The organism is Streptomyces sp. YPW6 (assembly GCF_018866325.1).
In the GTDB taxonomy this organism is placed as follows: domain Bacteria; phylum Actinomycetota; class Actinomycetes; order Streptomycetales; family Streptomycetaceae; genus Streptomyces.
In genome coordinates this window covers 286,283-341,418 of record NZ_CP076457.1, presented here as the reverse complement: position 1 = coordinate 341,418, position 55,136 = coordinate 286,283, and the positions used below count along the sequence as shown (strand labels likewise).

The window sequence follows — 55,136 nt, the reverse complement described above, 5'->3', positions numbered from 1 at the left end:
TGGGAGGAGCGCGGCACCGCCGAGGCGCCGGCCGCGTGATCACCGTCCACCGACCCGCCGTGCCTCACCGCGCCTGCCGTACCGCTTCAGGGCACGGTTCCGGCCGCGGCCCGTGGCGGCCGAGCGGGTGCTGAGGCGGTCTCCCAGCGGCGTTCACCCGCCCAGGCAGGGGCTGTAGAGCGCGGACAGGAAGCGGGCCGCGACGGCCTCCCGGGTGCTCGGTGCGAGGGCGTCCAGCAGACGGTTGACCGGGGCCGTCGTCACGTCGTCGCCCGGGGTGAGGTCGATGCCCGCAGCGGGCAGGAGCGCGGCGAAGGAGGCGTTGTCCAGCTCGGACAGGTCCACCTGACGCAGCAGCTCGACGACGTCGGCGGGCGGCGTCGGAGGGCCAAGCGGACGGACCGCTTCGACGCACTCGCGCAGCACGGCGAGGAGGCCGTCGACGCCCGAACCGCTGACGCCGGTGAGCGTCAGGTGCAGGCTGGCCGGGATGCTGTCGAGGCTGAGCTGGGGCTGGAGGAAGTAGCCTTTGGCGCGGGCCTCGTCGGCGAGGGCGAACAGGTCGAGCGGGCGTGCGGCGGCGGGATCGGCGCCGATGGCCACGAGGGTGGAATCCGGCTCGCCGAGGACGACGAGGCCGTCGATGGCCTCGACTCCGGACATCAGGCGACGGGTCGCGGACAGGGCGGCGCGCCCCAGTTCCCGGTAACCGTCGGCGCCGAGTGCCTGCAGCGTGGCCCAGGCTCCGGCGAGCGGCCCGGCCCCTTTGCTGCTCTGCACGGTGGAGTTGACGACGATGTACCCGGGCCAGGCGGCACAGGCGTAGTAGGCGCGCAGCCGCATGGCCTCGTCCCGGAAGAGCAGCACCGAGGCGCCCTTCGGCGCGTAGCCGAACTTGTGCAGGTCGCACGAGAGCGAGGTGACGCCGGGAACGGACAGGTCGAAGGCGGGTACGGGCGCCCCGGCGTCGGCGAGCCAGGGCAGCAGCCAGCCGCCGACGCAGGCGTCGACATGACAGGGGATGCCCCGGGCCGCGGCATCGGCGGCCATCTCCGTGACCGGGTCGACGACACCGTGGGCGTAGGAGGGGGCGGAGGCGACGACGAGGACGGTGTTCTCGTTGCACAGGTCGGCGACCGCGGCGGGATCGGCGCGGTAGGACGTCGGGTCGACGGGTGCGCTGCGCACGGTGACCCGCAGATAGGCGCCCGCCTTGTGGAAGGCCGCGTGGGCCGTGACGGGGACGACGATCTCCGGCGCGAGGACGTCGGGGCGGGCGTCCCGGGCCGCCTTCACCGCGAGCATGATGGACTCGGTGCCGCCGCTGGTGAAGATTCCCGGTGTGGTGTCGTCGCCGCCGAGCCGGGTGGCCGTCGCGCCGACCACCTGGCGCTCCAGGGTGACGATGCTCGGGAACGCCGTCGGGTCGAGCCCGTTGACCTCCATCATCGCGACGTAGGCCCGTTCGGTGGTGTCCCGTACGTCGGCTCGGCCGCTGTCGTAGACGTACGCGGTGGTCCGGCCGCCCCGGGTCGGCAGGTCGGCGTCGGTGTGAGCCGCGAGTTCGCCGAGGAGGCCGACACCGGCGCGGCCCCTTTCGGGCAGACCCGGGTGGTGCACGGGCGGAGCGGCGGCGGCTTGCTGGTGGCTCGTCATCGAGGAGACTCCGTTTCTTGCGGGGCGCGGCGGCGGCCGTAGACGTGCAGGGCCGGCAGGGAGAGCAGCATGAGCAGGGCGGGGACCACGCTGAAGCCGAGCAGGATGCCGGTCTGCGCGGTGGCGGTCTGGGCGACCGGGTGGCCCGGGGTCGAGGAAGTGAAACCGGTCGCGGCCAGGGCGAGGGCGTACGCGCCGGGGCCGGCCGCCAGGCCGAAGGTCTCACCGGCCGTCCAGAGTCCGGTGAACGCGCCGGACTGGATCCGTCCGGTCCGGGCACTGTCCTCGTGCACGGTGTCCGGAAGCAGGGCGAGCGGCAGGACCTGAAGGGCCGCGAAGCAGACGCCGAGCAGCGCGCACAGGGCGAGCGTGGCCACGACGGACGCGGTGCCGCTCGTGATGCCGGCGGCCGGGAGGAGGGCCGCCGCGCCGAGGGCGTAGCCGCACGTCGCGAACGTGAGGCAGCGCAGCCGTCCCCAGCGTGCCGCACCCCTGGCCCACAGGGGGACGGCGAACGCGCTCGGCGCGACCAGACAGAGGAAGAGCACCGAGGTGAGGCTGTAGTCGCCGAGCCGGTGGGTGGCGACGTACGGTGCGGCGGCGAGCATGATCGCGACGGCCGCGGCCTGCAGGACGAACGACGCCAGGAGAGCGAAGAAGGGGCGGTTGCCGCGCGCGGTGCGGAACGCCGGTACGAGACCGAGAGGCTCCGGTCCCGGGCGCGAGCGCACCCAGCGGGTGCCGAGCGCCGGTACGAGCAGGACGACCGCGATGACCGCCCCCACGGTCACCGCCATCACCGCGTAACCGGTCCGGCCGTTCCCCGCGGCGCCGACCAGGGCGGGAGCGACACCGCCCGCGACCAGGATGCCCAGCGTCAGGAAGACGATCCGCCACACCGTGATGCAGGTGCGGACCGCGGGGTCACCGGACATCTCCGTGGGCAGGGCCACGTAGGGGACCTGGAAGAGGGAGTAGGCGCCGGCCGCCAGCACGAAGGTGACGGCCACCCAGATCGCCGCGCCCGTACCGGTCATGGGTGACAGGAACATGGCCGCGAACGCCGCGGGCAGGGCGAGGGCTCCGGCGACGAGCAGCCGGGTACGTCCGCCGGTGCGGACGGCCTCCCGGTCGCTGGCGGCGCCGACCCAGGGATTGACGAGCACGTCCCACGCCTTGGGCAGGGTGACGACCAGGCCGGCGACCCCGGCGGGAACGCCGAGCGCGTCGGTCATGAAATACAGCAGCAGGAGTCCGGGAACGGTGGAGAACAGGCCGGTGCCCACCGATCCGAGTCCGTAGACCACAAGGCGGCTGCGCGAGACCTCGTCGGTGAGGTCCGCCGGGCGCGCCGCGGTCGTCATCCGGCTTCCCGGCGGCCCGTCGCGCTGTCGAGTCCGAGTTCGCGCAGGGCGAGGCCGCGCAGGTGGGCCCGGAAGCGGGGCACCTCGGTGCGGACGGGGGAGCGGCAGAAGCCGTGCGTGCTCCAGAGCACGGTCCACACCGCCATCTCGACGTCGGCCCGGTCGGGCGGTCCGGCGAGCGCCTCGCCCACGGTGTCGCGGACCGCGTTGACGAGGGGACGGGTGTAGGACGCCTCCAGATCCCCGAACTCCGCGGCGTCGTCGAGCCACCGGCGCATCCACAGGGCGGGTACGTGCGGCTGTTCGAGGCAGAAGTCGAGGTAGCGGTCGACGAGTCCGGTGACCGCCGCGACCGGATCCCCGGACGACTGCGTGCGGAAGACCGACAGCGCGTCCTCCAGGAGACGCCGCTCGGCGAGGTGGGCACGGAGCATGACCTCGCGGTACAGGTCCGGCTTGCCGCCGACGTGGTAGGCGACGGTCGCCATGTTCAGTCCGGCCCCGGCGGCGATGCGCCGGGTGGAGGTGCCGTCGTATCCGTGGTCGGCGAAGAGTTCCGTGGCCACGGCGATGATGCGTTCCCGGCTGGCTTCGGCGGCTTGCGAGGCGGGTGGTGATGGGGACATGGCGGGGAGGCTAGCCATCTCCCCTCCATCAATCAAGCGATTGATGGAGGGGAGATGGTGCGGTGCCGCCGGGCCGGGCCCGTCCCCGGCAGCCACGCCGGACGCGGCCGCCGGGGACTCCTGACGCGAGGCGTCGGCTCTCCGGGGTGAAGTGAGAGAGGGGTGCAGCGAGCCGGGCATCCCGGTACGGCTGACCCGGGCAGGGCGCGGCGGCACGGTGCGCGGCCCGCCGGTGGCGAGACTGGGCGCCATGAGTGGATCTTCTGCGGGTGCCCCGGGCGAACGGAGTGCCTTCCGCTGGCTGACCGGCCGTCACGCGTCGAGGCTCCGTCTGCTGCGGGGGGACCGGTGGGGATGGCTGGTCCCCACCGTCTTTCTCGTGGTGGTGGTGGCTGTGCGGTACTGGAGGGACGTGCCGGGCAGCGGTGAGGACTGGCTGCTGATGGTTCCGCTGTTGGCGGCGGCGCTGTGTTCGCCCTGGGCGACAGCGGTCTTCGGCGGCCTCGCCCTGGTGGCGAGCCGGCTCTTCATCATGGCGGAGCCGGGGCCGAACCTGCGGCTGGAGAGACTCGCTCTGGGGGTCAGTGTGATTCTCCTGGCGGTGGTGGTCTCCTTCCTGCGATCGAGGAACCTGTCCGACCTGGCGCGTCTGCAGAACGCACTGCTCACGGCCCGGGAGGTGGTGGTCCGGCCCATTCCGCCCGGATGGGGCGGGGTGGACTCCTCGGCGGCCTATGTGCCCGCCGACGCCGGATCCCGGATGGGCGGCGACTTCTTCGACGTGCTGTCCACCCCGTACGGGGCGCGCGTGACCCTGGGCGACGTACAGGGCAAGGGGCTGGCCGCGCTGTCGACGGCCGGCGCCGTGGTGGGTGCGTTCCGGGAAGCCGGGTACCACGAGCAGGACATGGCCGTCGTGGCGGCTCGGATGGAGGACGGGCTCCGCCGCCACAACGCTCTGCTGGCCGCCGCCGATCCCGGGCACGAGCCGCGCCTGGCGACGGCGGTCGTCATCGCCTTCCGCGCCGACGGCACACACGTCGACTTCGTCAACTTCGGCCACGAAGGACCCCTCGTCCTCGGCCCTCGGGGGGTCCGCCGCCTGCCCGAGGAACAGAACCCCCCGCTCGGCCTGGCCGAACTCACCGGCGCGCGGCGGACGCAGATCAACCGCGTGCCACTGGACCCGGAGGAGACCGTGCTCCTGGTCACCGACGGAGTCACCGAAGCCCGCGACCGGAGCGGCGCCTTCTTCCCCCTCGTCCCCTGGGCCCAGTCCTTCCTCGGTACCGGCGGAGGCCGGAGCGCGAAACCGGACACGCTGCTCAACGCGTTGATGCAGGCTCTGGCCGGCCACACGGCGGGCCATCTCAGGGACGACGCCACCCTGCTCGCCGTCCGCCGTACGGTGCCGGGCACTCCCGCTCCCCGGCATCCGTAGGCCGCGTCGCCGGGAGCGCGAGCGGCGTCCGGGGGCACCGGCACGCCGTACGCCTCTTCAGGAGGACAGCGTGTCGACGACCACGGAGGCCGCTTCGGCGATCAGCCGGTCCTCCGGCTCCGCGTCCTTCGTGCCGCGGTGCGACAGGATGGCGATCACGATGGGTGCCGAGTCCGGCGGCCACACCACGGCGATGTCGTTGCGCGCCCCGTAGTAGCTGCCGGTCCCGGTCTTGTCACCCACGACCCATCCCTCGGGCACACCCGCCCTGATCACCGCGTCACCCGTGGTGTTGGTCCGCAGCCACGTCGTCAGCTGCGCCCGCTCGGGTGCGCGCAGGGCCTTGCCCAGGACGAACGCGCGCAGATCCCCGGCCAGCGCCCGGGGCGTGGAGGTGTCCCGCTGTTCACCGGGGACCCAGCGGCTCAGCTCCGGCTCCTCCCGGTCCATCCGCGTGACGTCGTCGCCGAGCTTCTCCAGCGATGCGTCCAGGCCCTCGGGACCGCCGACGTGGTCGAAGAGCAGGTTGGCCGCGGCGTTGTCGCTGTAGCGCACGGAGGCGTCGCACAACTCCTTCAGCGTCATGCCCGTGTCCACGTGCTTCTCCGTCACCGGAGAGTTGGCGACCAGGTCCTCGCGGGTGTACGTCACCCGCTTGTCCAGTCCGTCCAGCGAGTAGGTCTGGAGCACGACGGCGGCCTGGAGCGCCTTGAAGGTCGAGTTGTAGGCGAAGCGCGCCCGGTCGTTGTGGGTCACCTCGCGCCCGGTGCCGGTGTCGACGGCGTATACGCCCAGCCGCGCGTCGAACGTCCGCTCCAGCTCCTCGAAGTCGCCGGTGTACGGCTTCGCGGCGGTGGAGGCCGACGCGCTCGCGGCGGGCCCGGCGGAGGAGGGCGGCGCGGTGGAGCCGCCCTGCCCGCAGGCCGCCAGCGGTACGAGCGACAGCGCGGCGACCAGACCGGCGACCGCGGTCCTGACGCGGGGGTGATGCATCGGCGAAACCTCCTGGCGCTCCGGTCCGGAGCGCATCGGGGACGGGGCCGCACGGCCCGGCCCGCTGCGTGATCATGCCTGCCGGAGTCACTTTCGTCCCCGTCCCGTCATGCGGTCCAATACGCTCATGGGGGTTTCCATGCCGAAACCGCATAGGCTCGGGGTGTGGATCTGGTCGGAGCGTGTCGGGCGTTCGTGAGCGTCGGTGAGTACGGGGGCTTCACCGACGGGGCGGCCGCCGCGGGGATGTCCCAGTCGGTGGCGAGCCGACGGGTCGCGGCCCTGGAGGAGCGTTTCGGCGGGCAGTTGTTCGAGCGGACGTCGCGGCGGGCGGTGCTCACCCCGTTCGGGCGCGACATGCTGGCCGCCGCCCGGCGACTCGTCCGGGCCGCCGACGTCCTGCTGGAGGAGGCCGAAGCCGTCAAGCACAAGCCCTGGCGACTGGCCGTTCCCGCCGTCTGCCCCGCGTCCGCCCTGGCACGTCTGGTCGCCGAGGCACGGGGCCACGGCGTCCGGCTGGACCTCCGGGCCGCCGGACCGGCGCTGCGCAGGGAGCTGCTCCAGGCCCGGCAGGTGCGTGCCGCGCTGCTCGCCGTACCCGCGGAGGGGGCGTCCTGGTCCGTGCCCCTGGGGCTGGCCGGGGCACGCGACGAGGGGGTGCGGCGGATCTACGTCGAGACGCTGCGCCTCGGGCGGGGCGAGCCGGGGCCGGCCCGCCGTGTCTGGATCCAGCCGGAGGACGACGTACCGCATGTCCGTGATCCTCTGACGCGGCTGCGGGACGCGGTGGGCCTGCGACCCGCGCAGGTCCTCGTCGCACCGGACCTGACGGCCGCCGCGGCCGAGGTCCTCTGCTCCGACGACCTGCTGCTGTGCTCCCGGGCCCAGGCCGCGGAACTCGCCCTGGTCTGGCGACCCATCGGGGAGACGACCCCGCGCCGGGGCTACGCCCTCACGGTCGCGGCGGACGGCAGCCCCCTGCCCGTGGAAGCACGGCTGGGCGAGGCCGTCGCCCGCTGCCTGGGCGGGGACGACCCGGCCGGCGCCGGGGAAGGGAAGGCGGCATGAACACCGAGGCCCTGGTGCGGGACGTGCGTACCCGGCTGTCCGAGGGCGGTCTGCGCGCGTGCCTGCTGGTACGGGACCTGGACACGGGGGAGGAGCTGGGCATCGATCCGGACACGCACCTGCCGTCGGCCTCCCTGGTCAAGGTCCCGCTCGCGCTCGCCACGCTCGAACGCATCCGGCGCGGTGAGCTGGACGGCGCGGCCCTGCTGGACGTGGCGCCCGGCCGCGTGACCACGCCGGGCCCCACCGGCCTCAGCCGCTTCCGGCACCCCGCCAGGATCGCCGTCGACGACCTGCTGTACCTCAGCACCTGCCTGAGCGACGGGACGGCCGCCGACGCGCTGTTCGACCTCACGCCGCCCGCGCGGGTCGCCGGTCTCCTGCGGGAGGCCGACCTGCGCGGCATCACGGTCCGGCACCGCACGGAGGAGCTGTTCGACACGCCCGTGGAGCGTTTCGACGCCGACCAGGTGCACCTCGCCCACGCGCTGGCCATCGACGCGGGCACCAGCGGCCGCGGCCACCGGGTGCCGCAGCTCGACACGACCCGCGCCAACACCGGCAGCGCCCGCTCCTTCGTCGACCTCCTCCAGGCCCTGTGGACCCCGTCGAAGATCCATCCGGACGTGGCCGAACGGCTCCGCGACCTCATGGCCCACAACGTGCTGCGCCACCGGCTGACCCCGGACTTCAGCTCCGACGCGAGCCGGTGGTCCGCCAAGACGGGCACCCTGCTGAACCTGAGACACGAGATCGGTGTCGTGGAGCACGCCGACGGACAGACCTTCGCCGTCGCCGTGCTGACCGAATCGTCGGTCCCGGCGGGCGCGCAGCCGGGCGTCGACGGGCTGATGGCCGAAGCCGCCCGGCGCCTGCGCGACCACCTGAGACAGCTGTAGGAGTCCGGACGGCTTCAGGGGCCTCCCGCCGGCCGCGTCCGGCGGGCGGGGGACCGCTGAGGTGGCCACGGCGTGAAACATCGCCGAACACCTGTCAGGTACCTGACGGAACTGGTTCTCGCGCCCCCATACTCGACGCGACCCCGTCCGCCGCTCAGGGAGTCCCCATGGCCCACCTCACCCGTCGCCGCGCGCTCACCGTCGCCCTCGCCACCGCCGCCGCGGGCGTCGCCGTCCCCACCGCGACCGCGGTCGCCGCACCCGTCCGCCCGCGCCCGTTACGCCACGCGCACGCGCACAACGACTACCTGCACCCGCGCCCGCTGCACGACGCGCTCGCCCACGGGTTCACCAGCGTGGAGGCGGACGTGTTCCTCGTCGACGGGGAACTGCTCGTCGCCCACGAGCCCGCCACTCTCGACCCCACCCGCACGCTCGCCGCGCTCTACCTCGACCCGCTCGCCGCCCTGGTCCGCGCCGGGCACGGCAGCGTCCACCCGTACCACCGGGAACCGCTGCAACTCCTCATCGACATCAAGGCCGACGGCGTCGCCGCCTACCACGAGCTGGACCGGCAACTGCGCCGACACCACCGCATGCTCACCCGCCACCAGCACGGCCGCGTCGTCCCCAAGGCCGTCACCGCCGTCATCTCCGGCGACCGTGCCGCCCGCGCCCCCATGGAGGCGCAGCGCACCCGCCTCGCCTTCTACGACGGCCGCCTCGACGACCTCGGCACTCCGGCCCCCGCCTCCTTCGCCCCGCTCGTCAGCGCCAACTGGACCCAGAGCTTCAGCTGGCTCGGCGCGGGCCCCTTCCCCCGGGCCGAGCGCGACCGGCTCCGCGCCCTCGTCGCCACCGCCCATCGCGAGGGCCGCCGCATCCGCTTCTGGGCCACCCCGGACGCGGCGGGCCCCGAACGCGATGCGGTCTGGGCGGAACTGCTCGCCGCCGGGGTCGACCACCTCAACACCGACGACCTGGCGGGGCTCGAACGGTTCCTGCGGGCCCGGCGGGATGCCTCCTCGACGCCGTAACGCGCGGCCTTCCGGAAGTACCCGTTCGGCGGACACGCCAGTGCGCCGAACGGCGCCTCCGCTGCGCCACACTGGCGGCCGAAAAGCCGCACATCGGGCGCGGCGGAGGAGGTAGGGCATGGCCATCTCGATCTCACTGGTGCTGCTCCTGGTGATCCTGGCGGTGATCTTTCTGCGCAACGGCGGACTGAAGATCTCGCACGCCCTGGTCTGCCTCCTGCTGGGCTTCTTCCTGGCGGGTACGAGCATGGCGCCCACCATCCACGACGGCGTCGGGGCCACCGCCGACCTGGTCAGCAGCCTGCACCCCTGACAGGCTCCCCGCCGCCGGGTCCCGTACGGCTCCACCGCTGATCCCGTACGAGTCAGGGCGCGGGGGACCGTCCGCATCCGCGCCGGGCATCGCGCACAATGGGCAGATGTCTCTTCCGCCCTCCGGCCGGCACTCGGGCGCCGCCCACCACGAGTACTGCAACACCGCCCTGTGCTGCCGGTGCCAGATGCGGACCTGGACGACCAAGGCGGGCAGTGAACGGCTCTGCGGTCCGTGCGCGGCCTGCTGCCACGAGTGCGGCCGTGCCCCCGCGCCCCATCTGGACGGGCTCGACGGCGGGCTGTGCGCCGAGTGCCGCGGGCTGTGCGGCCGCTGCCACACCCCCCGGCGTCCCGACGGTTCCTGTTCCTGCGACCGCTGGCGGGAGAACGCCCGGAGCAACCCCCGCGGCTATGTCCTCCAGGCCCTGCCGCACCAGCTCCTCCAGGCCCTCGGAGGCAGGGTGCCCAGCACCGTCCACGACCTCATCCACCAGGAGATCGCCGTCCGCAGCGCCGCCCAGCTCCGCGAGCGCATCGAGCGGCGCTGGAACCTGCGGTGGGGCCACGCGCTGGGCGAGCTGGACGAGGACGGCCGCCGCCGGTGGAGCGCCCAGGACATCGCCGAGCAGCTCCTGCGCCCCGGCTCCTGCACCGACCCGCTCTGCGAGGACGGCCACCACCTCATGACCGACGCCCCCTGCGCCCACTGCCGGCAGCCGCTGCACCGCTTCGTCACCTCGGTCGCCGACCACACGGCGACCACGGAGCACGCACGCACCACCGCCGCGGAGATCCGCCGGGCCATGCGGGAGAACCGCTCCCGCCCGAAGCGCCCCCAGCCCTGAGCGGACCCGGGGCTGCCGCGACGGAGTGGTGGGCGAGCTGCCGCGACGCTGCTCCACGGAGGGGGAGATCATCCGCCGCGACGGCCTCGCCGTGCGTGGCGTCGACCGGCGGGCGGTGTCGACGGCAGGGCCGTGCGTCGCCTCATCCGCCCGCCAGCCGCGAACGGATGAGGAAGCGCACCCCTTCCGGGGCCTCCAGCGAGAAGCCGCTGCCCCGGCCCTCCACCACATCCACGATCAGCCGGGTGTGGGCCCACACCGCGTACTGGCTCCGTGACATCCAGAAAGGCACGCTTTCGGACATTCCTTCGACGGCGAGTTCCGCCAGCAGCACATCGGCGTCCCCGGTGCGGAACTCACCCGCCGGATAGCACATCGGCGCGCTGCCGTCGCAGCAGCCGCCGGACTGATGGAACATCAACGGGCCGTGGTCCGCCCGCAGCCGCCGCAGCAGAACGGCCGCGGCGGGGGTCAGCTCGACGGCGGGTGATACCGGGTCACACTCCATGGACCTGCCCCTTTCCGGCCGTGGCGGCGCCGCGACAACCGGACGCGAGTCAACTCGACCGGACGTTGCGACCGGGTTGCACACCCTATGCTCGCGCCCATGGAGCAACGGGAAGTCGTGAAGCGCGTGATCGGCATCCTCACAGAGGCGCGCGAAATGCAGCGTCTGCTGGAGGCGGACCTCGAACGGGAAGATCTGGACGCGGGAGCGGGTGCCGTCACCGCCCTGCTGAACGAGACGATGCCGCACATCGCCATCCCCGACGACTTCTCCGTCGAGGAGGTGGTGGCCGTCGTGGGGCGCGAGGTCGGCGGTGCGGTCGAACAGCTCGTGAGCGCCTTCACCCTCGCCTTCACGATGCTCGCCCAGGTCCACGACTCCGGGCAGACCGACGTGTCGTCGGCCGACGTCCTCCAGGACCTGGCGCTGCGGGTCGAGGGCGGCGGACCGGACGACGACGAACCGCTGCTGTAGACCCGGCGTCTCACCGCGCGGGTAGGCATAGTGGAGGGAGGAAGCGCGTATCTCCCTCGCGGCACGGAGGCAGCTGTGGGCAAGAGCACCGGGATAGCCCGCGCCAAGGCGCGGCGGCTCAGAGGCATGATCAAGGAGTCGGACGGCATCGCCCTCGGGAACGAGCGGCTGAAGGCCGAGGGCAGGAGGGAACAGTCCGAGGCCCGCCACGAGGAGGCCCTGGCACGCGCGTCGCGGTCCGCCGCCGACCGCTGAGGGGGAGCGAGGCGCCCGAGCCGTCACCGTACGGTCCGGGCGCCTTCGCCGTTGTGCCGGCGGCCCTGCGCCGACGTGCCTTCGCCGATGCGCCTGCGCTGGTATGTCTGGGCCGCCGCGCCTTTGCCGACGTGCGTCGGCTTACGTGGCTCGACTGATGTGCCCACGCGGGGCCCGGTCCATGGGCCCCCGTGGCCCGCGCCGGGTCTCCAGAGCCCCCGCCCGGAACCGCACGACCGGGCCGGGCTCACTTCCGTGCGAGGGCCGTCTCCCGGACCGCCTCGGCGGTCTTCCGGTCGAGAGCCGCCCTGACCAGCGCCGCGGCGAAAGCGGCGCGGTCCTCATCGCGCGCCAGCCGGGACAGCCGGCCGGTAGAAGCCGGTAGGCCGAGCCGTTCGGCCCCCTGGATCCCCTTCGCACCGACCCAGAACCCGGTCTCGGGCCATACGGCCTGGACCTCGCGTACGAAGATGTCGGCACCCGCCGGGCCGATCCCCGGGACGCGCCGGAGACCCGCCCGCAACGCCTCCGTGTCGCCGTCCGCTTCCGCGCGCAGTCGGCGCAGGTCGCCCTTCCAGACGTCGAGAACGAGGCGGGCGCCTTCTCCGAGCTGGGTGGAGGTCCGCTCGTCGTAGCGGCGGTAGCCGCCCTCGCCCAACGCGTCCACGCGCTGCTGCCAGGTCGCGTCCGCCATCCGGCGTGGGGTGCGCAAACCGTGCCCGAACAACGCCCGCGCCGCGGCCACCGCGACCGGGGCGCGGATCCGGGCGCTCAGCAGGTCACTCAGCACGAGGAGCTGGTAGAGCGGCTGCGGGGTGTTGCCCAGCCTGATCCCCGCCTCCGCCGCGTAGGTCCGTCCGTACTCCTCGAGGAGCACGTCGGTGATCCGGCGCGCCGACGGGGACGTCCCGCCGGTCACCCGTAACCGAAGATCCGGGCGAGGAAGAACCCGGCGACCATGAGCGCCCCCAGCACGATCAGGGCGGTCCAGGCACCCGGGTGCTCCCACAGCCCGCCGTCGGCGCGTTCCTCATGGGCCTCGCCGATGGAACCCTCGGCCGGGGGTGTCTCTCCTGGGGGATTCACTAGTACAGCCATGCCTCCAGGGTCTCTCCGGCCGCGGCTCCGCGCACGCCGTGCGGGTTTCCGTCCCGATACGCGGCCGTACGGCGGAGCCCTGCCCCGGGGAGCGCTGCGGCGGGACGAATCCGGGCACCGTCAAGAGATGCCCCGAGTCTCCGCCCCCGTCGTCAAGCTCGTGCAGCGCACCACCGAACCCGCCGGGGTGCAGACGCTGCGCTCGACGGCCGCCGCTGTCATCGCCTACTCCGTGGCCGTCTGGCTGCTGCCCGAACCGGCCCCGCTCACCGCTCCCCTCACCGCGCTCCTGGTCGTCCAGGTCACCCTCTACTCGACGCTCACCACCGGCATCCGCCGGGTGAACTCGGTCGTCGTCGGCGTCCTCATCGCCATCGGCTTCAGCTCTCTGGTGGGGCTGAGCTGGTGGAGCCTCGGCCTCACCATCTTCACCTCGCTGCTGATCGGACGGCTGGTGCGGGTCAACGAGTTCGTGCCCGAGGTGGCGATCAGCGCCATGCTCGTCCTCGGCGTCTCCCGGGTCGCCGACACCGCCTGGGACCGGGTGTGGGAGACGCTGATCGGCGCCGTGGTCGGCCTCCTGTTCAATCTGCTCCTCGCCCCGCCCGTCTGGGTCGCCTCGGCCGGTTCGTCCATCGAGTCCCTCGCCGCCCGCATGGGCACGATGCTGCGCAGCATGGGCGAGGAGGTGGTGGGGAACAACCCCGTACCCCGGGCCGCCGCCCGGCTGCACGAGGCCCGCAGGCTCGACCACGACATCGTGGAGGTCGACGCCTCGCTGCGCCAGGCGGAGGAGAGTCTCACCCTCAACCCCAGGGTGAGGCAGGGGCTGCTGCACCGGGTCGTCCTGCGGACCGGGCTCGACACCCTGGAGATCTGCGCCGTCGTCCTGCGTGTCCTCTCCCGTACCCTCACCGACCTGGCGAAGGCCCGTACCGAGGAGTCGCTCTTCCCGTCCGATGTGTCGGAGCTGCTCCAGGAACTGTTCGGCCGCATCGCCGAGGCGATCGAGAGCTTCGCCGTCCTGGTCACCACGCAGCTCGCGGCCGACGCGGAGGCGGCCGAGGAGCGGCTCGCCGAGGCGCTCGTCCGCAGCCGCGCCACCCGCGACCGGGTGGCCGACCTGCTGCTGGAGGACGTCCAGGAGCACCCGCGCCAGTGGCAGCTGCACGGCGCCCTGCTCGCCGAGATCGACCGGGTGCTGGCCGAACTCGACACCGAGGAGCGCACCCGACGGCTCGGCGAGGAGCTGAACCGCCGCTCGGAGGAGGCACACGCGCGCCACCCCCGGCTGCGCGTGCTCCTGCGGCGTCTCGGCCGGCAGCCCGCCTGACCGCCCGTGACGCGGCGGCACCGCCGCTCCCGGCGGCCGGGCCGCGCGGGATGCGGAGCAGGCCGGGGCCGGGCCGCGCGGGATGCGGAGGCGGCCGGTCGCTGGTTCGCTGGGGGCAGAGATCCCGTACCCGGCGTCCAAGGAGTGGTGATGAGCGGTTCGGACGAACCGGCCGACCTGGCTCGGCAGATGCGTGACAAGGCCCAGCAGCTCCACGAGGCCGCGGAGCGCGCGAGCGACCCGCAGGAACGTGAGCGGCTGGAGAGGAAGTCCCGGACGATCCGGGACCGGAGCGAACAGCAGAGCGCCATGGAGGCCGGGGACATCTACCCGCAGAAGTAGCCCCGCCGGCGCACGCGCCCGCCGCCGCAGGTCCTGTGTGACCTGCGGCGGCGGGCGCGTGTTCGTCCCGAGGGGGCGGTCAGCTCCGGGCGGGGGTGCGGGGTCAGGCGGCCCACTCCAGGAGCCGTTCGGCGCTCCAGGTAGTCACCACCCGGTCCGCAGGCACCCCGCACTCCTCGGCACGGGCACACCCCGGCCGCTGCCAGTCGAGCTGGCCCGGGGCGTGCGCGTCCGTGTCGATCGCGAACAGCGTCCCCGCCGCGACGGCGCTGCGCAGCAGCCGCAGGGGCGGGTCCTGCCGCTCCGGCCGGCAGTTGATCTCCACCGCCGTCCCGGCCTCGGCGCACGCGGCGAAGACCCGGTCCGCGTCGAACCGCGACTCGGGGCGGCCGCGCCCGCCGAGCAGGCGTCCTGTGCAGTGGCCGAGCACATGGGCCCGCGGATGGCGCACGGCCGCCTCCAGCCGCCGTGTCATCGGAGCCGGATCCATCCGCAGCTCGGAGTGGACGGAGACCACCACCACGTCGAGCCGCTCCAGCAGCTCGTCCTCCTGGTCGAGGGAGCCGTCCGGCAGGATGTCGCACTCGATCCCCGTCAGCAGCCGGAACGGGGCCCACGTTCCGTTGAGCCGTGCCACCACCTCCAGCTGCTCCCGCAGCCGTTCCGGGGACAGACCGCGCGCCACCTTCAGCCGGGGCGAGTGGTCGGTGAGAACGGCCCACGCGTGGCCCAGCTCCGCGGCGGTCCGGCCCATCTCCTCGATCGGGCTGCCCCCGTCCGACCAGTCCGAGTGCGTGTGGCAGTCGCCCGTCAGCCGCGCGAAGAGGTCCTGACCCGCCTCGGCGGGCGGCTCCGCCGCCACCTCCCGCTCCAGCCGATCCAGATACCCGGGCGTCCGCCCGGCCACGGCCTCACGGATCACCTCGGCCGTCCGCGGCCCGATGCCGGGGACCCGCTCCAAGGACGTCGCGGCGACCCGCTCGGCCGCCTCCCCGGCGGGCATGGCGTCCACGGCGGCGGCGGCCGTACGGAAGGCCTTCACCCGGTAGGTGTCGGCCTGCGAGCGTTCCAGCAGGAACGCGATCCGCCGCAGGGCGGTGACGGGGTCCATCGGCACCTCCACCGGAAGCCTCCGCTGCCGACGCCGGTCCGCCGGGCACGCCCCACCAGCATGAGCGCCCCCGGCCCCGCACGCCTCCGCGCGGCGGTCATCGGCTCAGGACGCGGCCCCGGCCGTCTCACCGGACTCGGCGGCGTCCGCCACGGGCACCCAGCGGCCGGCGGACGTGTCGTAGTCGAGTACGGGGCGCCCCCGTACCCCGTTCGTACGGAACGGCCGCCCGCCGTCGTCGATGCGCACCGTGCCCGACCGGCCGCCGCTGCTCCAGGTGAGCTCCGCGACCCAGGAGCAGTCGCAGCCGACCGTGCGGCCGGTGATCAGGAAGACCTCGGGGTCGGTGACCGAGACGCGGTACGGGAAGGCGACCGCCTCGATGCGTTCGCCGGAGTCGTTTCCCGCGAGCGGGCGGGCCACGGGGCGGGGGGCGTCGAGGTCCACGTCGAACATCCTCGGGGTGAGGGACCCGCCGCAGCCGGAACTCATCCGGTACACCCGGCCCGGGTCCGGTGAGCGGCGCTCGACGACCCGGACGCGCAGGGACTCCAGGAGCACGGCCCGCTCGTCCCGCCCCTGCAAGGTGATCCGGACACCGGTCTCGCCCGCGTGCACCGCGCCCAGCGCCCCCGCCCAGGACGCCGCGTCGGCCTCCGCGGGCGGGGGCGGGACGGCGTCGGGCGCCCGGTCGAGGAGGTAGGCGTGGTCGCAGCCGTTCTTCCAGACATGGTCGTCGCCGGTCCAGGTGAAGGGCACCCGCCCGGCTTCCGGGCCGGACGGGGAAGCGGAGGACTCAGGGACGCTCCCGCTCCGTTGCCCGGCACCGGGTGGCTCGGCCGGCGTGGGGCTGCCGGACGGCGTGCTCCGCGCGGACCCGCTCGCCGTGCCCCGCGGCTTCTCGGGGCGCGGGGAGCCGGGGGAGGGGGACTCCGGAGTGTTCACCGCAGGCCCGCCCGGCGTGTGGGCCGCCGGCGAGGGGCCGTCGGGCCCCGACGACCACGGCCGTCCGAAGGCCGCGACCAGAGCGAGGACGAGGACCGCCGCGGCGAGGACGCCGAGCCCCTGCCCGTAGCGGTGGATGCGACGCGGCCGGCGTGCCGATGTCCGTGACGGGCGTCCCCCGATCGTGCCGGACTGCCCGGAGCCGGAGCCGGAGCCGGGGCCGGGGCCGGGGCCGGGGCCGGGGCCGGGGCCGGGGCCGGGGCCGGGGCCGGGGCCGGGGCCGGGGCCGGAGTCTGAGCCTGAGTCGGAGTCTGAGCCTGAGTCGGTGCCGGAGGTTGGGGTGGAGGCGGGAGATCCCACCGCTTCGGACGCCTCTTCGCCGGGCCGTCCGGCGGACCCGGACAGGGCCCCTGGCGCGGGCGGCGAGGCCGCGGCGCCCTTCGGTGGCGCCCCGCCCTTCCGCGCCCCCACGTGCTCCTGCCCTTCCGTCGCTCCCTGCCGGTCGAGGCGTTCGTCGTCCGCCAGGAGCCACAGGCGGTGCAGCGCCTCCCGCTCGTCGGCCGGTGCGCCGCACAGCCGGGCCAGCCGCTCCACCGGGGCGAACTCCACCGGCACCGTCCGGCCCGTGCAGTACCGGTGCAGCGTCGAGCCGCTGACCCCGATGCGGCGGGCCAGCGACGCGTACGTCCGGCCCGACCCCTCCCGCAGCGCGCTCAGCCGCTCCGCCAGCACCGTCCGCGCGGCGCCCTCGGCGTCACCCGACACGCTCGACCTCCCCTTCCGCCGTTCCAGGGCGTTCCAGCCCCCGGAGAACACCCACGTCACCAGGGGTGGGACGGTTCCAGCCCGGCGGGAAGTCCCCTCGCGCTTGTCCGGATCCGGAGCGTCGGCCCACTCTGGTGCCCGTTCCGTACCGCCGCCGTACAGCGCCATCGGGCTTCGTACAGCGCCACCCGGCTTCGTACGCCTCGGCGCGACGCCGTACGTACGGCCGCACGGCACGCATCATCCGACCGCACCATCCGAATCGGGGAAACCTCACCATGCGCAACCTCCGCTCCGCCCTGCTGACCCTCATGGCCACGGGCCTCGCCGTCACCGCCCTGGCCCAGGTGCCCGCCGCCGCGGCCCCGGCCTCCGAGCCCGCCCGGCCGAAGTTCCTCAGCGCGGACCAGCTGCCCGCCTCCCACACTCCCTGGACGGCCGGTCCGGTACGCGAGGGAGTGCCCGCGGAAGGATCCGTGTGCACCACCGGGATCGCTCCGGCGGCCGGCAGCCGCCACCGTGACTTCCGCACCGAGCTGGACACCAACGCCCGCCAGACCATCACCGTCGCCCCCACCACCGCCCGGGCCAAGAAGCTCGCCGCCGAGCTGCGGAGCTCCCTGGAGACCTGCCTCGACCGGCTGAAGGAGCAGGACCCCGGCCTGGAGGGGGAGGCGCTCTACCACGGCCGGATCGACGTCGAGGAAGGCGCGCACCTCTACAGCATCGACACGTCCTACCCGGAGGTCGGCGCCACCGACATCGGGCTGTTCTCCGTGGGCCGCGACGGCCGGACCGTCACCGTCGTCGAGTGGGGGCAGATGGGAGAGCTGGACGACGCTCCGCTCAAGGGGTTCCGGAAGACCACCCGCACCGCCGTCGCGAAGCTGTACTGACCCGGCGGACGGCGACCGGCCGACGGGGGGCGGCCGGTCGCCGGAGGTGCGGGGCACCCCGCATCGGGAGCATGCTGGCTGTGTGACCCGGCACGATACGCCCCGGTCTTCCCCGCCCGCCGGACACGGGACCGTCGCCGGGGCGGCCGACGCTGGCCGGGTGCCCGACGAACTGTCCCTCGTCCTCGCCCAGGCCCTCGTCAGCGCCGTCGAGTCGAGCGACGGGTACGCGGGCGGCGTCTACCTGCGCAGCCGGACGCCGGGACTGCTCCGGCTCGCGGTGCTCGCCGGACTGCCGGGCCCGCTGTTCCGGCCCTGGTGGCGGATGCATGTGAACCGCCCGTTCCCGGTGTCCGAGGCCTACCGCTCGGGGCGGCCCGTGCTGCTCTCCGACGCGGAGGAGGCCATGCGCCGCTTCCCGCAGCTGATGGCCGGGCTGCCGTTCCCCTTCGGTTCCCTGTGGGTGCCGATCACCGGGCCCCGGGGAAGCATGGGTGTGCTGGCGGTCCTGCGGGCCTCCACACCGGGGGAGCCCGTCGCCCGCGCCGACGGGGAACGTCTCCACCGCCTGGGCCGCCGGCTCGGCGCCGCGCTCACCGATCTGGAGCGACGGGGCGTCGACTGCGTCTGGGAGAGCGAGCCGGTCCCCGTGCAACTGCCCGCCGCCACCACGCCCCCGGTGCGGGTGGGCCGTTTCGACTGGGATCTGCATTCCGGGCAGGTCGCCGCCGACGACGAGCTCTGCGCGATTCTCGGCTTCGAGCCCGCCGCCTTCCCGGGCACCGTCGACGCGCTCGCCGAACGGCTGGTCCCCGAGGACGTGTACGGGCTGTGGGCGCTGGCCCGGCAGACGGTGGAGTCCGCCGAACCGGTCGTCCGCCGGATGCGGCTGCGCGGCCCGGACGGCCGGTCCCATCTGCTGGAGCTGTCCGGCCGCTGGACGCACCCGGACGGCGACGTCTCCGCCAGCCATCTGACCGGCTTCCTGGTCGACCTGGGTGCCGGGCCCGTCGTCCCGGAGGCCGCCGACCGGCTGCCCCGGGGAATCCTCTCCCTGGACCGGCTGGGCCGGATCACGTACGCCAACGGCCTCGCCGAGGAACTGCTGGGCCACCCCCGCACCGAGCTCGTGGGCCAACCGGTGTGGCAGGCCCTGCCGTGGTTCGGGCACGGGGCCTACGAGGACCACTACCGGGCGGCCCTGATCGCGGACGAGCCCGTCCACTTCCTCGCCCGGCGCCCGCCCGCACTCTGGCTGTCGGTGTCGCTGTACCCCGGCCACGACGGGCTGAGCGTCGTCCTCCAGGCGACCGATCAGCCCGCCTACGCCCCCGGCTCCGTCACCGCGCCGGGGCTGGGCATCGGCTCGACCGCCGACCGTTCCTCCGCGCTGTACCGACCGGTGGCCCTCGCCATCGCCCTGACCGAGGCGGTGACGGCACGTCAGGTCTCCTCGGTGGTCACGGACGAGCTGCTGCCCGCGTTCGGCGGCCGTCAGCTCGCGATCTACCTGCTGAACGAGCGCCATCTCCATCTCGCCTGGGAGACGGGGTTCCCCAAGGGCTTCCTCGACCGCTTCGACGGGGTCGGGCTCGACGTGAGCATTCCCGGGGTGGAGACCCTCACCACGGGCCGCCCGATCTTCTTCGAGTCCATGCAGCACCTGGCCGAGGCCTATCCGGGCATCCCGATCGACGCGGACGTCGGGGCGCGGGCGTTCCTCCCGCTGATCGCCTCGGGACGGCCCGTCGGTTCCTGCATCCTCGGCTTCGACCGGCCGCGCGGCTTCAGCCCGGAGGAGCGTACGGTCCTGACGGCCCTGGCCGGGCTGATCGCGCAGGCCCTGCAGCGCGCCCAGCGCTACGACAGCGAGTCGGCCCTCGCCCGCGGTCTCCAGGACGCCCTGCTGCCCCACCGGTTGCCCGAGGCGGACGGGGTGGACACGCTGGGGCGCTATCTCTCCGGCACCCAGGGCATGGACGTGGGCGGTGACTGGTACGACGTCATCGAGACCGGCCACGAACTCGCGCTGGTCATCGGGGACGTGCAGGGACACGGCGTCGCCGCGGCCGCGACCATGGGCCAACTGCGCAGTGCGGTGCGGGCCTTCGCGCTGAGCAAGCACGATCCCCAGGAGGTGGTGAGCGGCACGAACCGGCTGCTCATCGATCTGGACCCGGGGCAGTTCGCCAGTTGCTGCTACATCGCCCTCGACCCGGCGACCGGCGTGGCCCGTGCCGTACGGGCGGGGCATCCGCAGCCCGTGCTGCGGCGGCCCGACGGCCGGACGGAGGTGCTGGACCTGCCCGGCGGCATCGTGCTCGGGATCGACGGGGACGCGGTCTACCCGGTCACGGAGATACGGCTCGAACCGGGGGCGATGCTGGCCCTGTTCACGGACGGGCTGATCGAGCGCCCGGGGACGGACATCGACGAGGGCATCGAGCGGTTGCGCGCCACCGTCGAACGCATCGGCGCCGTCCCGCTGGCCGACACGGCCGACCAGGTCATCGGAGAGGCCAGGGCGGCCACCGACCGCCCCGACGACATCGCGCTCCTGCTCGCCGCCCGCTGGGCCGACGCCCCTCGCAGCCGACGGGCCCGGACGGCGCGGGAGCCGGGGCCCGATCTGTGGCGCACGTTCAGGAGACCGGACCCGGGGCGTACGACGGGCGCCCCGGATCCGGCCTCCTAGACGGTGGCCGGAAAGCGTCCTGCCGATCAGGCGCCGGAGGCGTCCAGCATGCCCTCGCGCTCGACGACCTTGATCCGCTCACGGCCCTGGGCCTCTCCCAGCGCCTGCTCGTGGGCGTCCAGCTTGTGCCAGCCCTCCCAGGTCGTGTAGCGGACGCCCCGGTCGTCCAGGAACGCCTCGACCGCCTCCGGCGCGGGCGTGGCCGGCTCGGGCAGTCGGCCGGCGGCGCGGTCCTCCAGGACGCAGGCGACCGTCTCGTTGGCGTCGCCCTTGGTGTGCCCGATCAGGCCGATCGGGCCGCGCTTGATCCAGCCGGTGACGTAGACCGAGGTCATGTGCTCGTCCCCGGCGATGACACGGCCCGCCTCGTGCGGGACGGTGCCGGAGGTGACGTCGAAGGGGAGCTTGGGCAGCTCCTCGGAGTAGTAGCCGACGGCACGGTAGACGCTCTGCATGTCCCAGTCGGTGAACCGGCCGGTGCCCCGGACGTTGCCGGTGCCGTCCAGCTCGGTGCGCTCGGTGCGCAGCGCGGTGACCTTGCCGTCCTCGCCGAGGATCTCGACCGGGGACTCGAAGAAGTGCAGGAACAGCTTGTGCGGGCGGTCGCCGACGTCGCGGATCGCCCAGTTCTCGAGGGTCTGCGCGACCATGTTGGCCTGCTTGTTCTCGCGGCGGGTCGCGATGGAGCCCTCGTCGTAGTCGATGTCCTCGGGGTTGACGATGACCTCGATGTTGGGGGAGTGGTCCAGCTCTCGCAGTTCCATCGGGCTGAACTTGGCCTGTGCCGGGCCACGCCGGCCGAACACGTGCACCTCCAGAGCCTTGTTCTGCCGGAGGCCCTGGTAGACGTTGTCCGGGATCTCGGTGGGCAGCAGTTCGTCGGCCGTCTTGGCCAGGACCCGGGCCACGTCCAGGGCCACGTTTCCGACGCCGAGCACGGCGACCTTCTCCGCGGTGAGCGGCCAGGTGCGCGGGACCTCGGGGTGCCCGTCGTACCAGGAGACGAACTCGGCCGCGCCGTAGGAGCCGTCCAGCTCGATGCCGGGGATGTCCAGCGCGCGGTCGGCCTCGGCGCCCGTCGAGAAGATCACCGCGTCGTAGAACGACCGCAGGTCGTCCAGGCCGATGTCGTGCGGGTAGCTGACGTTCCCGAAGAGCCGGATCTGGGGCTTGTCCAGCACCTGGTGCAGAGCCTTGACGATGCCCTTGATCCGAGGGTGGTCGGGTGCCACGCCGTAGCGGATGAGGCCGAAGGGCGCGGGCATGCGCTCGAAGAGGTCGATGGAGACCCCCGGGTCCTGGCAGACCTCGGATTTGAGCAGCGCGTCCGCAGCGTAGATACCGGCGGGGCCGGCTCCGACAATGGCGACGCGGACGGGGCGTGTCATGGCGTGGTGATCCTTCGGGGCGGGCGAACGCGGGCAGGTACAGCGTACGTCGGAGGTAAGGCTTGGCTTACTAGTCTCCACCCCACACCGTAAGCGATCGCCGCGCGAGCCCTTCGGTCACCCCCGGCCAGGGTGCCCGATTAACCCGATTCATTATCCCGCTATGACCGTTTTGACCTCTATACGTCTCCTGGTCCATAAAGGGCTTATCGGGGATTCTGAGACTTTTGCTCAGTCTCGATTTCGCCATCGGCGCGAGGGAGTGGTGAGCGTCACGTCCGCGGGGGCGGACGCCGAAGTGGACGCATCGGTTCCCTTCTGTGCGAAGAAAGTTGACGCCGCGACGGCGCGGCCCGATGCGGGAATTCCGCTATTCGATCATGCGGGGAAAAGGGAATCCGGAATGCGGGGCTTGTTCCGTCCGGTGTTTCTCGCCTACGGTCACCGTCAATCCGGATGGAACGCCGAATCCTGCCGCCGTCCGGGAATCCGAAACCCACTCACGTACGGCAGGAGCGGGGGACCCAGGTAAGTCGCCGATCCGTAACCGGAACGGCTTGGGGTGAAGTCGCACATCGATGCGGCCAGACATCTCCCGTCTGAACCCGACAGCTCACCTCGCAGGCGCCGGAGAGGAAATCCCCCATGCCCGCACAGGGTAAGCACCGCCGTTCCCCGTCCACCTCGCTCGGCCGCACCCTCGCCGCCGTGACCGCCGGAGGGGCCGTTCTCGCCCTTCCGGTGATCGGCGCCACCAGCGCGTTCGCTGCTCCCGCCGCTGCCGCCGCGCCGCAGGCCGTGGCTCCCGCCGCGGTGGCCGCACCGGTGAATTCCGTTGCGAAGGCCGCCCCCGCCAAGCATTCCGTGGTGGCGGGTGAGACCCTTTCCAAGATCGCCCGCGAGTATTCCGTCAGTGGCGGCTGGAAGAAGCTGTACGAAGGCAACCGGAAGATCGTCGGATCGAATCCCGACCTCATTCACCCGGGCATCAAGCTGGTCATCGCCGCCTCGTCGGACGACAAGGCGGCCAAGGCTTCCCCGTCCGCCGAGCGCGGTACTTCGACGGACCGCGCCGACCGTTCCGAGCGCATCAACGCCGCCCCCGTCGCGCAGGCCGCCGAGCAGAAGGCCGTCACGTACACGAACGACCTCGACGGCTGGATCCGGGAGTCGCTGGCGGTCATGGCCGAGCACGGCATCCCCGGCACCTACGAGGGCATCCACCGCAACATCATGCGCGAGTCCTCCGGCAACCCGGCCGCCATCAACAACTGGGACTCCAACGCGGCCAAGGGCACTCCGTCCAAGGGTCTGCTCCAGGTCATCGACCCGACCTTCCAGGCCTACCACGTGCCCGGCACCTCGACCGACAGCTACGACCCGGTCGCCAACATCACCGCCGCGTGCAACTACGCCGCGGACCGCTACGGCTCGATCGACAACGTCTTCGGCGCCTACTGATCGCGCGACCGAGCAGCACATGGAGCCCCGGACCGCACGGTCCGGGGCTCCTGTGTCGTACGGGGGGTGTCGCCGGGAAGTTACCCCCAAGTTTCCCGTGACTTACCACGCGAACGGCAGTAGAACCTGTTCCACTCTGTCGAGAGTGAGGAGGGTCACATGAGCGACGCTACCATGCAGGAAAGTGAGACCAAGGGGGTCTCGCGGCGAAGATTCATCACGGGAACAGGTTCTCTTCTGGGGGCCGCGGCCATCGTCGGGCACGCTCCTCGGGCATGGGCCGGAGTCCGTGCGGCGGCGGCGCCGATCGGATCCGGGGCCCACGTGCCGGCCCTCGTCATCGGCACCGGATACGGCGGCTCCGTGGCAGCCCTCCGCCTAGCCGAGGCAGGCGTGGACGTCCATATGGTCGAGATGGGCATGGCCTGGGACACCCCCGGCGCGGACGGGAAGATCTTCGCCAACACCACCAGGCCGGACGACCGTTCCTTCTGGCTGCGGACCCGGACCAAGCAGCCGCTGAGCAACTTCCTCGGCTTCCCCCTCGACAAGAACGTCAACTGCCGCACCGGCATCCTCGACGCCGAGGAGTTCGGCGGCATCACGGTCTACCAGGGCCGGGGCGTCGGCGGCGGATCCCTGGTCAACGGCGGCATGGCCGTCACACCGCGCCGGGAGAACTTCGGCGCGATCCTCCCGACGGTGAACGCCGCGGAGATGTACGCCACCTACTACCCGCGAGCCAACAGCGGGCTCGGTGTCGGCACCATCGACCCCGCCTGGTTCGACAGCGCCGACTGCTACCAGTACGCCAGGGTCGGCCGGAAACACGCCCAGCGCTCCGGCTTCCCGTTCCTCTTCGTCCCCGCCGTCTACGACTGGGACTACATGAAGCAGGAGGCGGCCGGGACCGTCCCCAGGTCAGCCCTGGACGGGGAGATCCTCTACGGCAACAACCACGGCAAGAAGTCGCTCCAGAAGACCTACATCGAACGGATCAGAGCCACCGGCCGGGTCACCATCTCCCCGCTGCACAAGGTCACCACGGTCACCCCGGCCCCGGGCGGCGGCTACACCGTGCTCATCGACCAGCTGAACACCGGCGGACAGACCACCGTCACCAAGACCGTCACCGCGGACAAGGTGTTCTTCGCCGCGGGCAGCGTCGGCACCAGCAAACTGCTCGTCGGCCTCAAGGCCACCGGAGCGCTGCCCCTCCTCAACGACGAGATCGGCCGGGGCTGGGGCGACAACGGCAACGTCATGTGCGGCCGCGCCAACCACCTCTGGGACCCCACCGGGAAGGTCCAGTCGTCCATCCCCACCGGCGGCATCGACAACTGGGACGCCGGGGGAGCGTTCGCCGAGATCGCTCCGCTGCCCACCGGCATCGAGACCTGGGCGTCGTTCTACCTCTCCATCACCAAGAACCCCCACCGCGCCCGCTTCACCTGGAACGCGGCGGCGGCGAAGGCGGAACTGGACTGGCAGACGGCGTGGAAGCAGCCGTCCATCGACGCCGCGAAGACCATCTTCGACAAGATCAACCGCAAGGAGGGGACGATCTACCGCACGGACCTCTTCGGCACCTACAAGATCTGGGGCGACCACCTCACCTACCACCCGCTGGGCGGCGCGGTCCTGGACAAGGCCACCGACAACCACGGCCGGCTGCACGGCTACTCCGGTCTGTACGTCATCGACGGGGCGCTGATCCCCGGCAACACCAGCGTCAATCCGTTCGTCACCATCACCGCGCTCGCCGAGCGCAACATCGAACGGATCATCGCGACCGATCTGTAGGCGAGCCGTCGCCGTCGGGAGCCCGCGAAGAGCCCGGGGCCGGGAGTGCCAACCCGGCGGCCCCGGACTCCGTCAGTGACCGGGCAGAACGCACACCGCGTCGATGCCCAGCACATGGTTGAGCCGCCCGAACGCCAGCCACGAGCCGATGCTCATCGTCAGCTCCACGATCTCCCTCTGGCTGTAGTGCGCGGTCATCCGCTGCCAGAAGGCGTCGTCCAGGCCGTGATGGTCGAGCGTGTACCGCTCGGCGTACTCCGCCGCGAGCCGGGTCCGCTCGTCGAAGGCCCCGGTCGTACGCCACTCGGTCACCGCGGCCGCGAACTCCTCCTCGACCTTCGTCCCGTCCCGCTCGGTCCGCCAGTCCAGACAGAACAGGCACCCGTTGATCTGCGCCACCCGCAGCCGGGCCGCCTCGAACTCGCGCAGCCCCAGAGTCGTGTGCTCGTAGACGGACATCGAGAACGCGGCGGCGGCCGCGCCGATGCCGGGGACCATCTCCCCCCACACGTAACCGATGGGCTCCTGGCCCTCCGGAACATCGATGATCATGCCGGTCTCCTTCCCAGCCTGCCCACCGCAGGCCGCAGCGGGACATCGAGTGCGTCGTACAGCCCCGGCTCCGCGTCCACCAGCAAGTCGATCGCCGAGACGAGCCGTCCGACCGCGGTGGCGTTCCCGCCCGCCGACCGGTTCTCGCCCTCGTCGGAGGCCTCGACCGTCACCTCGATCCGGGGCCGCCCCTCGATCACCACGCGGTGTGCGCCCACCCCGTCGGGCGGGGACGGCCAGTCCGGCGCGCACGAGGCGTGGATCCGGGTGACGTGCTCGATGACGAGCCGGGGCTCGCCGGCCACGACGCCCTGGACCTCGAAGCGGACCGCGCCCTGGGTGCCCGCCGCGAACGCGCCCATCGTGCGCGTGGTCACCGCCGCCTCCAGCGCCCGGCGGTCCAGGGTCTCGCGGATCTCGTCCAGTTCGACGCCCAGGGCCCGTGCCATCAGCCGGATCTGGCCGCCCCACACCATCGTCGGAACGCCCTCCGCCAGCATCAGCGGCTGGTAGTCCATCGGGTGGCCCATCCCGATCAGATGCCGTACCGCGTCCTCCTGCTCGTACGTGGAGTAGTCGAAGATCTCCTGGCAGCGGATGACGTCCACCTCGGTCCCGAGGCCGCTGATCAGGAGCGGCAGGACGTCGTTGCCCCAGCCGGGGTCGACACCGGAGACGAAGAGGGAGCCGCCCCCCTCGGCGACGGCGGCCAGGACCGGCTCCCGCAGCTCGGGCGGGGCGTTGCGCTGGTCGTAGAGCGGATAGAGGGAGGGCGTCACGACCACCGCGCCGGCCCGGACCGCCCGGCCGATGTCGGCCAGCGCGTCATCGGGACGGATGTCGCCGGACGCCGCGTAGACCACCGCGCGGGGGCGGGCGGCCAGAACGGCGGCGATGTCCTCGGTGGCCGCGACCCCGAGCGTGCGTCCGAGGCCGCCGAGTTCGCCCGCGTCGCGGCCGGCCTTGGCGGGATCGTGCACGAGGACGGCGGCGAGTGCCAGTGCCGGATGGGCGTCGACGGCGCGGATCGCCGCGCGGCCGACGTTGCCGGTACCCCAGACAACCGTGGGAATCATGCGCGGAGGGTAGCTCCGGGTCCGTGTACTTCCCAGAGTCGTGACGGCATCAGATCCGTGCGGGAAAGGGCTGTACCCGGGCCGGCGGACTTCTCCGCCGGCCCGGGACCCGTTCCGTGCGATCAGCGTTTGGCGCGGGCGCCGTTCGGGGTGCCGGAGATGGTGAACTGCGAACCCGGCTCGATCAGCACGTGGCCGTCGCGCGAGTCGGTGACCGTCACGTCGGTGAGCGTCGCGTTGCCGCGCGCGCCGCCCATCGCGAGGATGCCGGAGCCGTGGTTGGACTGGTCGATCCGCACGTTCTGGATCTTCACGTCCGGCATCAGGCCGCCGCCCGTCTTGAACTGGATGCCGTCGTAGGTGGAGTCGACGATGTCCGTGTCGCGGATCGTGACCCCGGGGATCGGCAGGTTCTGCGGGAAGAGGGTGATCGCGCCGAACTCCTGGTCCTCGTTCCAGAAGGCTCCGCCGGTGCGGTGCAGGCCGTTGTTGGCGATCAGCGTCTGCCCGGAGAAGGGCAGCGGGTCGTGGTCGGTCGCCAGCATGATGCCCGGGTAGTTCATGGTGTCGGAGATCAGGTTGTTCTCGATCCTGTTGTCGTACCCGCCGTAGATCGCGATGCCGTTGGCGCGCCACGGGAGCTGGATGGTGTTGTTGCGGAAGCTGTTGTCGTGGCCGATGTCGACGGACTGGTCCTTGACGTACTTGCTGGACCAGACGGCGAGAGCGTCGTCGCCGGTGTTGCGGAACGACGAGTTGTAGACCGTGGAGTTCCGGGTGCCGTTGGCGAAGTTGATGCCGTCCGCGTACGTGTTGCGGATCCGCATACCGGTGAACTCGACGCCGTCGCCCGGGTTCCACAGCTCCTGGATGTTGTCGAAGTCGCGGCCGGCCCAGACGCCCACGTTGGCGTGCTCGATCCAGACGTTGCTGATCTTCGTGTCCTTGCCGAACCGGCCGTTGAGCGCGACGCCGCCCTCGTGGTTGCCGTCACCGCCGCGGATCGTGCCCGAGCCGAAGATGGCGATGTCGGAGATGTGCGTGTTCTCGTCGATGTCGAAGCCGAAGTTGCCCTCGTGCGGGTGGTTGATGCCGCCCGCCTCGTGCGGCGGGGTCAGGGTGTAGAGCTGGGAGTGCCACATGCCCGCGCCCCGGATCGTGACGTCCCGGATGCCGACCTGGTTCCACTGGCCCCGGTCGAGCGGGTCGTCGGTGAGGATCTTCTGCTCCTGGCGCCACTGGCCGGCCGGGATCCATACGCAGTCGATCTCGCCGTTCTGGTTGGCCGTCACCGCGCGCTGGATGGCCGTCGTGTCGTCGATCCCGTCGTTCGCCACCGCGCCGTACGTAGTGATGGAGACGCAGCCGGACGGCTGCGAGGAGGGCGCCGCGACCTGCTCCAGGTCGATCAGGTCGATGATGTAGAAAGCGGCGTCGTCGCTCGCGTCCCGCTGGAGACGGAACTTCGTTCCCGCCGGGTAGGTCTCGGTGAGCAGGGCGTGGGACTCGTCGAACAGCCGTCGCGCGTCGCCGCCCGGTGTGTTGGTGAGCCCCTCGGGGCTGTCGGTGTTCCCGTACAGCCAGCTGTGCTTCGAGGAGAGGTCGAGCTTGCGGACGAACGCGCCGTCGGCGTACAGGCTGATGGTCGCCTCGCGGCCGCCGCCGCCGGGCGCGTCCGGGATGGAGTTGCGGACGACGATCGAGTTCGCCGGGGCGGTCGAGGTGAACTCCACGTACTCACCCGTGGAGTTGAGCCGCACCGACGCGCGGCCGGAGGACTCGGTGGCGAAGTTCGTGTGGCCGAAGGTGCGCTCGGCGTCGGACCGCAGGAGCGTGCCCCGGTAGTCGGCCTTCTCCGCCTCCAGCTCGGTGTACGGGACGGCCGCGCCGCGTCCGACCACGATGGACCGGGCGAAGGTGTTGTTGGTCTCGCTGGTCTCCGCGACCAGGTTCGTGGCGTCGGCGGTGGCGGTCAGGGTCGCGCCGCCGTTCGTCGCCTTCCAGCTGCCGCCGAGGGTGACGTTCGCGGTCGCGCCCGCGGCGATGGCCGGGGCGGTGCCGTTGAGCGTGGTGGAACCGACGGTCAGCCGGGTGACCGTGCCCGCGCCCACCGCGCTGGTGCCGCGGTTGTGCACCGCGACGGTGAAGGTGACCGTCGCGCCGACGGCCGGGCTGGCCGGGTCGGAGGAGATGGAGCGGACCTCCAGGTCGGGGCCGGGGCTCTGGCCGACCACCAGCGGGGAGGCGGTGGTCCGGCTGTTGTTGGTGTCGTCCGACTCGACGACCGTGTCGGTGGGGTCCACCAGGGCCGAGACGGTGTACGACCCCTGCGGCCGCCGGCCGGCCTCCACCGAGACCGGGGCGGACGCTCCCGCCGCCAGCGGGCCCACCGGCGCGCTGCCCACGACCACGCCGCCCAGACTCACGTCGACGGTGGTCGCGGGGGAGGCGGCCGAGCCGGTGTTGCGGACGGTGCCCTCGACGGTGATGTCGTCCGTCTCGGACGGTGACGAGGGGCTCCAGGACAGCGCGCTCACCGTCAGGTCCGGGTTGGGCGCGGCCGTTCCGAGCACCTGGATCTCGGCGATCTGCGCGCCGGGCGCCTCGGTGTTGGCGAAGAACTTCAGCTGGAGGTCGGCGACCCGGCCGTCCACCGGGATGGTCACGGTGTTCTGGTTGGTGGCGGGGTTGAACACATAGCCGGCGCGGGCCCGCAGCGATGAGAACGTGGTTCCGTCCTGCGTCCGGCCGAGCACCTGGATGTCCTGTGTCCGCCTCGCCCAGATCGGGTCGGGGTTGAGCTTGACCACCACGGACTGCAGGTCCGCGTCCGCGCCGAGCTTCACCGTGAGGTCGGCGGGGAGCCCGTTGGACTCCCAGTAGCTGTCGATCCGCCCGTCGTTGGCGTTCGCCGCCGGGTACAGGCCGTGCGATCCGCTGGCGGTGACGGTCTTGCCCCGTGCGAGGTCCGTGGCCTCAGCCGCGCTCGCGGTGACGGGCAGGAGCCCGGCGGAGATCAGCCCGGCTGTCAGCAGCCCGGCGACCGTCCGTCCGGTGAGTCGCTTCCATCTCATGATGTCCTCTGCTTCCACAATATTTGAGTCCACAAGTCAATCTTTTGCGGCCAGAGGTTCACAGATTTCTGCGCTGTTTCGAATTTGTCAACGGTGTTCGCATGGTCATGTCATCCTGGGGTGCTATGTGACGCTGCGTCAGGAGGATGCCGGGCGGTCCTGCTCAGCCCGCCGCAACGCCCCGGACCAGCAGCAGTGCCAGATCCACCGCCGCGACGGCCACCGCGGCGGCCAGGGCGGCCTTGCGCCACCGGCGGCCGAGTGCCGGGCCCGTGAGGGCCGCTGCTCCGGCCCAGGCCAGCGCCGCCGCACCCCCGGCGTCCAGCGGCTCCGGGGGGCCGAGCGCCAGTACCGCCGTCGCGGCGAGGAGCGGCAGCGGCAGCAGCAGCCGGGTCCCCCGGTCGCCCAGCCGGTGCGGAAGACCCCGGATCCCGGCAGCCCGGTCCGCCGCGATGTCCGGCAGCGTGTCGGCCAGGTGCGCCGCGAATCCGAGCAGCGCCCCGGCCGCCACCGTCCACCACCGGGGTGCCGGCCCGCCGGGCAGGGCGAGGGCGACGACGGCGGGCAGGGCGGCGAAGCCGGCCACGTACGGCAGCCAGGACAGAGCGGTCGCCTTGAGCCTCAGGTTGTAGAGCCAGGCGGCCGCGACCGCGGCGAGGTGCACCGTACCGGCGAGAGTGCCGCAGGCCAGCGAGAGCGGTACGCACCCGGCGAGCGCGGTCGCCGCCGCCGTCCACACCGCACCCGTCCCGACCGTGCCGTCGGAGGCCGGCTTCCCCCGGCGTCCGGCCCGGGCGTCACGTCGCGCGTCGTATGCGTCGTTGCACCAGCCCACCGAGAGCTGGCCGGTCAGCACGGCCGCCGTGACCAGGGCGGAGCGGGGGCCGCCGAGCCCGGAGCCGAAGGAGAGGGCGCAGGCCAGCGCGGTCACCGCGAGCGCGGGACCGGGGTGGCCTGCGAGCGCGAGCCCCACGAGCCGGCCGCCCCGGCGCCCGTCGTCGGCCGGATCCGCTTCGGCCGGATCCCGGTCGGTCGGATCCGCGTCGGTCGGATCCTGGTCGGCCCAGTCCGCTTCGGCCGGATCCTGACCGGTCGGACTCGCGTCAGCCGGATCCGCACCCGCCGGAAGGGAACCCGCCGGAAGGGAACCCGCCGGAAGGGAATCCGCCGGAAGGGGCCCCGCCGGGCTCATCCTCTCCGTGGCGTCCATCGGGCGATCGTAAGGGGATGGCACCCCGTCAATGAGGCGACAGGGCGGGTCTTTTGCGGCGATTCGACCGGCATTGTGGGCAGGATGGGGGCATGACGCCACCGAAGCAGGAGGCAGGATGACCCGCATCGCCGCGGTGCACGGGGCACTGCCGCCACACCGTCACACCCAGCGCGAGGTCACCGACATGGTGGCGCGGACGTGCTTGCCGCCAGGCGCCGACCGGCGTGTTCTCGACCGGCTCCACGAGAACGCGCGGGTCCGCAGCAGGCACACCGTGCTGCCGCTGGACGGCTACCGCGACCTCGACGGCTTCGGCCCGGCCAACGACGTGTTCATCCGGTCGGCCGTCGACCTCGGAGCCCAGGCCGTACGCGGTGCGCTGCGGACGGCGGGCCTGCGCCCCACCGACGTCGACCTGCTGATGTTCACGTCCGTCACCGGGATCGCCGCCCCCTCGGTGGACGCCCGGCTCGTGACCCGCCTCGGGATGCGGTCCGACGTCAAACGGCTGCCCGTCTTCGGACTCGGCTGCGTCGCCGGAGCCGCCGGAACGGCCCGGCTGCACGACTACCTCCTCGGCCGCCCCGACGACGTGGCCGTGCTCCTGTCGGTCGAACTCTGCTCCCTCACCTTCCAGCGCCACGACGTCTCGCCCGCCAATCTCGTGGCGACAGGGCTGTTCGGGGACGGCGCGGCGGCCGTGGTCGCCCTCGGCGGCCGCCGCTCCGCCGCCGGACCCGAGATCGTCGCCACCCGCAGCCGGATGTACCCGGACACCGAGCACGTCATGGGCTGGGACATCGGGTCCACCGGATTCCGTGTCGTTCTCGACCCGGGAGTGCCCGAGGTCGTACGCCGCCATCTCGCCGACGACGTGACGGAGTTCCTCGGTGAACACGGCCTCAAGCCGAAGGACATCGCCCGCTGGGTCTGCCATCCGGGCGGCCCCAAGGTCCTGGAGGCCGTCACCGAGGTCCTCGACCTGCGCGACGGAGCCCTCGACGTCACCTGGCGCTCGCTGGCCGACATCGGCAACCTGTCCTCGTCCTCGGTCCTGCACGTCCTGCGGGACACCATCGAGCAGCGCCGGCCCGAGCCGGGCACCCCCGGACTGCTGCTGGCCATGGGCCCGGGATTCTGCTGCGAACTGGTGCTGCTGCGCTGGTAGGAAGGAACGGTCCATGACCTGGTACACCGTCCTCGTGCTCGCCGTCGCGGCCGAGCGCCTGGCCGAACTCGTGGTGGCCCGCCGCAACACCCGCTGGAGCCTCGCCCGGGGCGGCGTCGAATCGGGCCGGGGGCACTATCCGGGGATGGTCGCGCTCCACACCGCGCTCCTGGCCGGCTGCCTGGCGGAGGTCCGGTTCGCCGAACGTCCCTTCCCGCCGGTCCTCGGCTGGGTGATGGTCGCCGTCGTCGTGGCCGCCCAAGCGCTCCGCTGGTGGTGCATCCGTACGCTCGGCCCCCGCTGGAACACCCGCGTCATCGTCGTCCCCGGCCTGCCCCGGATCACCGGTGGCCCCTACCGGTGGCTGAGCCACCCCAACTACGTCGCCGTCGCCGCCGAAGGACTCGCGCTGCCCCTGGTCCACGGGGCGTGGGTGACCGCCCTGGTGTTCACCGCCCTCAACGCCGCGCTCATGGCCGTCCGGATCCGCTGCGAGGACGGGGCGCTGGCCCGCCTCCCGGCCGCGGACGCACCCGCGTGATCGACGTCCTGGTCGCGGGCGGCGGGCCGGCCGGACTGGCCGCCGCGATCCGGGCCGCCGCCGCGGGCCTGGAGACGGTGGTGGTCGAGCCGCGCACCACCCCTGTCGACAAGGCGTGCGGCGAGGGCATCATGCCCGGCGGCGTCGCGGCCCTGCGCGACCTCGGCGTCCGGCTCGGGGGCCACGCACTGCGCGGCATCCGCTACACGGACGGCCGGCGCAGCGCGGAAGCGGCCTTCCGGGGCGGCCCGGGCGCGGGTGTCCGCCGCACCGAGCTCCACACGGCTCTGCACGAGCGGGCCGCCGTCCTCGGGGTCCGCGTCGTCGCCGCCAAGGTGGGGGAGGTGCGGCAGGACGAGCGCACCGTCACCGCAGCCGGACTCACCGCGCGCTGGCTCATCGCCGCCGACGGGCTCCACTCGCCGCTGCGCCGAGCCCTGGGCCTGGACCACCCGGTCCCCGGGCCCGGACGCTACGGGCTGCGCCGCCACTACCCGATCGCCCCGTGGACGGATCACGTCGAGGTGCACTGGTCCCGGCACGGCGAGGCGTACGTGACCCCGGTCGGCGAGCGCCTGGTCGGCGTGGCCGTCCTGAGCCGCGACCGCCGCCCCTACGACCGGCATCTGGCCGCCTTCCCCGCCCTCGCGGCCCGGCTCACGGACAGCCGGGGGGCCACTCCCGTACGCGGAGCCGGCCCCCTGCGCCAGCGGGCGCTGGGCCGGCGGGCCGGGCGCGTCCTGCTGGTCGGCGACGCCGCCGGGTACGTCGACGCCCTCACCGGGGAGGGCATCGCCCTCGCGGTCGCCACCGCGACGGCCGCAGCCGACTGCCTGAGCGCCGGACGGCCCGAGGACTACCCCCGCCACTGGGCGCGGGCCACCCGGCGCTACCGCCTGCTCACCAGGGCCCTGCTGAGCGCGGCGGGCCACCCGGCCTCGGGCCGGCTGATCGTCGCCGCGGCCCACCGGGCCCCCGCCGTCTTCCGCACCGCGGTCCGCGCGCTCCAGTGAGGGCGCGGCGGCGTGCGCGGCGGGCCGCTCGCTCGAATGGCGGGGCCCCCGGTTCCGGCTTAACGTCGGTCGGGTGAACGCCCGCGCCCACGCGGGGCACTGCCCTCGGCACGAGAGACGACCTCCACCATGACGGGCTCCCGCGCGACACCCACGCCCACGGCCACCGCCCACGACCGGCACCGGAGCGGACTGGCGCTGCTGGTCATCGCCTCGTGCCAGCTGATGGTGGTGCTGGACGTCACCATCGTCAACATCGCGCTGCCACACATGCAGAAGGACCTGGGATTCTCCACCGAGAACCTCTCCTGGGTCGTCAACGCGTACACGTTGACCTTCGGCGGACTGCTGCTGCTCGGCGGACGCCTCGGCGACATCCTCGGCCGCCGCAGAGTCTTCATCTTCGGCGTGCTGCTCTTCGTCTTCGCCTCGCTGCTCGGCGGGCTGTCCCAGGAGGGCTGGCAGTTGCTGGCCGCCCGCTCCCTCCAGGGCGTCGGCGGCGCGATCGCCTCGCCGACCGCCCTGTCGCTGATCACCACCACCTTCCGCGAGGGCCCCGAACGCAACCGCGCGTTCGGGGTCTTCGCGGCCGTCTCCGCTGGCGGCAGCGCGATCGGGCTGCTCGCCGGCGGGCTGCTCGTGGAGTGGCTGGACTGGCGCTGGGTCCTGTTCGTCAACGTCCCGATCGGCCTGCTCATCGCCATCGCGACCCCTCGCTTCATCCCCGAGTCCGAGCGCCGTCCCGGCCACTTCGACATCGTCGGCGCGCTGACCTCGACGGTCGGCATGGTGCTGCTCGTCTACGGCTTCATCCGCGCCTCCGAGGACGGCTGGACCGACGCGCTGACCCTCGGGTCGTTCGCGGTGGCCGTGGTGCTCCTGACGGTCTTCATCCTGATCGAACGCGGCTCGAAGCAGCCCATCACGCCGCTGTGGATGTTCCGCGACCGCAACCGCGCCGGGTCGTACGCGATGATGCTGAGCCTCGCGGCCGCGCTGTTCGGGATGTTCTTCTTCCTGACCCTCTTCGTGCAGAACGTGCTCGACTTCAGCCCGCTGCGGGCCGGCCTCGCCTTCCTCCCGGTCAGCGCCGTCATCGCGGTCAGCGCGGGCCTCGCCTCCCAGCTCCTGCCCAGGTGGGGCCCCAAGCCCTTCATGGTGACCGGCGCGCTGCTGGCCGCCGCCGGGCTCGGCTGGCTGACGCTGACCGACGTCCACAGTTCCTACCTCGGCTCGATCCTCGGCCCGATGCTCGTGTTCGGCTTCGGCATGGGCATGCAGTTCGTGTCGCTGACGCTGATGGCGGTCTCGGGCGTCGCCCCGAAGGAGGCGGGCGCCGCCTCCGGCATCCTCAACGCCACCCAGCAGGTGGGCGGCTCGCTGGGGCTGTCGATCCTGGTGACGACGTTCGGTACGGCCAGCCGCAACGAGGCGAGCGACCAGGTGCCGCAGTTCCTCCGGGAGGGCACGCCCGCCCAGCTTCTGGAGTTCCGCAGGACCGGCGAGCTGCCGCCCCCCTGGGGCGACGAGGTCCTCACCTCGGGTGTCTCCAGCGCCTTCGTCGTCGCGGCCTGCTTCGCCGTGCTCGCCGCCCTGGTCGCCCTGTTCGTCATCCAGGTCCGGCCCGCCGACCTGGCCCGTCTCCAGGGCGGCGCGACGCCGCTCGCCGCGGAGGGAGCAGCCGACAGCGGCGAGGCGGGAGCGGCCGACGGCGGCGAGGCGGGAGCGGCCGACGGCGGTGAGGCAAAGGAGCCGGCACCCGGACCGGAGGCGGCGGGGCCCGGCCCGGACGTACCATCACCCGGATCGGACGCACCGCCACCCGGCCCCGACGGGCCGTCACCCGGCCCGGACACCGACCGACCCGCGAAAGGGCGCTGACCCATGGACTGGACCCTCGAAGTGATCGTGCTCCCCGTGACCGACATCGACCGGGCCCGGGACTTCTACCGGGACAAGCTCGGCTTCCACGTCGACATCGACGCCGAGGTGATGGCGGGCGCCCGCGTGGTGCAGCTGACGCCGCCCGGCTCCGGCTGTTCGATCGCCCTCACCGACGGCCTGCCCAGCCCGACGGGAAGCCCGCAGCCGGGCACGTACCACGGCCTCCAGCTCTGCGTCGCCGACATCGACGCCGCGCACGCCGAACTCGTCGGCCGGGGCGTCGAGGTCTCCGAGCCGCAGCGGTACACCCCCGACGACGGCGCGACCTTCATGTACTTCACCGACCCGGACGGCAACGGCTGGGCGGTGCAGGAGTACCGCCGCCGGAAGACCGAACCCCTCCACGCGTTCCTCGCCGACCAGGCCGCCGGGAACGGGGCGAAGGCGGGGGACACGGTGGGGTGAACCGGAAGCGAAGGTGGATCGCGCCGCGTCCGGTCCACCAGAATGCTCCCCGTATCGCGTGCAGAGATCGAACAGCGCAAGAGGGAGCGGCATCCACATGGGCGGCAACGCAGAGATGGTGGCCTTCGTCCGGGCGCGGCTCGCCGACGAGGAACACGTCGCACTGGCCGCCGGCGGGGACCGATGGCGGTGCCCGGCCGACGTGCCGGGCGAGGTCCACGACCGCACCGGCGGAGTGGCGTTCACGGTGCGGGGCCGGGGCTTCGACCAGCACATCGCCCTCCAGAACCCCGCGCGGACCCTGGAGCGCATCGAGACGCACCGCGTCATGCTCGGCGAGTACGTCGAGGTCGCCGACCTGGACACCGACCGCCCGGCCGAGGACTTCCGCTCCGGCCGGGCGGTGGGCCTGGGCTTCGCCGTCCGGCAGCTCGCCGCCGAGTACGCGGGGCACCCCGACTACCAGGCGCGCTGGCTGCCCCGGTTCATCCAGTAGCAGCCCCGGTTCCCGGCCGCCCATGAATCTCGCAAGTCCCGGTGTGTCGGGTTCAGTTGATCGCTAGCATCTCCCCATCGGCCTACCCGGGGGGAGTCGCGCGCGTGCCCGACGTCTGGGAGAACACTCGATCGCGGTGGGAGAGCGTGCGGCACGCCGTCGACGGCGGCGGCCCGGGGGCCGCGGCGGGTGCGGCCACGCTGCACGGACGCCTCGGCCTCTCGGTCAACCCCATAGCCGTCACCGGCGAGGCGGGGGCGGGCAAGAGCGTTCTGTACGACGCGCTGACGCAGTCGATCCGTACGGGCGACAGCGACAGCTCCCGCAGCCCGGACATCGAGAAGCACGCCACGGTCCTGCGCTCCGGAAACCGCCGCGTCCGGGCCGCCGTCACCGTCATCCCGGGGCAGCTGTCCACCCAGCGCGAACGGGCCCTGCACGACACCATGCGGGGCGATGCCTCGCCGCACGGCATCGTGCACGTCGTGTGCTGGGGGCACAACAGGATCTGGCAGCGAGGCTCCCAGCGCGACGTCCACGACGCGCTCGCCGCCGACGGAGTGGTCGACCAGGAAGCCGTCCGCACCTGGCACCTGCGCAAGGAGGCGGCCGACTTCCGGCTTCTGGTCGACGCGATCATCGACGGGCAGCTGGCCACACGGCTGCGCTGGCTGATGGTCGCGGTGTCCAAGAGCGATCTGTACTGGGACCGGCTCGACGAGGCGCGCGACCACTACGTCCCCGGCGGGTCCCGCCGGGAGTCCCCGTTCGCAGCCCTCCTGCGGGATCTGGAGAACGAGACGTCCCTGCGCCTGTCCGTCCTTCCGATGGCCTCGCGGCTGATCCGCCACCAGTTCCTTCCCGGGCTGCCCGCGCGGACCTCCCAGCTCGACGACGCACAGATCGGCGCGCTGCGCGCCCACCTCGGCCAGGAACTCCAGGCGCTCATCACGCAGCGGAACGGGGACTGACATGGGCGCGATCGACGACGGAGCGGCGTTCCTGCGCCTGCTGACGGCCACCGAACGACGGCTGGCCGGGCTCCAGGCCCTGGCCGCGCGCCGGCGACGGGTCCGCCGGCCCCGCATCGCCTCAGCGGCGCTGGCGGTGCTGATCCCGGCGGTGCTGGTGTCGGCCGCCGCCACGGGCGACGGCCCCGGCGGCGTGCTCCTGGCCGTCGGCCTGACCGTGGCGGTGCTCTCGCTCGCGGCCTGCGTCGCTCTCCTGCTGCTGATCGAGCGGCCGCTGAACCGCCGGATGGCGGTGGAAGAGCACGCCATGATCGAGGAGGTGAACCGGATGCGGGAGCTGTTCACCCATGTCGCCGAGCGGGACCGGTGGGAGGAGCGGCTGAGGCGGTCGGTCCGCGAACGCCTCTCCCGCTTCCCCGTGGAAGGGGGATCGCTGCGGTGATCCGACGCCTGACCGTCCTCTTCGGACTGGTGGCCTTCCCCGCCGCCCTGTTCACCTCGGCCGGATACGTCCTGGCCACGCGGGAGTCAGGGCCGTACCAGAGAGCGTTCGAGAGCCAGTGGGACGCCATCGCCGTCGGCGTCGCCGTCACCCTGTGCGGGGCGCTGGCTCTGGGCCACGGGGCACGGCTGTGCTTCAGCGTGCTCGGCGGCTTCCAGCCCGACAACGTACGCCGGGGAGCGCTGGCCCTGGCCGCCGGACTTCTCGTCTGCGCCGTCGGACTGCTCCTGCTCTGGCGGCTGCTGGCGCCCTGAGGGGTGCGCGACGTGCCGGGTACCCGTAGCTTACTCGCAAGTAAGTCCCGCCGTCGAAGGAGAAGCATGTCCCGACCGAAGCGTTCCGCCGTCCTGCTCGCCGGGTTCCTGGGCGGGGCGGGCGTGCTCCACTTCGCCGTACCGAAGGCCTTCGACTCCATGGTGCCCCGCGTCCTGCCCGGAGCGCCCCGCACCTGGACCTACGGCAGCGGCGCGGTCGAACTCGCCCTGGCCGCCGGTCTTGCCCACCCCCGGACCCGGGCGGCTGCCGCCCGGATGACCGCGGGCCTGTTCGTCGGGGTGTTTCCGGCCAATGTTCAGATGGCCGTCGACTGGCGCCACCGGCCCCGGCCGCTGCGGGTCGCGGCCTGGGCCCGGCTGCCCGTCCAGGTGCCGCTGGTCCTGTGGGCACGGGAGGTTGCCAGGGACGCCGAGCGCACCTGAAGGGTCTGTGACCGGCAGGGCGCGGAGCGGTGGCTCGGAAGATGATCGACACCAAATGGCGTTGCTCTCTGGTGAGGAGTGACCTCGCCGTGTAGCGTCGCCGACAGATGTCGTGGTTCGCAGTACCTGCCCGCGCCTGGCGCGGGCGTTTTGCTGTGCAGTGCCTGAGAACCAGGGCGATCACCTCCGGGTCCGCACGGTGCGGATCCGTTTACTGCTGAGAGGTACAGGCATGGCCAGCGGAACCGTCAAGTGGTTCAACTCGGAAAAGGGCTTCGGCTTCATCGCGCAGGACGGCGGCGGCCCCGACGTCTTCGCGCACTACTCCAACATCAACTCCACCGGCTTCCGTGAGCTCCAGGAAGGCCAGGCGGTGACCTTCGACATCACCCAGGGCCAGAAGGGCCCGCAGGCGGAGAACATCACCACCGCCTGATCCAGGTTTGACCGACCCTGGAGCCCCGGAGCGCGTCGCGCTCCGGGGCTCCAGGGCGTTCCGGGCGCCTTCAGTCCGTCGCCTCGTCCGGGGCGGGGTGATCCTCGGGGTGCGCGCCCGCGTTGCGCGGCGCCTTCCGGCCGGCGCCCGCCTCGTCCAGCTCGGGTCCGTCGTCGTTCTGGCGGGCCACCCGGTCCGGCACCGGTATGTCGAGAGCGTCCTCGCCCTCCTGGTTCTGCTGGTCCGGCATGTCCGCCGGTACGGGGGGCGGGCTGCCGGAAGCCCCGGTGTAGGCGGTGCCTTCCGGCCTGCGGTCGGTCATGAGAGCTTCCTTCCTTGCGGCCCCGGTGCGACCGGGGACGAGTGATGCGCCCAGGTGCGTACCCGCTGCCGGGCGAAGCAGTCCCTGGAACCGATGATGCCGGGGACGCCGGCGACGCGCCTGTCGCACCCTGCTCCGGACGGGGAGGGAACAAGATGCGGGGCCTGTGGCGTCCGGCGATATTGGGAGCCCCGGGTCACCGCCCCGGAGCGCGCAGCGCGGCAGGCGGCGCGGGTGCCACCCGGGAGTGTGGCTCGCCGGAGCGCGGGTACCCGTCGCGTCGATCCGATCGGGCGCACGTCGCCCCGGCCGCTGTCGAGCGTCGAAGGGGAGGCCCCGTGGTCCGCACGGTGGGAGTAGAGGAAGAGCTGTTGCTGGTCGACGAGGACAGCGGAGAGGCCCGGGCGCTGTCATCAGCGGTCCTGGCGATCGCCGAGAAGGACACGGCCGGGGAGTCGCCCTTCGAGGAGGAGCTGCATCGCCAGCAACTGGAGTTCTCCACCCAGCCCTGCGCGGACATCGAGGAGCTCGCCGACTCGGTCCGCCGGTGGCGGGCGCGGGCGGTCCGGCACGCCGCCGACGCCGGGGCGTCGGTGGTGGCACTGGCGACCTCTCCGCTGCCGGTCAGCCCGAAGATCGGCACGGGGGAGCGGTACCGCTGGATGGCGGAGCGCTTCGGGCTGACCGCCCAGGAGCAGCTGACCTGCGGCTGCCACGTCCATGTCTCGGTGGACTCGGACGAGGAGGGCGTCGCCGTCCTCGACCGGATCCGCTGCTGGCTGCCCGTCCTGCTCGCCCTGAGCGCCAACTCACCGTTCTGGCAGGGCCAGGACAGCCGGTACAGCAGCTACCGCAGCCAGGTCTGGGGGCGGTGGCCCTCGGCCGGCCCGGTGGACGTCCACGGCTCCGCCGAGGCCTACCACGCCGGAGTGCGGTCCCTGGTAGACACCGGAGTCCTCCGGGACGAGGGAATGGTCTACTTCGACGCGCGCCTCTCGCACCGCTACCCCACGGTGGAGGTCAGGATCGCGGACGTCTGCCTGGACCCGGCCGACACCGTGCTGCTGGCCACGCTCGTCCGAGGCCTGGTGGAGACGGCCGCCCGCCAGTGGCGGGCCGGTGAGGCCCCGCCGGGGGCCGGTACGTCCCTGCTGCGTGCGGCCTCCTGGCAGGCGGGCCGCTCGGGCCTGGAGGACCGGCTGGTCCACCCCCTGACCTGGCGGCCGGAGCCCGCGCCCGAGGTCCTGCGGGCCCTCCTGGACCACGTGCGGGACGCCCTGGAGGACAGCGGCGACCTGGAAGCCGCCGAAGAGGCCCTGTCCACCGTGGTCCGGCGCGGGAACGGGGCACAAGTCCAGCGCGAGACCCTGGCCCGGACCGGGAGCCTGCGCGACACCGTGGCCGCATGCGTCCGCATCACGGCCGGATGATCCACCGCCGGGCCCGCCCCGGCGGGAGGTCCGCACGAACAGCCCCACACCCGACCCCACAGGAACGGAGCAGTCCATGTCCACCACCGCTCTCGACGACCGCCGGATCCTGGCCGTCGTCACCAACTACGGCGTCGAGCAGGACGAGCTCGTCGTCCCCGTGAAGCACCTGCGCGACCACGGGGCGCAGGTCAGCGTGGCGGCGGTCTCCGCCGACGAGATCCGCACCCTCGTCGGAGACCGCGATCCGGGCGAGACCGTGCGGCCCGACCTCACCCTCGACGACGTCGACCCCGCCGCCTACGACCTCCTCCTGGTCCCGGGCGGCACACTGAACGCCGACTCGCTGCGCCTGCAGGACGCCACCACCCGGATCGTCAGTTCGTTCGCCGCTTCCGGCCGGCCGGTGGCCGCCATCTGCCACGGGCCGTGGGCGCTGGTCGAGGGCGGCTACGTCCGCGGCAAGACGCTGACCTCGTACGCCTCGCTGCGGACCGACATCACCAACGCGGGCGGCACCTGGGTCGACAAGCCGGTGGTCCGCGACGACGCCGAGGACTGGCCGCTGATCACCTCACGGAACCCCGGAGACCTGGAGGACTTCCTCGGTGAGATCGACGCGGTGCTCGCCGAGGCCTGAGGCACCGACGGCCTTGTGCCCGGGCCCCGGCGCTCGCCGGGACCCGGGCGAGCGCCCCACAGGTGCGCGCGGGCGATAGGGCCGGACCGCACTTACCGGCCGGGACGTGCTCGGGGTATCCAGGAATCAGGCTGCTGGCCAGAGATCCTGAAGCGGGCCGACCCGAGGAGGGCCCATGAACCCCCCGACCGCCACCACGGCCGACGCGGACGTGACCGACGCCCCTCCGGACGACCCGACCGTGCACATTCTGTGGATCAACGCGGGGCTGAGTTGCGACGGGGACTCCGTCTCGCTCACCGCCGCCACCCAGCCGAGCATCGAGGAACTCGCGCTCGGCGCTCTGCCGGGACTGCCCAAGGTCGCCGTCCACTGGCCGCTGATCGACTACGAGTGCGGGCCCGTCGAGGGCGCCGACAACTTCGTCGAGTGGTTCTTCAAGGCCGACCGGGGGGAACTGGAACCTTTCGTCCTGGTGGTCGAGGGCTCCATCCCCAACGAACGCATCAAGCCCGAGGGCTACTGGTGCGGCTTCGGCGACGACCCCGAGACCGGCCAGCCCATCACCACCAGCGAATGGCTCGACCGGCTCACCCCCAAGGCCCTCGCCGTCGTCGCCATCGGCACCTGCGCCACGTACGGCGGCATCCACGCCATGGCGGGCAACCCCACCGGAGCGATGGGCGTACCGGACTACCTCGGCTGGGAGTGGAAGTCCAAGGCGGGCATCCCGATCGTCTGCATCCCCGGCTGCCCCGTCCACCCCGACAACGCCTCCGAGACCCTGCTGTACCTGCTCTACCAGGCCGCCGGCGCCGCGCCCATGATCCCGCTGGACGAGGAGCTGCGGCCCACCTGGCTGTTCGGCGCCACCGTCCACGAGGGATGCGACCGGGCCGGCTACTACGAGCAGGGCCAGTTCGCCGACGCGTACGGCTCCCCGCAGTGCCTGGTCAAGCTGGGCTGCTGGGGCCCGGTCGTCAAGTGCAACGTACCCAAGCGCGGCTGGATCAACGGCGTCGGCGGCTGCCCGAACGTCGGCGGCATCTGCATCGGCTGCACCATGCCCGGCTTCCCGGACAAGTTCATGCCGTTCATGGACGAGCCCCCCGGCGGCCACGTATCGGCGGCGGCGAGCGGCGTCTACGGCTCCGTCGTGCGGCGGCTGCGCCACTTCACCGAGAAGACGGCCGACAAGGAACCGAAGTGGCGGACGAAGACCGAGACCATCAAGACCGGCTACCGGCCGCCCTGGTGACCCGAGCCCCCGGACACCCCGGAGGGCCGAAGAGCCAGGGCGAGCAGCACGACCCCTACCAGGAAGGCGGCGCGGGACCATGGCGACTGCGACCGGCAAACCCGCCGTCGACGCTGACGGCCTCATGGAGATGTCGTGGGACCCGATCACGCGCATCGTCGGCAGCCTCGGCATCCACACGAAGATCGACTTCGCCGCGAAGCGGGTCGCGGAGTGCTACAGCACCTCCTCGATCTTCCGCGGCTACAGCGTCTTCATGAAGGGCAAGGACCCGCGCGACGCCCACTTCATCACCAGCCGCATCTGCGGCATCTGCGGCGACAACCACGCGACCTGCTCCGTCTACGCGCAGAACATGGCGTACGGGGTCGCGCCCCCGCACCTCGGCGAGTGGATCATCAACCTCGGTGAGGCCGCCGAGTACATGTTCGACCACAACATCTTCCAGGAGAACCTGGTCGGCGTGGACTACTGCGAGCGGATGGTCCGCGAGACCAACCCCGGCGTCCTCGAACTGGCGGAACGCACGGAGGCCCCGCACGCCGCCGACCACGGCTACCGCACCATCGCCGACATCATGCGCTCGCTGAACCCGCTGGAGGGCGAGTTCTACCGCGAGGCCCTCCAGGTCAGCCGGTACACCCGCGAGATGTTCTGCCTGATGGAGGGCCGCCACGTGCACCCCTCCACGCTCTACCCGGGCGGTGTCGGCACCGTCGCCACGATCCAGCTCTTCACCGACTACCTGACCCGCCTCACCCGCTACGTGGAGTTCATGAAGCGGGTCGTCCCGCTCCACGACGACCTCTTCGACTTCTTCTACGAGGCGCTGCCCGGGTACGAGGAGGTCGGCCGCCGGCGCGTCCTGCTCGGCTGCTGGGGCGCGCTCAACGACCCGGCGTACTGCGACTTCACCTACGCCAACATGGCCGACTGGGGCCGCAGGATGTTCGTCACCCCCGGTGTGGTCGTCGACGGCGAGCTCGTCACCAACAGCCTCGTCGACATCAACCTCGGCCTGCGCATCCTGCTCGGCAGCTCCTACTACGAGGACTGGGCGGGCATGGGCAAGTTCGTCGAGCGCGACCCCCTCGGCAACGAGATCGACGAACGCCACCCCTGGAACCAGCACACCATCCCGGCCCCGCAGAAGCGGGACTTCGACGACAAGTACAGCTGGGTCATGTCCCCGCGCTGGTTCGACGGGACCGACCACCTCGCCCTGGACACCGGCGGCGGGCCCATCGCCCGGCTCTGGTCCACGGCGCTGTCCGGACTCGTCGACATCGGCTACATCAAGGCCACCGGCCACAGCGTGCAGATCAACCTCCCGCGCACCATGACCAAGCCCGAGATGGCGCTGGAGTGGAAGATCCCCCCGTGGTCCAACGCCATCGAACGCAACCGGGCCCGCACCTACTTCCAGGCGTACGCGGCCGCCGCCGCCCTCCACTTCGCCGAGCAGGCGATGGAGGAGGTCCGCGCCGGACGCACCCAGACCTGGGAGCAGTTCGACGTTCCCGACGAGTCGATCGGCTGCGGCTTCACCGAAGCCGTCCGCGGCGTCCTCTCCCACCACATGGTCATCCGGGACGGGAAGATCGCCAACTACCATCCCTACCCGCCGACCCCGTGGAACGGCAGCGTCCGTGACACCTACGGCACCCCCGGACCCTACGAGGACGCCGTCCAGAACACGCCCATCTTCGAGGAGAACCCTCCCGAGAACTTCAAGGGCATCGACATCATGCGGGCCGTCCGCAGCTTCGACCCCTGCCTGCCGTGCGGTGTGCACATGTACGTCGGCGGCGGCCGGACCGTCGAGCAGACCCACATGCCGACCGGACTGAGCGGACTGGCGGGCGGCTGACCCCACCACCTGGGGCGCGTACTCCGGAAAGGGGCCCACCATGGCGGGAGCCGATCCCGGCGCACACATCGGTGAACTGCTGGACCGACTGGGACGCGAGGCGGGCCCGCGGGCCCGCGAGACCGCCGACGAACTCGTGCGCGGCGTCGTCGAGTTCTACGGCGAGGGGCTCGCCCGCACCGTCCGGCTGCTGCGCTCCGCCCCACCCGGCTCCGACCCGCTCGCCGTGCTCACCGCCGACGAACTCGTCGGGGACCTGCTGATCCTGCACGACCTGCACCCCGACGGCACCATGACCCGGGTCGGCCGCGCCCTCGACAAGGTCCGCCCCTACCTCGGCTCCCACGCCGGGGACGTCGAGGTCGCCGGACTCGACCCGGACGCCGCCGAAGGGCCCACGCTGCGCCTGCGGTTGCGCGGCAGCTGCGACGGCTGCCCGTCCTCCACCCAGACCGTGCGCTGGACGATCGAGGAAGCCGTCGCCCGCCTCGCCCCGGAGATCGCGCACATCGAGGTCGAAGGCGTCACCGAGGCCGCTCCGGCCGAGCAGCCCCTCCTCCAGATCCAGCCACGGCCGCCCGACGGCGCCCCGGCCCCACCGACCCCGTCCGCCGCACCCGAGCCGCCCCACTGGCACACCCTCGCCGCCCCCGCCCTGCCCGCCCACGACCGCACCACCCGCGTCGCCGACATCGACGGCAACGCCCTCCTGCTGGTCCGGCTCCCCGGCAACCTCTACGCCTACCGCGACCGCTGTCCCGGCTGCGGAGCCGACCTGCGCACCGCCCCCCTCGACGGCGAGTTCCTCCGCTGCGCCACGTGCGCCGCCCGGTTCGACGTACGGCACGCGGGGCGCGGCGAGGGCGCCCACCTGGAACCGCTGCCGCTCCTGGAGGAGGACGGGGCCGTCCGGGTCGCGCTGCCCGAACTGCTGGGAGCCGGGCCGTGAGCACCAACCCGGCCGGTGTGCTGGCCCAGTTCACCCGGCGGCCACCACCGCCGGGGGAGCGGTGCGAACTGTGCGGGGAGCCGCTGCCGGACGAGCACCGGCATCTCGTGGACACCACCCGCCGCACCCTCAAGTGCTCCTGCCCGCCCTGCCACCTCCTCTTCACCCGGCCCGGCGCGGGACAGGGCCGCTTCCGGGCCGTCCCCGACCGCTACCTCACCGACCCCGGCTTCGCCCCCGACGGCGACGGCTGGGACCGCCTCCAGATCCCCGTCGGGCTCGCCTTCTTCTTCCGCAACTCCGCACTCGGCCGGCTCGCCGCGTTCTACCCGAGCCCCGCCGGAGCCACCGAGAGCGAACTCGACCCCGCGACCTGGGACGCCGTCATCGGCGGTACCCGCCTGGCCGGGCTTCTGGAGGACGACGTGGAGGCGCTGCTGCTGCGCGCCGAGCACGCGGAGCCCGCCACCTGCACGCTCGTACCGATCGACGCCGCCTACGAACTCGTCGGCCGGATGCGGCTTCACTGGAAGGGCTTCGACGGCGGAGCCGAGGCCCGCGCGGCCCTCACGGAGTTCTTCGACCACGTCGCGTCCCGCGCCCGGCCCCTGCCCGCCGACGCGGCGGGCGGCGGAAGCCCGGGAGGCGCCCCGTGACCGAACTCGACTTCCGCTGCACCGGCGTCCGGCCCGAGCCCTTCGGCGCGAGCCCCACGCTCCTGTTCGGCCTGCGCATCGAGGAACGCGACCACCTGCCCGTCCACGCCGTCGCCCTGCGCTGCCAGCTCCGCATCGAACCCGCCAAGCGCACCTACGACCCGGACGAGGTCGACATGCTCGGCGACCTGTTCGGAGAACCCGACCGCTGGAGCAGCACCCTCAAACCACTCCAGTTCGCCCACGCCTCCATCACCGTGCCCGCCTTCAGCGGCACCACCCACGTCGATCTCCCGGTGCCCTGCACCTACGACACCGAGGTCGCCTCCGCCTCCTACTTCCGGGCGCTGGCCCGCGGCGAGATCCCGCTGCTGATGCTCTTCTCCGGCACGGTCTTCACCGGCCACGACCGCTTCCGCGCCGAGCCGATCCCCTGGCACAAGGAGGCGTCCTGCCTGATGCCGGTGGCGGTCTGGCGGGAGCTGATCGAGGCCTACTTCCCCAACACCGGCTGGCTGCGCCTGCGCAAGGACTGCCTGGAGGACCTGCGCCGCTACCGGTCCGCGCACGCACTGCCCTCCTGGGAACGCGTCGTCGAAGACCTCCTCGCCGCCGCCGGAGCCGACGGCGCCGCCGAACCCACCCATCCCGAGGGGGCCGAGTGAGATGACCGCCCCGCACCCCGCGGCTCCCGTCGACGGAGCACTCGACCACGCCCGCGCCGTCGCCGACGCCGTCCTCTTCGAGGGCTACGTCCTCTACCCGTACCGCGCCTCCTCGGCCAAGAACCGGATGCGCTGGCAGTTCGGCGTCCTGGTGCCGCCCGCCTGCACCGCCGACCACGGCGAACACGCCGAGCAGCGCACCGACATCCTCCTGGAGCCGCGCTCCGGCGACCGGCTCCACGCCGAACTGCGCTTCCTGCACGTGCGGCGGCGGACCGTCGAGCGCCTCGAAGCCGACGGGTCCTACACCGAGGTCCCCGAACTGGAGCTGCCCGACCGGGTCCTGGTCCCCTGGGACGAGGGCCACGAGGAACGCGTCCGGCTCCACGCCCCCCTCGACGACATCACGGGGGAGCGGGCCCACACCCGCGCCGTCACGTTCGACCTGCCGCCCGGCACCGAACACGAACCGGTGGTGGGCGAGGACGGTCGCACCCTGGGCCGGCTGGTACGCCGACGCGGCCGCCTCTCCGGGGAGATCCGCCCGTACGTCGAGCAGCTCCCCGGCCCCTACCGGCTCTCCCGCCTCACCGTCACCGTCCGCAACACCGTCGAAGCGCCCCCGCCGGCCCGGGGCGGCAGCCGCGACGACGCCCTCCCGCACAGCATGATCGGTGCCCATCTGCTGCTCGCGGTGGAGGGCGGCCGGTTCCTGTCGATGACCGACCCGCCCGAGTGGGCCCGCCCCGCCGTGGCCGGGCTGCGCAACGAGAACACCTGGCCGGTCCTGGCCGGCCCGGCGGACCGGGCGGACGTCGTGCTCTCCTCGCCGATCATCCTGGAGGACCACCCCGCCCTCGCCGACGAGAGCCCCGGCCCCCTCTACGACGCCACCGAGATCGACGAGATCCTCTCGCTGCGCACGGCCGCCCTCACCGACCACGAGAAGCGCGAGGCACGCGGCACCGACGCCCGCGCCGCCGAGGTCATCGATCTCGTCGACACCATGCCCGAAGCGGTACGGGAACGGCTGCACGGGGCCATCCGGGGGCTGCGCGAGGCCACGGGGGAGGAGGACGGGGCCGCCGGACCCGGACCTCCGGGACCGGGACCTCTGGGCCCGGGACCCCGGGGAGCGCCGGACCCGGCCGGTACGTCCGCACCCCCCGCCGGGCAGGCCCTCCCCGAGGGGTCCGGACATCCCTGGTGGGATCCGCAGCAGGACCCCGAAGCGGCCGACGCCCCCTCCACCGTTCCCGTCGGCGGGGAGCCGGTCGGCGCGGGAAGCCGCGTCCTCCTCGCCCCCGGCCTCCGCCGCACGGACGCCCAGGACGCGTTCCTGCGGGGCTGCCGGGCCACCGTCGAAGCCGTCGTCGCCGACCTGGACGGGGAGGTGCACCTCGCGGTCGTCCTGGACGACGACCCGGGCGGCGACCTCCGCCGCCAGCAGGGCCGGTTCCTCTACTTCAGACCCGACGAGGTGACCCCGCTGCGGGAGGAGGAGCCATGAGCACCGCGCAGACGCCCGTCCGCACCCTCGTCGCCGGGGTCGGCAACATCTTCCTCTCGGACGACGGCTTCGGCGTGGAGACCGTCCGGCGGCTCGGCCGCCTGGAGCCCTCCCGCCTGCCGCCCGGCACCGAGCTGATGGACGCCGGGATCCGGGGCGTCCACCTCGCGTACAAACTGCTGGAGGGCTACCGGACCCTCGTCCTGGTCGACGTCGTCGGCCGGGGAGGTGCGCCCGGCACGCTGTACACGATCGACGTCGGGCCCGAGCCGCCGGACACCCGCCCCGCACCCGGCCCGCTGGACACCCACGCCATGGACCCCGCCACCGTCCTCGGCCTGCTGCACGACCTGCACGCCGGAGCGGGCGGCACCCTGCCCGACGAGGTGTACGTCGTGGGCTGCGAACCCCTGGACACGGCGGACGGCATGGGGCTCAGCGACCCCGTCGAGGCGGCGGTGGAGCCCGCGGTGGAGCGGGTCCTCGGCCTGTTGTCCCGCCGCCCCGCCCCCGCGGCCGATTCCGTACCGCGGCACGACGGGGACCACGGACGACCGGGTCCACGGACGACGGAGACCACGAACAGCTGAGACCACGACCTTGGAGGCCAGCATGCACTGGATGTGGATCGGCTTCGCCGCGGGCCTCGCGGCCCTGTACGGAGTCGCCAGGAACCTGCCCGACGTGCGGCGCTACCTGCGCATGCGCCGGATGTAGTCGCCGTGTCCCCGGAGGCGCGGAGGCTCGTCCCCGCCCCCGACGTCCTCCAGCTGGACATATCGCTCGAGAAAGAGATGGAGGGTGCTGTGCAGTTCTCCCAGCCGGACGAACCAGAGGGCGAGATCCATCGCCCCCTGCGGAGTGATGGCGTACACGCGGCGCGCCGGGCCGGAGCCGGACGCGCACCACTGCGAGGTCACCTCGCCGCACTTCTCCATCCCCCGCAGCAGCCGGTACACGTGGGCCGACTCGGCTTCCTCCCAGCCGAACGCGCCCAGGCGCTGCACCAGCTCGTAGCCGTGATCGCGACGTTCGGCCAGGAGCAGGAGCAGGACCGGGGTGAGCAGCGCCCGCCGTTCGGTCTCGTGACCAGCCATGGTCCTCCCAGGGTAGCCAGGGGGTGAGCGACGTGCATGAGCTGTCCATCGCGATGGCCGTCGTCGACCAGGTCGAGAGCGCGGTCCGCGAGCAGGGAGCCGACGCCGGGGACACCCGGGTCGGGTCGCTGACCCTGAAGGTCGGCCGGCTGTCCGGCGTGGTGCCCGAGGCGCTCGACTTCTCCTTCGCCGTGGCGGCCCAGGGCACTGTGCTGGCGGACGCCCGGCTGCTGATCGAGACTGTTGAGGGGAGGGCCCGCTGCGAGGAGTGCGGCCGGGACGTCGCGACCGGGATGCCCCCCGACCTGTGGTGCGGCGTCTGCTCCCGGCCGATGAGCCTGACCGGCGGGCGGGAACTGGAGATCGTCCGGGTCGTCCTCGAGGACCCGGAGAGCCGACCCGGGGGCGACGTACCGGAGGCGAGCCATGTGCCGCACCGTTGACCTGCATCAGGCCGTGCTGGCGAAGAACGACACCCACGCCGTGGAGCTGCGCCGCACCCTGGACGAGCGGGGCACCACGGCGGTCAACCTGATGTCGAGCCCGGGCAGCGGCAAGACGGCCCTGCTGGAGCTGCTCCTCACCAGGGCCGTCGCGGGCGGCGTCCCGGCCGCCGCCGTCACCGCCGACCTCGCCACCGAGAACGACGCGACCCGCCTGGCCCGTTCGGGAGCCCCCGTCCGGCAGATCCTCACCGACGGGCTGTGCCACCTGGAGGCCGGGATGCTGGGCGGAGTGCTGGACGGCTGGCTGCCCGGGGGGACCCGGCTGCTGTTCGTCGAGAACGTCGGCAATCTCGTCTGCCCGGCCTCCTACGACCTCGGCGAGACCCTGCGCGTCGCGCTGGCCTCGGTGACCGAGGGCGAGGACAAACCGGTGAAGTACCCGGCGGCCTTCGGACTCGCCCATCTCGTGGTCGTCACCAAGCGCGACCTGGCCGATGCGCTGGAGTTCGACCGGGACGCCTTCCTGGCGGGCGTCCAGCAGGTGAATCCGGGCGTGCCCGTGATCGAGACGTCCGCCCGTACGGGCGAGGGCGTCGACGATCTGCTCGCCCGCGTCCTGCGCGCCGCCGACGGCCTGGAGCCGCACACGCCGGTCCTCGCGCAACGGCACGAGAAGCACCTGCACCACCACCACGACGAGGACGGTCCCGAGCGCGACCGGGACCGGACACCCGCCCATGGGGCGCCGGACAAGGCCGCCGCACACCCACCGCACGGCCCCGCAGCGCCCCACGCACCGGCGGGTAGCCCGCGATGAGCCCCCGGAAGCCCCCGCCCGCGACGGCCCCGCACCGGGTGCGCCGCCACCTCACCGTGCGCGGCGCGGTCCAGGGCGTGGGCTTCCGCCCGTTCGTCTACACCCTGGCGGAGGAGCACGGCCTCACCGGCTGGGTCACCAACGACGCCGACGGCGTGCGGACCGAGGTCGAGGGCCCGGCGGCCGACGTGGACGCCTTCACCGACGCCATCGGCACCCGCGCACCACCGCTCGCCGTCGTCGAATCCGTCGAGCACCGCGCCGTCCCCGTCACCCACGACGGCGGAGGCTTCACCATCCGCCCCTCGGCCTCCGGCCCCGGCCGCACCCTGATCCCCCCGGACACGGCAACCTGCGACGCCTGCCTGGCGGAGCTCGCCGACCCGGCCGACCGGCGGTACCGGCACCCGTTCATCACCTGTACGCACTGCGGGCCCCGGTTCACCGTGGTCACCGGCCTGCCCTACGACCGGCCGCTGACCACCATGGCCGGCTTCCCGCTGTGCGCCGACTGCGCCCGGGAGTACGCCGATCCGGCCGACCGCCGCTTCCACGCCCAGCCGATCGCCTGTCCGCGCTGCGGCCCCCGCCTCAGCCTGTGCCGGGGGCCCGGCGACCCCGGCACGCTCCGCGACGCCGAGGCGCTCGTCGAGGCCCGCAGGCTGCTCGCGGAGGGGGCCGTCCTCGCCGTGAAGGGGCTCGGCGGCTACCACCTGGCCTGCGACGCGGGCGATCCCACCGCCGTGCGGACCCTGCGCAAACGCAAGAACCGGGGCGACAAGCCGTTCGCGGTGCTGGCCGGCTCCCTGGCGGCGGCCGAGGCACTCGCCCGGGTCGACGACGCCGAACGCGCCCTGCTCACCGGCACCCGCAAGCCGATCGTCCTGCTGCGCCGCCGCACCCTCACGTCGGGCGACGTGGCGGACGGCGTCGCCCCCGGCAGCCCCGACCTCGGCGTGATGCTGCCGTACACCCCCCTGCACCGTCTCCTCCTCGGCCTGCCCGGTGATCCGCCGGGACCGCCCGTCCTCGTCATGACCAGCGGAAACCGTTCCGGCGAGCCGATCGTCACGGACGACACCGAAGCCCTGACCCGGCTCGCAGGGCTCGCGGACGCCTGGCTCGGGCACGACCGGCCCATCCACGTGCCGTGCGACGACTCCGTGGTCCGGATCTGCGCCGGTGCGGAACTCCCCGTCCGCCGCTCGCGCGGCTACGCCCCGCTGCCGCTCGCCCTGCCCCTGCCGGTCGTCCCGGCCCTCGCGGTCGGCGGCGACCTGAAGAACACCTTCTGCGCCGCCGACGACCGGTACGCCTGGCTCTCGGCCCACGTCGGCGACATGGACGACCTCGCCACCCTCACCGCCTTCGAACGGGCCACCGGACACCTCACCGGCCTCACCGCCGTCGCCCCGCGCCTCCTGGTCGCCGACCGGCACCCCGGCTACCGGTCCACCCAGTGGGCCCGCCGGACCGCCGAGGCCCGCGGTGTCCCGTTGCGGCAGGTCCAGCACCACCACGCGCACGTCGCCTCCACGATGGCCGAGCACGGCCTCGACGGCGCCTCCCCCGTCATCGGCGTCGCCTTCGACGGCACCGGCTACGGCGACGACGGCGCGGTCTGGGGCGGCGAGATCCTGATCGCGGACTACGACGGCTTCGAACGCTTCGCCCACCTCCGCTACGTCCCGCTGCCCGGTGGCGACGCGGCGGTCCGCAACCCGTACCGGATGGCGCTGTCCCACCTGCGCGCGGCAGGGGTGCCGTGGTCCGACGCCCTGCCCTGCGCCGCCATCGCGCCGCCCGGCGAACGGCACCTTTTGGAGAGGCAGTTGGAGCGTGGCGTGAACTGCGTACCCACCTCCAGCATGGGGCGCCTCTTCGACGCGGTGTCCTCCCTCGCCGGTGTCTGCCACCGGGTGGAGTACGAGGCGGAGGCCGCGATGCGCCTGGAGAACGCGGCGCTGACCGGTACGGACGGGGGCGGGGGCGATGCCGGTACCGGCCGCGGTGGTGACGACGGGCGGAAGTCCCCGTACAGGTTCATCCTGGGAGCAGAGCCGGACGCGCCCGCGGCCCCGCTGACCGCCGATCCGCGACCGGTTCTCGCCGCCGCCGCGGCGGACGTCCTGGCCGGCGTCCCGGCCGCCGCCGTGGCCCGCCGCTTCCACCGCGCGGTGACCGTCCTCGTACGGGAGGTGTGTGCGGCGGCCCGTCGGCGCACGGGCATCGCCACCGTGGCCCTGACCGGCGGTGTCTTCTGCAACGCCCTGCTCACCGAGGGCTGTTGCAGGGAGCTGGAGGCGGACGGCTTCACCGTACTGAGGCACCGCAAGGTGCCCCCCAACGACGGCGGACTCGCCCTCGGTCAACTGATCGTCGCCGCCCGGACGAAGGAGTGAGGGAGGAGAGCGCCATGTGTCTGGCCGTACCCGGCCGAGTGCTGGAGATCGAGGAACGCGACGCCACGCGGATGGCCAAGGTCGACTTCGGCGGCGTCGTCAAGGACGTGTGCCTGGAGTACGTTCCCGACATGCGGGTCGGCGACTACGCCATCGTCCACGTCGGATTCGCCCTGCAACGGCTCGACGAGGAATCCGCGCGCCAGACCCTGGAACTCTTCGAGAACCTCGGCGTGCTGGAGGAGGAGTTCGGCGACCACTGGGGCAAGGCGGCGAAGGACGCGGGCGCCGAACGCCCGGCAGGGACCGAGCTCCCGGGAGAGGCAGGGCCGCCCGCCCGCGGAAGTGAGAAGGAGGCGCGGTCATGAAGTATCTGGACGAGTTCAGCGACCCGGTCCTCGCCCGACGGCTCTTCGACGACATCCGGGCCCTCACCACGAAACCGTGGGCCCTCATGGAGGTCTGCGGCGGGCAGACGCACTCGATCATCCGCCACGGCATCGACCAGCTGCTCCCCGACGAGATCCGGTTGATCCACGGCCCCGGCTGCCCCGTCTGCGTCACCCCGCTGGAGATCATCGACAAGGCCCTGGAGATCGCCTCCCGGCCGGACGTGGTCTTCTGCTCGTTCGGTGACATGCTCCGCGTCCCGGGCAGCGGACGCGACCTGTTCCAGGTCAAGAGCGAGGGCGCGGACGTGCGGGTGGTCTACTCCCCGCTCGACGCCCTGCGGATCGCCCAGGAGAACCCGGACAAGGAGGTCGTCTTCTTCGGCATCGGCTTCGAGACCACCGCCCCGCCCAACGCGATGACGGTCTACCAGGCGAAGAAGCTCGCCATCCCCAACTTCAGCCTGCTGGTCTCCCACGTCCGGGTGCCCCCGGCGATCGGCGCGATCATGAACTCGCCGGACTGTCAGGTCCAGGCGTTCCTCGCGGCCGGACACGTCTGCACGGTCATGGGCACCAAGGAGTACCCGGCCCTCGCCGCCGAGCACGAGGTCCCCATCGTCGTCACCGGATTCGAACCCCTGGACATCCTCGAAGGCATCCGGCGTGCCGTACGGCAGCTGGAGGCGGGGGAGCACACCGTCGAGAACGCCTACCCGCGCGCGGTCAACGAGCAGGGCAGCCCGGCGGCCCAGAAGATGCTCGACGACGTCTTCGAGGTCACCGACCGGTCCTGGCGCGGCATCGGGATGATCCCGCAGAGCGGCTGGCGGCTGTCGCCCAAGTACCGCGAGTACGACGCCGAGCACCGCTTCTCCGTCGGCGGCATCGAGACCGAGGAGTCCACGGTCTGCCGCAGCGGCGAAGTCCTCCAGGGTCTGATCAAGCCGCACGAGTGCGCCGCGTTCGGCAAGGAGTGCACCCCGCGCAACCCGCTCGGCGCGACCATGGTCTCCAGCGAGGGCGCCTGCGCCGCGTACTACCTGTACCGGCGGCTGGAGGCTCCGAAGGCGAACGCCCCGACCAAGGAGGCGAGTTCCGTTGGCTGACACCGCCCCGGCCCCCGCCGACTTCTCCGGCTGGACCTGCCCCGCCCCGCTGCGCGACCACGAACGCGTCGTGATGGGCCACGGCGGCGGCGGAACGCTCTCCGCCGAACTCGTGGAGCACCTCTTCGCGCCCGCCTTCGGCAGCGACGTCCTCGCCGAGCTCGGCGAC

The 55,136-nt window shown here is 72.8% G+C and carries 57 protein-coding genes and 1 riboswitch (2 of these 58 running past the window's edge); of the genes, 41 read left to right on the top strand and 16 right to left on the bottom strand.

What is annotated here, in order from left to right; all coding sequences use genetic code 11:
• A protein-coding gene (locus tag KME66_RS01505; protein WP_216318034.1) for an ABC transporter ATP-binding protein crosses the window boundary here: on the top strand, window positions 1-39 show its 3' end. Its footprint begins 636 nt before the window's first position; the window shows 39 of its 675 coding nt (coding positions 637-675); the start codon falls outside the window, past its left edge; the stop codon is at window positions 37-39.
• Between the two features lie 114 nt (window positions 40-153).
• Here KME66_RS01505 and KME66_RS01500 read toward each other — a convergent pair whose 3' ends face one another.
• From KME66_RS01500 to KME66_RS01490, 3 genes are read right to left on the bottom strand one after another with little or no spacing between them, the layout of a single operon-like run.
• Window positions 154-1,656, bottom strand: coding sequence for an aspartate aminotransferase family protein (locus KME66_RS01500; RefSeq protein ID WP_216318032.1), 1,503 nt, complete (start codon window positions 1,654-1,656; stop codon window positions 154-156).
• Entirely contained in the window at window positions 1,653-3,020 is a 1,368-nt protein-coding gene (locus tag KME66_RS01495; RefSeq protein ID WP_216318030.1) for an MFS transporter, read from the bottom strand. Before KME66_RS01495 ends, KME66_RS01500 begins: the two co-directional genes overlap by 4 nt.
• Window positions 3,017-3,646, bottom strand: coding sequence for a TetR/AcrR family transcriptional regulator (locus tag KME66_RS01490; RefSeq protein ID WP_216318028.1), 630 nt, complete (start codon window positions 3,644-3,646; stop codon window positions 3,017-3,019). Before KME66_RS01490 ends, KME66_RS01495 begins: the two co-directional genes overlap by 4 nt.
• A 250-nt stretch (window positions 3,647-3,896) precedes the next feature.
• Between KME66_RS01490 and KME66_RS01485 the strand changes: the two genes are divergently transcribed.
• Window positions 3,897-5,087 carry a PP2C family protein-serine/threonine phosphatase gene (locus tag KME66_RS01485; RefSeq protein WP_216318026.1) on the top strand — a complete coding sequence of 397 codons (1,191 nt, stop codon included), beginning with the start codon at window positions 3,897-3,899 and terminating at the stop codon, window positions 5,085-5,087.
• Window positions 5,088-5,144: 57 nt separating this feature from the next.
• Here the strand turns inward: KME66_RS01485 and bla are convergent, their stop codons facing one another.
• Entirely contained in the window at window positions 5,145-6,080 is a 936-nt protein-coding gene (gene bla / locus KME66_RS01480; RefSeq protein ID WP_216318024.1) for a class A beta-lactamase, read from the bottom strand.
• Window positions 6,081-6,245: 165 nt separating this feature from the next.
• Here bla and KME66_RS01475 point away from each other — a divergent pair, with 165 nt between their 5' ends.
• The 5 genes from KME66_RS01475 to KME66_RS01455 all read left to right on the top strand — a co-directional run bounded on the left by KME66_RS01475 (window position 6,246) and on the right by KME66_RS01455 (window position 10,244).
• A complete protein-coding gene (locus KME66_RS01475; RefSeq protein WP_216318022.1) occupies window positions 6,246-7,148 on the top strand; it encodes a LysR family transcriptional regulator in 903 nt (300 codons plus the stop codon).
• Entirely contained in the window at window positions 7,145-8,047 is a 903-nt protein-coding gene (locus KME66_RS01470; protein WP_073223553.1) for a serine hydrolase, read from the top strand. The genes KME66_RS01475 and KME66_RS01470 overlap by 4 nt, the downstream gene beginning before the upstream one ends.
• Window positions 8,048-8,214: 167 nt before the next feature.
• Window positions 8,215-9,084: a phosphatidylinositol-specific phospholipase C/glycerophosphodiester phosphodiesterase family protein gene (locus KME66_RS01465; RefSeq protein WP_216318020.1), complete on the top strand. Its 870-nt coding sequence runs from the start codon at window positions 8,215-8,217 to the stop codon at window positions 9,082-9,084.
• Between the two features lie 118 nt (window positions 9,085-9,202).
• A complete protein-coding gene (locus KME66_RS01460) occupies window positions 9,203-9,397 on the top strand; it encodes a hypothetical protein (protein WP_073223548.1) in 195 nt (64 codons plus the stop codon).
• 106 nt (window positions 9,398-9,503) lie between these two features.
• Window positions 9,504-10,244, top strand: coding sequence for a hypothetical protein (locus KME66_RS01455; protein WP_073223545.1), 741 nt, complete (start codon window positions 9,504-9,506; stop codon window positions 10,242-10,244).
• 142 nt (window positions 10,245-10,386) lie between these two features.
• Here KME66_RS01455 and KME66_RS01450 read toward each other — a convergent pair whose 3' ends face one another.
• Entirely contained in the window at window positions 10,387-10,752 is a 366-nt protein-coding gene (locus KME66_RS01450) for a DUF779 domain-containing protein (protein ID WP_073223543.1), read from the bottom strand.
• Window positions 10,753-10,839: 87 nt separating this feature from the next.
• Between KME66_RS01450 and KME66_RS01445 the strand changes: the two genes are divergently transcribed.
• Window positions 10,840-11,226 (top strand): hypothetical protein, encoded by a 387-nt coding sequence (locus KME66_RS01445; RefSeq protein WP_073223541.1) that lies wholly within the window; start codon window positions 10,840-10,842, stop codon window positions 11,224-11,226.
• Between the two features lie 75 nt (window positions 11,227-11,301).
• On the top strand, window positions 11,302-11,481 hold the full coding sequence (locus KME66_RS01440; protein WP_216318018.1) for a hypothetical protein: 180 nt from the start codon (window positions 11,302-11,304) through the stop codon (window positions 11,479-11,481).
• Window positions 11,482-11,728: 247 nt separating this feature from the next.
• Here KME66_RS01440 and KME66_RS01435 read toward each other — a convergent pair whose 3' ends face one another.
• Window positions 11,729-12,400: an endonuclease gene (locus tag KME66_RS01435; protein ID WP_216318016.1), complete on the bottom strand. Its 672-nt coding sequence runs from the start codon at window positions 12,398-12,400 to the stop codon at window positions 11,729-11,731.
• Window positions 12,397-12,579, bottom strand: a complete 183-nt coding sequence (locus tag KME66_RS01430) for a DUF6480 family protein (protein ID WP_073223535.1) — start codon at window positions 12,577-12,579, stop codon at window positions 12,397-12,399. The genes KME66_RS01435 and KME66_RS01430 overlap by 4 nt, the downstream gene beginning before the upstream one ends.
• 127 nt (window positions 12,580-12,706) lie before the next feature.
• On the opposite strand from KME66_RS01430, the gene KME66_RS01425 reads away from it, so the two are divergent.
• Both KME66_RS01425 and KME66_RS01420 read left to right on the top strand, forming a co-directional pair.
• On the top strand, window positions 12,707-13,912 hold the full coding sequence (locus KME66_RS01425; RefSeq protein WP_073223533.1) for an aromatic acid exporter family protein: 1,206 nt from the start codon (window positions 12,707-12,709) through the stop codon (window positions 13,910-13,912).
• A gap of 150 nt (window positions 13,913-14,062) precedes the next feature.
• Window positions 14,063-14,254: a DUF6381 family protein gene (locus tag KME66_RS01420; RefSeq protein WP_216318014.1), complete on the top strand. Its 192-nt coding sequence runs from the start codon at window positions 14,063-14,065 to the stop codon at window positions 14,252-14,254.
• A 103-nt stretch (window positions 14,255-14,357) separates the two neighbouring features.
• Here the strand turns inward: KME66_RS01420 and KME66_RS01415 are convergent, their stop codons facing one another.
• Window positions 14,358-15,365 (bottom strand): PHP domain-containing protein, encoded by a 1,008-nt coding sequence (locus KME66_RS01415; RefSeq protein WP_216318012.1) that lies wholly within the window; start codon window positions 15,363-15,365, stop codon window positions 14,358-14,360.
• A gap of 105 nt (window positions 15,366-15,470) precedes the next feature.
• Entirely contained in the window at window positions 15,471-17,075 is a 1,605-nt protein-coding gene (locus tag KME66_RS01410; RefSeq protein WP_253208196.1) for a helix-turn-helix transcriptional regulator, read from the bottom strand.
• A gap of 278 nt (window positions 17,076-17,353) precedes the next feature.
• On the opposite strand from KME66_RS01410, the gene KME66_RS01405 reads away from it, so the two are divergent.
• Both KME66_RS01405 and KME66_RS01400 read left to right on the top strand, forming a co-directional pair.
• Window positions 17,354-17,971 (top strand): hypothetical protein, encoded by a 618-nt coding sequence (locus KME66_RS01405; RefSeq protein ID WP_216318008.1) that lies wholly within the window; start codon window positions 17,354-17,356, stop codon window positions 17,969-17,971.
• Between the two features lie 160 nt (window positions 17,972-18,131).
• A complete protein-coding gene (locus KME66_RS01400) occupies window positions 18,132-20,666 on the top strand; it encodes a SpoIIE family protein phosphatase (RefSeq protein WP_216318006.1) in 2,535 nt (844 codons plus the stop codon).
• A gap of 26 nt (window positions 20,667-20,692) precedes the next feature.
• Here KME66_RS01400 and KME66_RS01395 read toward each other — a convergent pair whose 3' ends face one another.
• Window positions 20,693-22,054 carry an FAD-dependent oxidoreductase gene (locus KME66_RS01395; RefSeq protein WP_073223523.1) on the bottom strand — a complete coding sequence of 454 codons (1,362 nt, stop codon included), beginning with the start codon at window positions 22,052-22,054 and terminating at the stop codon, window positions 20,693-20,695.
• 452 nt (window positions 22,055-22,506) lie between these two features.
• Window positions 22,507-22,694, top strand: a riboswitch (cyclic di-AMP (ydaO/yuaA leader).
• Between the two features lie 5 nt (window positions 22,695-22,699).
• Between KME66_RS01395 and KME66_RS01390 the strand changes: the two genes are divergently transcribed.
• Together KME66_RS01390 and KME66_RS01385 are read left to right on the top strand one after the other, a co-directional pair.
• The gene (locus tag KME66_RS01390) at window positions 22,700-23,515 is read left to right on the top strand and encodes a transglycosylase SLT domain-containing protein (protein WP_216318004.1); all 816 of its coding nucleotides are present in this window, start codon (window positions 22,700-22,702) and stop codon (window positions 23,513-23,515) included.
• Between the two features lie 159 nt (window positions 23,516-23,674).
• The gene (locus KME66_RS01385) at window positions 23,675-25,318 is read left to right on the top strand and encodes a GMC oxidoreductase (protein WP_216318002.1); all 1,644 of its coding nucleotides are present in this window, start codon (window positions 23,675-23,677) and stop codon (window positions 25,316-25,318) included.
• 72 nt (window positions 25,319-25,390) lie between these two features.
• Here KME66_RS01385 and KME66_RS01380 read toward each other — a convergent pair whose 3' ends face one another.
• The 4 genes from KME66_RS01380 to KME66_RS01365 all read right to left on the bottom strand — a co-directional run bounded on the left by KME66_RS01380 (window position 25,391) and on the right by KME66_RS01365 (window position 31,230).
• Entirely contained in the window at window positions 25,391-25,870 is a 480-nt protein-coding gene (locus tag KME66_RS01380) for a carboxymuconolactone decarboxylase family protein (RefSeq protein ID WP_073223516.1), read from the bottom strand.
• Entirely contained in the window at window positions 25,867-26,946 is a 1,080-nt protein-coding gene (locus KME66_RS01375; protein WP_216318000.1) for a dihydrodipicolinate reductase, read from the bottom strand. The genes KME66_RS01380 and KME66_RS01375 overlap by 4 nt, the downstream gene beginning before the upstream one ends.
• Before the next feature lie 122 nt (window positions 26,947-27,068).
• Window positions 27,069-30,020, bottom strand: coding sequence for a CARDB domain-containing protein (locus KME66_RS01370; RefSeq protein ID WP_216317998.1), 2,952 nt, complete (start codon window positions 30,018-30,020; stop codon window positions 27,069-27,071).
• 163 nt (window positions 30,021-30,183) lie between these two features.
• A complete protein-coding gene (locus KME66_RS01365; RefSeq protein WP_253208195.1) occupies window positions 30,184-31,230 on the bottom strand; it encodes a UbiA family prenyltransferase in 1,047 nt (348 codons plus the stop codon).
• 118 nt (window positions 31,231-31,348) lie between these two features.
• On the opposite strand from KME66_RS01365, the gene KME66_RS01360 reads away from it, so the two are divergent.
• The 11 genes from KME66_RS01360 (at window position 31,349) to KME66_RS01310 (ending at window position 39,407) form a co-directional block, all read left to right on the top strand.
• Window positions 31,349-32,401 carry a type III polyketide synthase gene (locus KME66_RS01360; protein WP_216317996.1) on the top strand — a complete coding sequence of 351 codons (1,053 nt, stop codon included), beginning with the start codon at window positions 31,349-31,351 and terminating at the stop codon, window positions 32,399-32,401.
• A gap of 13 nt (window positions 32,402-32,414) precedes the next feature.
• Window positions 32,415-32,942: an isoprenylcysteine carboxyl methyltransferase family protein gene (locus tag KME66_RS01355; protein ID WP_216317994.1), complete on the top strand. Its 528-nt coding sequence runs from the start codon at window positions 32,415-32,417 to the stop codon at window positions 32,940-32,942.
• Window positions 32,939-33,955, top strand: a complete 1,017-nt coding sequence (locus KME66_RS01350) for an NAD(P)/FAD-dependent oxidoreductase (protein ID WP_216317992.1) — start codon at window positions 32,939-32,941, stop codon at window positions 33,953-33,955. Before KME66_RS01355 ends, KME66_RS01350 begins: the two co-directional genes overlap by 4 nt.
• A 129-nt stretch (window positions 33,956-34,084) precedes the next feature.
• Entirely contained in the window at window positions 34,085-35,836 is a 1,752-nt protein-coding gene (locus tag KME66_RS01345; RefSeq protein ID WP_216317990.1) for an MFS transporter, read from the top strand.
• A 3-nt stretch (window positions 35,837-35,839) separates the two neighbouring features.
• On the top strand, window positions 35,840-36,304 hold the full coding sequence (locus tag KME66_RS01340) for a VOC family protein (protein ID WP_073223501.1): 465 nt from the start codon (window positions 35,840-35,842) through the stop codon (window positions 36,302-36,304).
• A gap of 97 nt (window positions 36,305-36,401) precedes the next feature.
• Window positions 36,402-36,800: a DUF6221 family protein gene (locus KME66_RS01335; RefSeq protein ID WP_073223499.1), complete on the top strand. Its 399-nt coding sequence runs from the start codon at window positions 36,402-36,404 to the stop codon at window positions 36,798-36,800.
• 104 nt (window positions 36,801-36,904) lie between these two features.
• Window positions 36,905-37,771: a hypothetical protein gene (locus KME66_RS01330; RefSeq protein ID WP_216317988.1), complete on the top strand. Its 867-nt coding sequence runs from the start codon at window positions 36,905-36,907 to the stop codon at window positions 37,769-37,771.
• Between the two features lies 1 nt (window position 37,772).
• Window positions 37,773-38,213: a hypothetical protein gene (locus KME66_RS01325; protein WP_216317987.1), complete on the top strand. Its 441-nt coding sequence runs from the start codon at window positions 37,773-37,775 to the stop codon at window positions 38,211-38,213.
• Window positions 38,210-38,527 carry a hypothetical protein gene (locus KME66_RS01320; protein ID WP_216317984.1) on the top strand — a complete coding sequence of 106 codons (318 nt, stop codon included), beginning with the start codon at window positions 38,210-38,212 and terminating at the stop codon, window positions 38,525-38,527. Before KME66_RS01325 ends, KME66_RS01320 begins: the two co-directional genes overlap by 4 nt.
• A 66-nt stretch (window positions 38,528-38,593) precedes the next feature.
• On the top strand, window positions 38,594-38,971 hold the full coding sequence (locus tag KME66_RS01315) for a hypothetical protein (protein WP_073223490.1): 378 nt from the start codon (window positions 38,594-38,596) through the stop codon (window positions 38,969-38,971).
• 232 nt (window positions 38,972-39,203) lie between these two features.
• Complete coding sequence (locus tag KME66_RS01310) at window positions 39,204-39,407, top strand: cold-shock protein (RefSeq protein WP_003964323.1); 204 nt, start codon at window positions 39,204-39,206, stop codon at window positions 39,405-39,407.
• A gap of 70 nt (window positions 39,408-39,477) precedes the next feature.
• Here the strand turns inward: KME66_RS01310 and KME66_RS01305 are convergent, their stop codons facing one another.
• Window positions 39,478-39,729, bottom strand: a complete 252-nt coding sequence (locus KME66_RS01305) for a hypothetical protein (protein ID WP_073223488.1) — start codon at window positions 39,727-39,729, stop codon at window positions 39,478-39,480.
• Window positions 39,730-40,067: 338 nt separating this feature from the next.
• Here KME66_RS01305 and KME66_RS01300 point away from each other — a divergent pair, with 338 nt between their 5' ends.
• From KME66_RS01300 to KME66_RS01260, 9 genes are all read left to right on the top strand, one after another.
• Window positions 40,068-41,159, top strand: coding sequence for a glutamate--cysteine ligase (locus KME66_RS01300; protein WP_216317982.1), 1,092 nt, complete (start codon window positions 40,068-40,070; stop codon window positions 41,157-41,159).
• Window positions 41,160-41,235: 76 nt separating this feature from the next.
• A complete protein-coding gene (locus KME66_RS01295) occupies window positions 41,236-41,799 on the top strand; it encodes a DJ-1/PfpI/YhbO family deglycase/protease (protein ID WP_073223484.1) in 564 nt (187 codons plus the stop codon).
• Between the two features lie 175 nt (window positions 41,800-41,974).
• Complete coding sequence (locus KME66_RS01290; protein ID WP_073223482.1) at window positions 41,975-43,057, top strand: hydrogenase expression protein HypE; 1,083 nt, start codon at window positions 41,975-41,977, stop codon at window positions 43,055-43,057.
• A 79-nt stretch (window positions 43,058-43,136) separates the two neighbouring features.
• Entirely contained in the window at window positions 43,137-44,927 is a 1,791-nt protein-coding gene (locus KME66_RS01285; RefSeq protein ID WP_073223480.1) for a nickel-dependent hydrogenase large subunit, read from the top strand.
• A 40-nt stretch (window positions 44,928-44,967) separates the two neighbouring features.
• Window positions 44,968-45,876, top strand: a complete 909-nt coding sequence (locus tag KME66_RS01280) for a NifU family protein (RefSeq protein ID WP_216317980.1) — start codon at window positions 44,968-44,970, stop codon at window positions 45,874-45,876.
• Window positions 45,873-46,532 (top strand): DUF5947 family protein, encoded by a 660-nt coding sequence (locus KME66_RS01275; protein WP_079185635.1) that lies wholly within the window; start codon window positions 45,873-45,875, stop codon window positions 46,530-46,532. Before KME66_RS01280 ends, KME66_RS01275 begins: the two co-directional genes overlap by 4 nt.
• On the top strand, window positions 46,529-47,197 hold the full coding sequence (locus tag KME66_RS01270; protein ID WP_216317978.1) for a DUF6084 family protein: 669 nt from the start codon (window positions 46,529-46,531) through the stop codon (window positions 47,195-47,197). The genes KME66_RS01275 and KME66_RS01270 overlap by 4 nt, the downstream gene beginning before the upstream one ends.
• Window position 47,198: 1 nt before the next feature.
• Window positions 47,199-48,707, top strand: a complete 1,509-nt coding sequence (locus tag KME66_RS01265) for a hypothetical protein (protein WP_216317976.1) — start codon at window positions 47,199-47,201, stop codon at window positions 48,705-48,707.
• Window positions 48,704-49,297: a hydrogenase maturation protease gene (locus KME66_RS01260; RefSeq protein ID WP_216317975.1), complete on the top strand. Its 594-nt coding sequence runs from the start codon at window positions 48,704-48,706 to the stop codon at window positions 49,295-49,297. Before KME66_RS01265 ends, KME66_RS01260 begins: the two co-directional genes overlap by 4 nt.
• Before the next feature lie 102 nt (window positions 49,298-49,399).
• Here the strand turns inward: KME66_RS01260 and KME66_RS01255 are convergent, their stop codons facing one another.
• Window positions 49,400-49,804 (bottom strand): helix-turn-helix transcriptional regulator, encoded by a 405-nt coding sequence (locus KME66_RS01255; RefSeq protein ID WP_216317973.1) that lies wholly within the window; start codon window positions 49,802-49,804, stop codon window positions 49,400-49,402.
• 23 nt (window positions 49,805-49,827) lie between these two features.
• Between KME66_RS01255 and KME66_RS01250 the strand changes: the two genes are divergently transcribed.
• The 6 genes in view from KME66_RS01250 to hypE are tightly spaced (at most 14 nt apart) and all read left to right on the top strand, a layout consistent with a single transcriptional unit that may run on beyond the window.
• Complete coding sequence (locus KME66_RS01250; protein ID WP_306416040.1) at window positions 49,828-50,247, top strand: hydrogenase maturation nickel metallochaperone HypA; 420 nt, start codon at window positions 49,828-49,830, stop codon at window positions 50,245-50,247.
• Complete coding sequence (gene hypB / locus KME66_RS01245) at window positions 50,231-51,067, top strand: hydrogenase nickel incorporation protein HypB (protein WP_216317972.1); 837 nt, start codon at window positions 50,231-50,233, stop codon at window positions 51,065-51,067. Before KME66_RS01250 ends, hypB begins: the two co-directional genes overlap by 17 nt.
• On the top strand, window positions 51,064-53,469 hold the full coding sequence (gene hypF, locus KME66_RS01240) for a carbamoyltransferase HypF (RefSeq protein WP_216317970.1): 2,406 nt from the start codon (window positions 51,064-51,066) through the stop codon (window positions 53,467-53,469). Before hypB ends, hypF begins: the two co-directional genes overlap by 4 nt.
• Window positions 53,470-53,483: 14 nt before the next feature.
• Window positions 53,484-53,837 (top strand): HypC/HybG/HupF family hydrogenase formation chaperone, encoded by a 354-nt coding sequence (locus KME66_RS01235; protein WP_073223462.1) that lies wholly within the window; start codon window positions 53,484-53,486, stop codon window positions 53,835-53,837.
• Complete coding sequence (hypD, locus tag KME66_RS01230) at window positions 53,834-54,967, top strand: hydrogenase formation protein HypD (RefSeq protein WP_216317967.1); 1,134 nt, start codon at window positions 53,834-53,836, stop codon at window positions 54,965-54,967. Before KME66_RS01235 ends, hypD begins: the two co-directional genes overlap by 4 nt.
• A protein-coding gene (hypE, locus tag KME66_RS01225; protein WP_301184485.1) for a hydrogenase expression/formation protein HypE crosses the window boundary here: on the top strand, window positions 54,960-55,136 show its 5' portion. Its footprint extends 894 nt past the window's final position; only the first 177 of its 1,071 coding nucleotides appear in the window; its start codon is at window positions 54,960-54,962; the stop codon falls past the right edge of the window. Before hypD ends, hypE begins: the two co-directional genes overlap by 8 nt.

Excerpts from the sequence above, each read along its gene's own strand:
- KME66_RS01500 (WP_216318032.1), bottom strand. The coding sequence starts at position 1,656 with ATGACGAGCCACCAGCAAGCCGCCGCCGCTCCGCCCGTGCACCACCCG.
- KME66_RS01495 (WP_216318030.1), bottom strand. The coding sequence starts at position 3,020 with ATGACGACCGCGGCGCGCCCGGCGGACCTCACCGACGAGGTCTCGCGC.
- KME66_RS01490 (WP_216318028.1), bottom strand. The coding sequence starts at position 3,646 with ATGTCCCCATCACCACCCGCCTCGCAAGCCGCCGAAGCCAGCCGGGAA.
- KME66_RS01485 (WP_216318026.1), top strand. The coding sequence starts at position 3,897 with ATGAGTGGATCTTCTGCGGGTGCCCCGGGCGAACGGAGTGCCTTCCGC.
- bla (WP_216318024.1), bottom strand. The coding sequence starts at position 6,080 with ATGCATCACCCCCGCGTCAGGACCGCGGTCGCCGGTCTGGTCGCCGCG.
- KME66_RS01470 (WP_073223553.1), top strand. The coding sequence starts at position 7,145 with ATGAACACCGAGGCCCTGGTGCGGGACGTGCGTACCCGGCTGTCCGAG.
- KME66_RS01465 (WP_216318020.1), top strand. The coding sequence starts at position 8,215 with ATGGCCCACCTCACCCGTCGCCGCGCGCTCACCGTCGCCCTCGCCACC.
- KME66_RS01460 (WP_073223548.1), top strand. The coding sequence starts at position 9,203 with ATGGCCATCTCGATCTCACTGGTGCTGCTCCTGGTGATCCTGGCGGTG.
- KME66_RS01455 (WP_073223545.1), top strand. The coding sequence starts at position 9,504 with ATGTCTCTTCCGCCCTCCGGCCGGCACTCGGGCGCCGCCCACCACGAG.
- KME66_RS01450 (WP_073223543.1), bottom strand. The coding sequence starts at position 10,752 with ATGGAGTGTGACCCGGTATCACCCGCCGTCGAGCTGACCCCCGCCGCG.
- KME66_RS01445 (WP_073223541.1), top strand. The coding sequence starts at position 10,840 with ATGCTCGCGCCCATGGAGCAACGGGAAGTCGTGAAGCGCGTGATCGGC.
- KME66_RS01430 (WP_073223535.1), bottom strand. The coding sequence starts at position 12,579 with ATGGCTGTACTAGTGAATCCCCCAGGAGAGACACCCCCGGCCGAGGGT.
- KME66_RS01425 (WP_073223533.1), top strand. The coding sequence starts at position 12,707 with ATGCCCCGAGTCTCCGCCCCCGTCGTCAAGCTCGTGCAGCGCACCACC.
- KME66_RS01420 (WP_216318014.1), top strand. The coding sequence starts at position 14,063 with ATGAGCGGTTCGGACGAACCGGCCGACCTGGCTCGGCAGATGCGTGAC.
- KME66_RS01415 (WP_216318012.1), bottom strand. The coding sequence starts at position 15,365 with ATGGACCCCGTCACCGCCCTGCGGCGGATCGCGTTCCTGCTGGAACGC.
- KME66_RS01405 (WP_216318008.1), top strand. The coding sequence starts at position 17,354 with ATGCGCAACCTCCGCTCCGCCCTGCTGACCCTCATGGCCACGGGCCTC.
- KME66_RS01395 (WP_073223523.1), bottom strand. The coding sequence starts at position 22,054 with ATGACACGCCCCGTCCGCGTCGCCATTGTCGGAGCCGGCCCCGCCGGT.
- KME66_RS01390 (WP_216318004.1), top strand. The coding sequence starts at position 22,700 with ATGCCCGCACAGGGTAAGCACCGCCGTTCCCCGTCCACCTCGCTCGGC.
- KME66_RS01385 (WP_216318002.1), top strand. The coding sequence starts at position 23,675 with ATGAGCGACGCTACCATGCAGGAAAGTGAGACCAAGGGGGTCTCGCGG.
- KME66_RS01380 (WP_073223516.1), bottom strand. The coding sequence starts at position 25,870 with ATGATCATCGATGTTCCGGAGGGCCAGGAGCCCATCGGTTACGTGTGG.
- KME66_RS01375 (WP_216318000.1), bottom strand. The coding sequence starts at position 26,946 with ATGATTCCCACGGTTGTCTGGGGTACCGGCAACGTCGGCCGCGCGGCG.
- KME66_RS01370 (WP_216317998.1), bottom strand. The coding sequence starts at position 30,020 with ATGAGATGGAAGCGACTCACCGGACGGACGGTCGCCGGGCTGCTGACA.
- KME66_RS01365 (WP_253208195.1), bottom strand. The coding sequence starts at position 31,230 with ATGGACGCCACGGAGAGGATGAGCCCGGCGGGGCCCCTTCCGGCGGAT.
- KME66_RS01360 (WP_216317996.1), top strand. The coding sequence starts at position 31,349 with ATGACCCGCATCGCCGCGGTGCACGGGGCACTGCCGCCACACCGTCAC.
- KME66_RS01355 (WP_216317994.1), top strand. The coding sequence starts at position 32,415 with ATGACCTGGTACACCGTCCTCGTGCTCGCCGTCGCGGCCGAGCGCCTG.
- KME66_RS01345 (WP_216317990.1), top strand. The coding sequence starts at position 34,085 with ATGACGGGCTCCCGCGCGACACCCACGCCCACGGCCACCGCCCACGAC.
- KME66_RS01340 (WP_073223501.1), top strand. The coding sequence starts at position 35,840 with ATGGACTGGACCCTCGAAGTGATCGTGCTCCCCGTGACCGACATCGAC.
- KME66_RS01335 (WP_073223499.1), top strand. The coding sequence starts at position 36,402 with ATGGGCGGCAACGCAGAGATGGTGGCCTTCGTCCGGGCGCGGCTCGCC.
- KME66_RS01325 (WP_216317987.1), top strand. The coding sequence starts at position 37,773 with ATGGGCGCGATCGACGACGGAGCGGCGTTCCTGCGCCTGCTGACGGCC.
- KME66_RS01315 (WP_073223490.1), top strand. The coding sequence starts at position 38,594 with ATGTCCCGACCGAAGCGTTCCGCCGTCCTGCTCGCCGGGTTCCTGGGC.
- KME66_RS01310 (WP_003964323.1), top strand. The coding sequence starts at position 39,204 with ATGGCCAGCGGAACCGTCAAGTGGTTCAACTCGGAAAAGGGCTTCGGC.
- KME66_RS01305 (WP_073223488.1), bottom strand. The coding sequence starts at position 39,729 with ATGACCGACCGCAGGCCGGAAGGCACCGCCTACACCGGGGCTTCCGGC.
- KME66_RS01295 (WP_073223484.1), top strand. The coding sequence starts at position 41,236 with ATGTCCACCACCGCTCTCGACGACCGCCGGATCCTGGCCGTCGTCACC.
- KME66_RS01290 (WP_073223482.1), top strand. The coding sequence starts at position 41,975 with ATGAACCCCCCGACCGCCACCACGGCCGACGCGGACGTGACCGACGCC.
- KME66_RS01285 (WP_073223480.1), top strand. The coding sequence starts at position 43,137 with ATGGCGACTGCGACCGGCAAACCCGCCGTCGACGCTGACGGCCTCATG.
- KME66_RS01280 (WP_216317980.1), top strand. The coding sequence starts at position 44,968 with ATGGCGGGAGCCGATCCCGGCGCACACATCGGTGAACTGCTGGACCGA.
- KME66_RS01265 (WP_216317976.1), top strand. The coding sequence starts at position 47,199 with ATGACCGCCCCGCACCCCGCGGCTCCCGTCGACGGAGCACTCGACCAC.
- KME66_RS01260 (WP_216317975.1), top strand. The coding sequence starts at position 48,704 with ATGAGCACCGCGCAGACGCCCGTCCGCACCCTCGTCGCCGGGGTCGGC.
- KME66_RS01255 (WP_216317973.1), bottom strand. The coding sequence starts at position 49,804 with ATGGCTGGTCACGAGACCGAACGGCGGGCGCTGCTCACCCCGGTCCTG.
- hypB (WP_216317972.1), top strand. The coding sequence starts at position 50,231 with ATGTGCCGCACCGTTGACCTGCATCAGGCCGTGCTGGCGAAGAACGAC.
- hypF (WP_216317970.1), top strand. The coding sequence starts at position 51,064 with ATGAGCCCCCGGAAGCCCCCGCCCGCGACGGCCCCGCACCGGGTGCGC.
- KME66_RS01235 (WP_073223462.1), top strand. The coding sequence starts at position 53,484 with ATGTGTCTGGCCGTACCCGGCCGAGTGCTGGAGATCGAGGAACGCGAC.
- hypD (WP_216317967.1), top strand. The coding sequence starts at position 53,834 with ATGAAGTATCTGGACGAGTTCAGCGACCCGGTCCTCGCCCGACGGCTC.